This window comes from Isoptericola sp. NPDC056578 (assembly GCF_042793275.1).
Lineage (GTDB): Bacteria > Actinomycetota > Actinomycetes > Actinomycetales > Cellulomonadaceae > Isoptericola.
On sequence record NZ_JBHTVC010000001.1, the window covers coordinates 1 to 57,671 of the forward strand.

The window sequence follows — 57,671 nt, forward strand, 5'->3', positions numbered from 1 at the left end:
GCCGCACCTGCGGCCGGGCCCGTCGTTCGTCTCGTCGTCGCCCCGGACGTCAGCCGTAGGTGTCGCGGGGGCCGGGGCCGCGTACCGACCGCCGTCCACGGCGGAATCCCGGCCCGGCAGGCCCGAGCACGGTGACCTGCTCGACCACGCCCTCGCCGACCTCTTCCTCGAGCCGGCGGAGCAGCGTCGGCACCAGCAGTCGCACCTGTGTGGCCCAGGCGGTCGAGTCGGCGCGCACGACGAGCACCTTCTGCTCGAAGGTCTCCGGCTGGCAGTGGTCGGCGACCTGGGCGCCCACCACCTCCCGCCAGCGCCCGATCACGCCGCCCACGGAGACGTCCGCCGTCCACCCCTTGTCACGCATGAGTCGCCCCAGCACCTCCGACAGGAGCTGGGGATCGCGGGCGCCCGGCCCCTGCCCGGACAGGCGCGGCTCCGCGAGGGGGGAGCGTCGCGCCGGCGAGCCCGGCCGGAGTCCCTTGGCCCGCGCCGCCGCCTTCGCGCGGTTGAGGGCCTCCCGCGCGACCGCCGAAGGCGGCGTCAGCTCGGTGCGGTCCTTGACCGGTCGCGGGTCCTCGCCGGACGACGTGCCGCCCGCGTCGTCGCCGTCGTCGGGGAGGTCGCCCACGACGCTCTCGCCGTCGTCACTCCGCACGACGCACCTGGCCGGGCGTGACCTCGAACCGCGCACCGAGCAGTCCCGGCGGGACGTCGTCGGGCACTGCGGCGGTCACGAGCACCTGACGTGCCGGCGCGACGAGCTCCGCCAGCCGTTCCCGACGTCGCACGTCCAGCTCGGCGAAGACATCGTCCAGGATCAGCACGGGATCCGCGTCCGTGTCGAGGTCGGGGTCCCAGAACGCGGCGTCCGGCACGTGCTCCGGCTCGTCGCCGCCGCCGAGCAGCCGGTACGACGCGATCCGTAGCGCCAGCGCGAACGACCACGACTCCCCGTGGCTCGCGTACCCCTTGGCCGGCAGCCCGCCGAGGGTGAGGACCAGGTCGTCGCGGTGCGGCCCGACGAGGCTGACGCCGCGCTCCAGCTCCTGGCTCCGCGCCTCCGCCATCGCCTCGAGGATCGCCTTCTCCAGGTCCTCCGCGGCGCGAGTCGTCCCGTCCGCCGTCCCCGAGACGCTGGAGCGGTACGCGAGCTCGGCATCCCCGTCGGCGTCGCTGACCTGCGCGTACGCGGCCGCGACGTGCGGCCGCAGAGCCTCCACCAGCGCCAGCCTCATGGCGAGGATCTGCCCGCCGAGCTGCGCGGCCCGTGCGTCCCAGACCTCGAGCGTGCTCGTGTCCACAGGTCCGGCACCAGACCGGCGTGCACCGCGCAGCGACTTCAGCAGCGCGGACCGCTGGCGCACCACGCGCTCGTAGTCGCCCAGCAGGCCCGCCGCCCGGGGGAGGAGCTGCACCACCAGCTGGTCGAGGAACCGGCGCCGACCGTCGGGGTCGCCCTTGACGAGCGCCAGGTCCTCCGGTGCGAAGAGCACCGTGCGCAGGATGCCGAGCACATCGCGGGCCCGGCCGAGCTGGCCGCGGTTCACGCGCGCGCGGTTCGCCTTGCCCGCGGTGATCTCCAGCTCGACGGTCGATGCCCGATCCCCGCGCACGATCCGGGTCCGGACCACGGCCCGCTCCGCGCCGGCCCGGATGAGGGGGGTGTCGTTCGCGACCCGGTGGCTACCGAGTGTCGCGACATAGCCGATCGCCTCGACGAGGTTGGTCTTGCCCTGGCCGTTGCGCCCGACGAACGCATTGGGGCCGGGTTCGAGCTCGACGTCCGCTGCGGCGTACGAGCGGAAGTCGAGGAGGGAGAGGTGGGAGACGTACATCTAACCTGCTCGGCGGCCTGGCACCGCCGGCCTCACTGCGCGGGCTTGACCGCGTGCCCACCGAACTGCTGGCGCAGCGCGGCCACGGCCTTCATCGCCGGGGACTCGTCTTGCCGAGACGTGAAGCGGGCGAACAGCGCCGCGGAGATCACGGGAAGGGGCACGGCATTGTCGATGGCCTCGTCGACGGTCCAGCGGCCCTCGCCCGAGTCGTCGACCCAGTCGTCGATCGCTGCCAGCGCCGGGTCCTCCTCGAGCGCCTTGACCATGAGGTCGAGCAGCCACGACCGCACGACCGTGCCGCGCATCCACGCCTTCATCGTGCCGTGCACGTCCGTGACGATGTCCTTGGCCGCGAGGAGCTCGTAGCCCTCGGCGTAGCTCTGCATGAGGCCGTACTCGATGCCGTTGTGCACCATCTTCGCGAAGTGCCCCGCGCCCACCTCACCAGCGTGCACGAAGCCCTCCTCGCGCGGCCCCTCGGGGCGCAGCGCGTCGAAGACCGGCATGAGTGCCTCGACGTGCGCGCGGTCTCCGCCGCACATCAGGCCGTACCCGTTCTCCAGGCCCCACACGCCGCCGGAGACGCCGACGTCGACGTACCCGATGCCGCGCTCCGCCAGCTCCGCCGCGCGGGCCTGGTCCTCCGGGTAGTGCGAGTTGCCACCCTCGACGACGACGTCGCCCTCGCCCAGCAGCGTGCCGAGCTCCTGCACGACGCCGCGCGTCGGGTCGCCGGCCGGCACCATCACCCACACGACGCGACGGTCCGCGGGCAGGGCGGCCACGAGGTCCGCGAGCGACGCGACGTCGGACACCTCGGGCCGCGGGTCGTACCCGGTGACCTCGATGCCGCCGCGGCGCAGCCGCTCGCGCATGTTGTTGCCCATCTTGCCCAGACCGACGAGTCCGATGTGGCTGACCATGGGTACCTCCGGGGACGGTGCGGGGCGAACGGGCAGGACGGCGCTCAGCCGGCGAAGCGGATCGGCACGAGCAGGTAGCGGTAGTCCGACGAGTCCTCGCCGTCGAGCGACTCCTGGCCGGTGAACTCCACCGGCTTGTTCGGGTGCGTGAACGAGAGCCGGACGAAGTCGGTGCCGAGCGCGCCCAGACCGTCCAGCAGGAACTGCGGGTTGAACGCGACCTGGATGTCCTCGCCGACCAGCACCGCCTCGAGCGCCTCGGACGCCTGCGCGTCGTCGCCCTGACCGGCGTCGAGCACGACCTGACCGTCCGTGAACGACAGCCGGATCGGCGTGTTGCGCTCCGCGACCAGGGACACGCGCTTGGCGGCCTCGATCAGCGGCGCCGTGGCGACGACGGCATGGATCGGCGTCGCGTCCGGGAACAGCCGCCGCACGGGCGGGTAGTCGCCGTCGACGAGCTGCGACGTCGTGTGGCGGCCACCCGCCTCGAACCCGATGAGGTCGACGCCCTGTCCGGTGGACAGGCCGACGTTCACGAGGCCCCCGCCCCCGCCGAGCGACTTCGCGACGTCGGTCAGGGTGCGTGCGCGCACGAGCGCGACGGCCGAGTAGCCAGGCGTGGCAGGCGTCCAGGTGAGCTCGCGCAGGGCGAGCCGGTACCGGTCGGTGGCGATGAGGGTGATGCGTTCGCCCTCGATCTCCATGCGCACGCCGGTGAGCAGGGGGAGCGTGTCGTCGCGGCTCGCGGCCACGCTGACCTGCGCGACGGCGTGCGTGAGCGCGTCGCCGGTCACGGTGCCGCTGAGCTCGGGCATCTGCGGCAGCGCCGGGTAGTCCTCCACCGGCATCGTCAGCAGCGTGAAGCGCGAGGCACCGCACGTCAGGACGACCTTGGTGCCCTCGAGCGTGACGTCCACGGGCTTGTTGGGCAGAGCGCGGGAGATCTCGGCCAGCAGCCGGCCGGAGACGAGCACCGTGCCGGGCTCGGAGACCTCTGCCGGGATCTCCGCCCGCGCCGACACCTCGTAGTCGAAGCTGGACAGCCAGATGGTGCCGGCCGTGTCGACCTCGATGCGGACGCCCGCGAGCACCGGTGCCGGCGGGCGCGTGGGGAGCGTGCGCGCCGTCCAGGTCACGGCCTCGGCCAGGACGTCACGCTCAACCCGGAACTTCATCCCACTCCTCGCGTTGTCGACCCTTGTCGATCGAAGCGGACGTGCGGGCGTGGGGTCGGTGGCCCAGGACCGGCCCGGACCGTCGACGTGACCCGACCTGCCTCGTCGTCCGAGCCAAACCCTACGCGAGACAGGGGCTCTTCGGCACGTGATCCTCAGGCCGAGGCGGGCCTCGCCCTGGATCGACGAGCCGGCCTGATGAAGGTGTGTGGAATTTCTTCTTGATCAATCGTTCGTCATCGTCATCGGGGTTGTGGAATCTGGGGATGACCGTTGTTTGCGCAGGTCAGCGCACTGGTCGGGGTGTGGAGGCCGTGGGGGCGCAGCTGTGGACAACACCTTGGGCCTGTGGGCGACGGAATCTGTACCCACAGCCGTCCACCGATCGGGGCGTCGTCGTCCACGGATCCGAGGCTGTCGTCCACACACATCCACAAGTTTGTCCACAGGTGTGAATCTCTCTGCGGCGTGCGCGCCGGTCGTTGTCCACGATTTTGCTCCACAGGCCTGGGGACAGATGGCGCGCAACGGGCTGTTTCCGGGCATTCCCCTGTGGGTGGGCATGTGGAGAGACGCCGACGGGCCCGGATCCACAGCCCTGTGGAGAGCGTGGTCGGGCCCGTGAGGCGTCCGTCGAGCGGCGAGACGTCAGCCGCGGTGCTGCTGCTTGATGCGGCTCGTGAGCTCGGTCACCTGGTTGTAGGTGGAGCGGCGCTCGGCCATCTGGCCCGCGATCTTCTTGTTCGCATGCATCACGGTGGTGTGGTCGCGGCCGCCGAACTGCTGGCCGATCTTGGGCAACGACAGGTCCGTGAGCTCGCGGCACAGGTACATGGCGATCTGTCGGGCCGTGACGAGCACGCGCGAGCGGGAAGAGCCGCACAGGTCGTCGATCGTGAGGCCGAAGTACGCGGCCGTCTGCGCGATCACCATCGACGGGGTGATCTCCTGCGTGTCGTCGTCGGTGATGAGGTCCTTGAGGACGATCTCCGCGAGGGCGAGGTCGACGGCCTGCCGGTTGAGGTTCGCGAAGGCTGTGACGCGGATGAGCGCGCCCTCGAGCTCGCGGATGTTCGTCGAGATGCGCGAGCCGATGTAGCTCAGCACCTCGGCGGGGACGTCGAGCCGCTCGCTCGCGGCCTTCTTGCGCAGGATGGCGATGCGGGTCTCGAGGTCCGGCGGCTGCACGTCCGTGATGAGGCCCCACTCGAAGCGCGACCGCAGCCGGTCCTCGAAGCCGTTCAGCTGCTTGGGCGGGACGTCGGAGGTGATCACCACCTGCTTGTCCGCGTTGTGGAGCGCGTTGAACGTGTGGAAGAACTCCTCCATCGTCTGTTCCTTGCCCTCGAGGAACTGGATGTCGTCGATGAGGAGGACGTCGACGTCGCGGTAGCGGCGCTGGAAGGCCCCTGCGCGCCCCTCGCCGATGCTGTTGATGAAGTCGTTCGTGAACTCCTCGGAGTTCACGTAGCGCACGCGCACATGGGGATAGAGGTTGTGGGCGTAGTGGCCGATGGCATGGAGCAGGTGCGTCTTGCCGAGCCCGGAGTCCCCGTAGATGAACAGCGGGTTGTAGGCCTTGGCGGGCGCCTCGGCCACCGCGACGGCGGCAGCGTGGGCGAACCGGTTGGACGAACCGATGACGAAGGTCTCGAAGATGTACTTCGGGTTGAGCCGCGTCGGCTCGGCCGACTGCTTGGGACTCGGCGGCAGCGGAGGCGCCTCCGGCTCGTCGGGGACACCCGGCTCCGGGGGAGCGGTGTAGTCCTGCGACGGCCCTGTGAGGGTGTCGCTGCTCAGCTCGGGATCCACCGTGATGCCGAAGCGGATGTCGCGTCCGAGCGTGGAGGCCATCGCCGAGACGAGCTGGTCGCGAACGCTGGTCTCGAGGTAGGCGCGGGTCTGCTCGTGCGGCACCGCGATGAACACGGTGTCCTCCAGGATCGCCATCGGCTTCGCGAGCTTGATGAACGCGAGCTGCCGGGCGGTCATGTCCGGCCGTGCCTCGAGGGTGGCGAGCGTGTGTGCCCAGACGTCGGTGATGTTCTCGTCCGGCTGGGCCACGGGCGTCGTCCTTCGGGTCGTTCGGGATGGTCAGCGAGGTCGCGAGTCTGCCACGCCAGATCTCCGTCCACAGTGTTGTCCACATGCTGTGGAACCTGTGGACAAGGCTGTGGACGATGAACGTACCGGGCGGCCGGCGCGACGTCGCGCCGAGGTGCGTGAGGTCCTCCACATCGTAGCCACCGGCCGGTGTGGGTCGCCCCTGGGCGGGTTTGACCTGAGGGGTCTCCTCGGCGTAACGTCAGACAGCCGTTCCAGGTCCTTTCGCGCGCCCTTATCCGGGCTGCCGGTCCTCGGGTCGGCCCGGTCGGTGCTTCCACGTCTCGTACGCGAGGCCTGACCTGCGACAAGACCTGCATCGTCGAGGAAATGACGGTGTGCCTCCCCGACGTTTCTTGGAGTACCTCGTGAGCAAGCGGACCTTCCAGCCGAACAACCGCCGTCGTGCCAAGACCCACGGCTTCCGGCTGCGCATGCGCACCCGTGCCGGCCGCGCCATCCTGGCGAACCGTCGGCGCAAGGGTCGCGCCGAGCTCTCTGCCTGACGGATGCTGCCCGCGGCGCACCGACTGCGCCGTTCCGTCGACTTCGAACGGACGGTGCGCCGCGGCACGCGTGCAGGTCGATCGACCGTGGTGGTGCATCTCCTTGTCGACCCCGACGCCGGCCCTGAGGCCGGCGTCGGTGCTGTCGCGGGCCATGCACCGTCACAGGTCGGTCTTGTCGTATCCAAGGCCGTGGGGAACGCCGTGCACCGCAACCAGGTGAAACGCCGTCTGCGGCACATCGCGGCGGCGCACCTCCCCGCGCTCCCCGCCGGAGCCCGGCTGGTGGTTCGCGCACTGCCGGCCTCGAGCGGCGCCACGTACGCCGAGCTGGACAGCGACCTCACGAGCAGCCTCGACCGCGCCGTCGCGCGCGCACGGAGGACGACGTGACCGCCTCGACGCTCGACCGCGGGCGGAACGTGCTGCGGAACCTCCCGGCCACCGTCCTCATCGGCGTCCTGCGCGTCTACCAGTCGGTGATCTCCCCGCTGACTGGGCCCACCTGCAAGTACTACCCGTCGTGCTCCCAGTACGCGATCATCGCGATCCGTACGCACGGCACGCTACGGGGAACCGGCCTCGCTCTGTGGCGGATCCTGCGGTGCAACCCGTGGAGCCTCGGCGGAGTCGACGACGTCCCACCGGCTCGTTCCCACCACGTCGATGTCGACGCGGCGGGTCACGAGCACCGCGGCGCAGCACACCACTGACCCTCCCGGACCGCGCCGCCGGGGACGCAGACTTTCCGACAGAGGAGACAATTCGGGATGTTCGACACCATCCTCTACCCCATCGAGTGGGTCGTGGCCTGGATCATGTACGGGGCTCATGCCCTGTTCACGACCCTCGGGATGCAGGACGGCCCTGGCTGGGCGTGGGTGTTCTCGATCGTCGCTCTGACGGTCGTCATCCGTATCGCGCTGATCCCCCTCTTCTTCAAGCAGATCAAGGCCTCGCGCGGGATGCAGATGATGCAGCCCGAGCTGCAGGCGGTGCAGAAGAAGTACAAGGGCAAGACGGATCCCGCGTCCCGTGAGGCCATGGGCCGCGAGACCATGGAGCTCTACCGCAAGCACGGCACCAACCCCATGGCGTCGTGCCTGCCGATCCTCCTGCAGTCCCCGATCTTCTTCGCGCTGTTCCGGGTGCTCAACAACCTGCAGGGCATCGCGGAGGGCACGCACAAGGCGATCGGCCCGATCGACCAGCGCATCGCCGGCGACATCGAGTCGTCGAGCCTCTTCGGGGCCCAGCTCTCCGACGTCTTCCGCACCACCGACTCGATGACGTCGCGCGTGGTCGTCATCTGCCTCATCGTCCTGATGAGCGCCACGATGTTCTTCACCCAGCGTCAGCTCACGATGAAGAACATGCCCAAGGCCGCCCTCGAGGGGCCGATGGCGAGCACGCAGAAGATGATGCTCTACATCCTCCCGGTGATCTTCCTGATCTCGGGCATCAACTTCCCCGTCGGTGTGCTGATCTACTGGGTCATCTCGAACCTCTGGTCGATGGGCCAGCAGTTCTACACGATCAAGAAGATGCCGGCTCCCGGCTCGGAGGCGGAGCGTCTCCTCAAGGAGAAGCAGGCGCGGAAGGCCGCGGCCAAGGGGGCCATCGAGGCGACTCCGGAGCCCGAGCCCGAGAAGCCCCGTGGGCAGCGCGAGCAGCCCAAGCGCAAGAACCGCCAGAAGCGCCGTTGAGCAGCGAGAGGAATCGAACACCGATGACGACGGACACGCCGGTGGAGCAGGGTCCCGACCGTACGAAGCGCCTCGAAGAGGAAGGCGAGATCGCGGCGGACTACCTTGAGGAACTCCTCGACATCGCCGACCTCGACGGGGACATCGACCTCGACATCCAGCACGACCGGGCCGCGGTCGAGATCGTGGCTGACGAGGACGAGGACCTGTCGGCTCTCGTCGGGCGTGACGGCGAGGTGCTCGAGGCGCTGCAGGAGCTCACCCGGCTCGCCGTGCAGGCGCGTACGGGGGAGCGGAGCCGGTTGATGCTCGACATCGCCGGGTTCCGCTCGGCGCGTCGGCAGGAGCTGACCGTCCTGGCCGAGGACGCGATCCGCCAGGTGCGCGAGTCTGGTCGTGAGGTCGAGCTCGACCCGCTCAACGCCTTCGAGCGCAAGGTCGTGCACGACGTCGTCGCGGCGGCGGGCCTGGTCAGTGATTCGCGAGGCGTGGAGCCGTCACGGTACGTGGTGGTCCAGCCGGCCTCGGAGCAGGACGCCGCGCCGGAGTCCTGAAAGACGTTTCGAGAGCCCGTTGTTTCACGTGAAACGACGGGCTCTCGGCATGTGGTGGCAGTGCAAGGGAGAGATCGTGAGCGACGAGACACAGGCCCCGACGGGCGACGATGACGCCGAGCTCGGTTGGAGCGACGCTGTGCGCGCGTACTTCGGGGACCGGTACGAGCTGGTGGCGCAGTACGCCGCGAGCCTGAGGGACGAGGGCGAGCTGCGCGGCCTGATCGGTCCACGAGAGGTCGCACGGCTGTGGGAGCGGCACATTCTGAACTCGGCTGCCGTTACTCCCTACCTCGGCGACACGCGTTCGGTGGCGGACATCGGTTCGGGCGCGGGTCTGCCGGGGATCGTGCTGGCGATCCAACGCCCGGACGTCGAGGTTCATCTCATCGAGCCGATGGAGCGTCGGACGGCGTGGTTGCAGGAGTGCGTCGAGAGCCTGGGCCTGGAGAACGTGCAGGTGAAGCGGGGTCGCGCGGAGGAGTACCACGGCGCCTTCGAGGTGGACGTCGTGACATCGCGCGCGGTGGCGGCTCTGAGCAAGCTCGCGCGGATGAGCCTTCCGCTCGTTCGGAAGGGCGGTGCGATGGTCGTGCTGAAGGGCCGCAACGTCGAGCGAGAGATCGAGCCGGCGCGCAAGGTGCTGCGGTCCTTCAAGACTGCTGAACCGGAGATCCTCGAGGGCCGCACGGTCGACAACGTCGAACCCACGACGATCCTCCGCGTGCGGCGCTCCTGACTGTCGTTGGTCCTCGGCCCGTGGACGTTCTGCCTGTCCACGGGCCGGAGTTTTGACCCGTCCGGACGTCGGTGAGGCCGTAGAGTGAGCGCGGAGCACCGGGCCGTGGCGTCGTACGTGCCGCGACTCGGGTGCAAGTCCCTGTGACGAACCGGAGGAGTGGCACGTGAGCACGAGTACGGAGCACGTCGACGACGTCCCGCAGAACGATGGGACCGCGACGGCTGATCCGCACGTTTCACGTGAAACCGCGCCCGCCCTGTCGTGGGCCCAGGGAGGACTTCCTCCTGTGATCGACGGTCATAGGGCGGCGCTCGTCGCCTCGGTTCCTGAGGCCGACGAGTCCACCCCCCTCGCAGCGCAGCTCGCCATCGACGCGCGGCGCCGGATTGAGCTGCAGGGTCGGCAGTTCCCCCGCCCCGCTCGTACCCGGATCATCACGGTGGCGAACCAGAAGGGTGGCGTCGGCAAGACCACGACGACGGTGAACATTGCCGCCGGCCTGGCCCAGTCGGGACTGAAGGTGCTGGTGATCGACAACGACCCGCAGGGGAACGCCTCCACGGCGCTCGGGCTGGAGCATCGTGCCGGGACGCCGTCGATCTACGAGGTACTCGTCGAGGATGAGCCACTCGCCAACACGGTCCAGGAGTGCCCGTCGGTTCCCGGTCTCTATGGGGTGCCGGCAACCATCGATCTCTCCGGGGCCGAGATCGAGCTCGTCTCTCTCGTTTCACGTGAAACACGTCTGCGGCGGGCGCTCGACGCGTACCTGTCCGAGCGGGAGGAGCGAGGCGAGGAGCAGATCGACTACGTGCTGGTGGACTGCCCCCCGAGCCTCGGCCTGCTCACGGTGAACGCGTTCGTCGTGGGGCGCGAAGTGCTAATCCCGATCCAGTGTGAGTACTACGCGCTCGAAGGGCTCAGCCAGCTCCTCAAGACGATCGAACTGATCAAGGCGCACCTGAACCCCGAGCTTCGTGTCTCGACGATCCTCCTCACGATGTATGACGGCCGGACGAACCTGGCACAACAGGTCGCGGCGGAGGTGCGCGAGCACTTCCCCGACCAGACGCTCAGAACGACCGTCCCGCGCTCGGTCCGCATCTCTGAGGCCCCGAGCCACGCGCAGACGGTCATGACCTACGATCCGGGCTCGACGGGATCCTTGGCCTACCTCGAGGCCGCCCGAGAGCTCGCCGAGCGCGCGCCGCAGCGCTCTGACCTGCGATGAAGCCGGGGTCTGCCGCGAACCCGTCGCTGGCGCGTGCGATGGTGAACGTGCTCGATGTCGCGGCCCGTGGTGGGGCTGGCGAAGGTTCCTCGTCGGTGCGGAGACGGGGCGGAAACTTCAGGACGAACAGGGGAGCGGGGAGCCGGATGGTTCAGGAGGCTGGAGCATGAGTCAGAAGAAGCGTGGCCTGGGGCGCGGGCTCGGCGCGCTGATCCCGTCCGGGCCCGAGGGCGACCGTCCCGTCGACGTCTTCTTCCCTGCGGGCGAGGGTCGCGACTCGACGGAGAGCGGCAGCACGGTCTCCACGGTCGGCGCGGACCGTCCTGCTGGCGAGAATGGCGAGGACGCAGGCCGTACTTCGCGGCGCTCCGCCTCGTGGGACTCCGCGATCGCGGGCGGTCGGCTGAGCATCCGAACGGGTGGCGAACCGCAGGCGAAGGGGCCCGGCGCCGGAGGTTCGGGCGCCCCTACCTCGGTTCTGACCGACGAGCCGGTCGCCCCGACGGGTGAAGGTGGGTCGGGCGCCGATCGTGTGGCGGAGGAGTCGCTGGGCGCTGACGGTCTGTCGCTGGGGCTGATCACGAGCATCGAGTTCCCGGACGTGGACGAGACACCTGACTCGTCGTCGGACCACGGGCCCTTGGATGGGGCGGGGAGTGCTCCGGAACAGCCTGCGACGGAGGACGCGTCAGGCGCGGACGATGAGCTCGCTGCCCCCGTTTCACGTGAAACGGAACTCAAGCCGGTTCCGGGGGCCCGGTTTGCAGAGATCTCCGTCGAGTCGATCCGTCCCAACACCTGGCAGCCGCGAACCGTCTTCGACGACGGCGACCTCGACGAACTGGTGGCTTCGATCTCGGAGATCGGTGTTCTTCAGCCGATCGTGGTGCGTCCTGACGCCTCCGACCCGGACCAGTACGAGCTCATCATGGGTGAGCGACGGTGGCGTGCGAGCCAGGCTGCAGGCCTCGACACGATCCCGGCGATCGTGCGTGAGACCGATGACAGTGACATGTTGCGGGACGCGCTCCTGGAGAACCTCCACCGCGCGGCGCTGAATCCACTGGAGGAGGCAGCCGCCTACCGCCAGTTGCTGGACGACTTCGGTTGCACCCACGAGGAGCTGGCGACGCGGATCGCGAGGTCTCGTCCGCAGATCTCGAACACTCTTCGTCTCCTGAAGCTGCCGCCCCTGGTCCAGCGCCGGGTCGCCGCGGGGGTTCTCTCGGCAGGTCATGCGCGCGCCCTTCTCTCGCTCAGCGATGGGGCAGAGATCGAGCGGCTCGCTCAGCGCATCGTCTCCGAGGGGCTCTCTGTGCGAGCCACGGAGGAGATCGTCACGCTCCTGACCAGCGGTAACACCGATGTGCCGGGCCGACGTGCACCGCGCGCGGGTCAGCGCAGCGAGGCGATGGACGAGCTCGCGACGCGACTGGCGGATCGGTTCGAGACCCGCGTCAAGGTGAGCATCGGGAAGACGAAGGGCCGCCTGACCGTGGAGTTCGCCTCGGTCGAGGATCTGAACAGGATCCTGGGAGTGATGGCGCCCGAGGACCCGGGCCTCCTGCGGTCGGGACCCGCCTGACAGTCGGCAGCAGCGGACGGGCATCGCTCCTCAGAAGGAGCGATGCCCGTTCTGCGTCGCGGAGAACGAGGGTCCGCGAACTCGTCGTCCACGGCCCAAGGGGGTAGGGGCCGAAAACCGGGGAGGCGCGCCCCGCGCGTGCGGAGCGTGTTCCTCGTTCGCGGTGATGGTGCGAGCGGGCCACGCCGTCATGTTTCACGTGAAACGCGGGCCAGGCAGAACCCACCGGCGGCCGTACGGTGTCGTGGCGGGGGAGGTGATCGTGGCGGCGCGTGTCCGGTGCTGGCCGGATCAGACGGTCCAGGTCGTGCCCCAGCATCCACGATGACCTGGGCGGAGTAAGCGCTGACGTCCGACGGTGTAGCGACGACGGTGCGCACCGTTCTCTGAAGCGAGCGGAGTCGATCGACGCGCGGTGGCGCGCGTCGATGCCAGGGGGTTCGGGGAGCTGACCTGCGTCGACATCCCGCACGCGGAGCGGGGTTCCGGTCTCGTTCCGGTAGGCACGCGTCCGCAGCGCAGCGATCTCCCGATTCCAAGGCTCGTGAGTGCGACCCAGGTGGCCGGAAGGGCTCCGGCGCTCCGGCGTACCAAGGGTCGGCATCGCATCGGAGTCCGAAGAGCGCCGCACGACCTGGCCGAACGCGCGCAGTCCCGGAACAGGCTCTCGAGGCGGAGCGGTCCATGGATCCATGGGTCCGTGGGGGAGTGCACGGGTGTCGGCCAGGCCGCTTCCTCGTGAGTGGCGGGACGAGGTTGGGCACACCCGGATGCCTTGGCGAGTGCGGAGGGGGCGGCGACCGCCCTGACTGGGCCCGCACGGCCTGGCGGCAATCGCAGACTGCGCTGGCCGTTCCACGTGAAACATCAACCGGCACCAGCACCGGTTGGCCGTGGGGCCGATGAGGGAACGCGCCGGGCCTTCCACTCAGATGCGTCCTCGATGTTTCACGTGAACCCCAGCCGTGGAGTCGTGCGGGTGGCATGAGGACGCGTACTGGCTCCTCCCTGGTGCGCTGCAGCAACCAGAGCCGGCAGGTGGGCGGGCGGCTCCAGTGCGCGAGTCAGGGACGCCGGACCGTGGGGTCGGGACCGCGGGCATGCCATCCATGCCTGCTGTTCATCGACAGGTGACCCACGAAGAGGGGGGCCATGTGTCTGCGAGCTCGATCAATCTCCGGCGCCGGGCGCAAGCAGACGTCGGATCGGCGCAGGTCACGGGCCTGGCCGCTGCACCGAGTCGGTACGCCGTGCGGCCGCTGCCGACCCTGGTGGGGGCGAACCCGGACGTCCGCACCGGCACGGAGGTCGGCTCGGAGCATCGGCGACGTCATCCGATCGGGAGGTCAGAGGCGAGTCGCGGGATCTCTGACTCCCCGGATCATGACGCCGAGACGGCGACGACGATCCGACAGCTTGGGTCGACCTGAAAGAGGAACAGAAGAGATGTGCGGGTGCGGAGGGGCCGGGCCCACCGGATCCGATCATCCGTGCGGGTCGGACCGTGGAGACGATGGCGGCGGGCGGCGTCGCAGCGGACGGGACAAGGCGTCGTCGTGATGAAGCCGCGGGACCTCGTGGCGGGCACGACCCGTGCAACGTCAGGTCCGCTCGTGCACAGACTGCCCGGGCGACTTCGGCGCTCACGACTCTGGTGCGACCGGCGACGGTCTACCGACTCGTCCAGGCCTCGGGGAGCATCATCGCTATCCCGTCATACAGCCGGATTCCGGGCAGACGCGTCGAACCGGCGCCGCCGTGATGGCCGAGGGTCGGCGGCCGGCGGACCAGTCGGCTCAGGGCACGGGCTGGAGACACCGGCATGGTCCGCCCGTGTGGGCGGACGAGCGCTTGGGGAAGCGGGAGGTCGCGTTCGCGGGCAGAGCTGGCAAGGACTCGGCACCGACCACCGTCTGTCGCGGTGCCGCGCGGGTCGACGACGGCGCCCGCGACGAGGAGTGGCCGATGGGTGCCGGTGGCCTGCTGACAGGATTGCGGTGGTCGGGGCCGGCGCGACCCCAGACGGGAGCCGTCAGCTCCGGGGTGGCCGAGCCGTCAGGGACGGCGGGCCGAGCGGCGGCGTTCGTGCCCGGCCGCCCGAGCACATCCAGCCGGGCATGTCGAAGGCCGCCCCTGTTTCACGTGAAACACGGGCGGCCTTCGTTGAGGTGATCAGGCGCTCGGCGCGAGGACCGCCTCGATCTCCTCCTGCAGAGCGCGCTTCGGGCGAGCACCGATCACGGACTTCACGAGCTCGCCGCCAGAGTAGACGTTGAGCGTCGGGATCGACGTGATGCCGTAGGCCATCGTGGTGGCCTGGTTGGCGTCGGTGTCCAGCTTCACGATCTTGATCTTGCCCTCGTACTCGTCCGAGAGCTCCTCGAGGATCGGGGCCACCATGCGGCACGGGCCGCACCAGGTCGCCCAGAAGTCGACGAGGACGGGGACGTCGGACTCGAGTACCTCGGCCTTGAACGTGTCGTCGGTGACGGCGACTGTAGCCATGGTTCGCTCCTTCGGGATCGGTGGGGAAAGGGGGTCAGCCGGCGACGGAGTCGAGCGCGGCGGGGAGACCGTCGGGGTTGGGCACGGCAGGGGTGCCGGCGAGGGACTGCTCGCCCTCGGCGTCGGCCACCTCGGTGAGGTAGGCCTGCGCGTCGAGCGCGGCGGCGCAACCCGAGCCGGCCGCGGTGATCGCCTGGCGGTAGGTGTGGTCCACGGCGTCGCCGCAGGCGAAGACGCCCGGCAGGTTGGTCCGCGTGGAGCGGCCCTCGACGAGGATGTAGCCCTCGTCGTCGAGGTCGATCTGGCCCTTGACCAGGTCGGTGCGGGGGTCGTGACCGATCGCGACGAACAGGCCTGTGGTGTCGAGCTGGCGCTCCTCGCCCGTGACGGTGTCACGCAGCGTGAGACCGGCGACCTTGTCCTCGCCGGAGATGCCGGCGACCTCGCTGTTCCAGGCGAACTCGATCTTCGGGTCGGCCTGGGCGCGGTCGGCCATGATCTTCGAGGCGCGGAGCGAGTCGCGACGGTGCACGATCGTCACCTTCGAGGCGAAGCGCGTGAGGAAGGTCGCCTCCTCCATCGCGGAGTCTCCGCCGCCGACGACGGCGATGTGCTGGTCGCGGAAGAAGAACCCGTCGCAGGTGGCGCACCACGAGACGCCGCGGCCGGAGAGCTGCTTCTCCTCGGGCAGGCCGAGCTCGCGGTACGCGGAGCCCGTCGCGAGGATGACGGCGCGCGCCTTGAACGTCTCGCCACCGCCGGTGACGACCGTCTTCACGTCGCCGGTGAGCTCCACCTGCTCGGCGTCGTCCCACAGCACGCGGGCACCGAACTTCTCGGCCTGCTCGCGCATGGCCTCCATGAGGTCCGGCCCCTGGATGCCGGCGGGGAAGCCGGGGAAGTTCTCCACCTCGGTGGTGTTCATGAGCGCACCACCGGCGGTGACGGACCCCGCGATGACGACGGGTGCCAGACCAGCCCGCGCGGCGTACACGGCCGCCGTGTAGCCGGCCGGGCCCGAGCCCACGATGACGATGTCGTGCACGGTGGCCTCACCGGTGGTGTTGGTCGGCTGATCGGTCACGTTCTCTCCTGCTCGTCTGGTGGTCTTTCGCGTCCTGAGGCGCCATCGCCCTCAACACCCCGACGGGGTGTGGTGTTCCCGGGCGACAGGCGTCGCCCGGGAACGGTCACGAGAGGACGATCTCGTTGAGCTCCAGGTAGTTCTTGCCGTTCGTGCTCGGCAGCTCCGTGATCCAGATGACGAAGGAGTCCGCCACGGTCTCTTCCTTGAGGTCGAGCTTCGTCTCGGAGCTGAACGAGCCCTCGGCGAGCACCGGGCCGTCGGTCGGCTTGTCCCGCGACGTGGCGCGGATCTCGACGCGCCCACCCTCGGAGTTGGTGTTCAGGGTGATGGAGGTGACCGGTGCGGCATCCTCGAGCTCGACGACGTAGCCGAGGCCGGAGCGCAGGCCGGCGAAGTCCGGGGTGTTGAAGTACATCGTGTACCAGAAGGTGGACGGGTCGCCGTCGTACGCGAGGTCCACGGCCTCGGGGTGCTGGCCGTCACCCTCGGGGTCGAGCTGGTCGCCGGACTGGATGACGGGGCGGACCTCCGGCGTCTCCGACGCCTCGCTGGACTCTTCGTCCGTGGGCTCCTCGGCCGCTGCGCCGCCACCCGCGTCGTCGGTCGCGACCGGCGACTCCGCCGCCGGCGGAGAGGACGGGGACGACATGACCTTCGAGACGGCCCACAGAGCGCCCGCGAGCACGAGCACGACGACGAGGCCGAGCACGATCGGCGTCGGGTTCACACCACGGCGCTTGGGAGCCGGCGACGACGCGAAGCCGCCGGTATCGGTGCGGGGCTCACCGCCACCGGGCGGCGGAGGGACGGGGGCGTGCGCGGTCTGCTGCTGGACCGGGGCACCCTGTGCCGTGGGGTACGCCTGGTTGCCGTAGGCCGCCGCGGGCGCGGCGCCGTACGCCGCCACGGGCTGCTGCGCCGGCGCGGGCTGCTGCGGGACGGGGGCCATCGCGGCCGTCGCCTGCACGGGCGGGACGGGAGCCTGAGCCGCGGTAGGCGCCGCGACCGGCGGGATCGCCTGCGTGGACTGCGCCGGCACGGCCGCAGCGGCAGCCGCGCCCGCGGCACCACCGACGGCAGCGGAGCGGGCGATGCGGCCGCTGGCCGGCCGGCGGACGGGCGGGGCCGGCGGGGGCGTGCCCGGCAGGGCGGCGCCCGTCCCGACCGCGCCCATGACGGAGGACCGCACCGGCGGCTCGGTCGACGGCTGCACGAACTGCGGGAGCGCCGCGACGACGGACACCTCGCCCCAGGGTGCCAGCGCGGCGACGACGTCGCCGGGCGTGGTGAGGGCGTCGGGGGAGTCGGAACCGAAGGTGCGGCGCACCAGGGAGTCGAGCTCGGGGTCGACGTGCGGCACCAGCGTCGACACCGGGACCACGCCGTGCTCGTCGCGCTGCGCGGGCAGCGGGCGCACGGCGTCGGGAGCGATCCACGGCTCGTCGAGCGAGTCGCCCGGCCACCGGGCCGTGAGCGCGTAGTAGGCGAGGGCGACGAGGTCGCGTGCGTCCGCGGCCGCCGCGCCGGCGCCCGTGATGTGATCCCGACCGCCGTCGACGCCGGCGAGCGCGGCGTCGATGCCGAGCCCGGTGACGACGACGCGGTGGCCGTCCACCCGCACGGCCTCGGGCCGCAGCGCCAGGTGGTGCACGCCGCGCTGCCCGGCGGCCTCGAGCGCCGCGGCGGCCTCGCCGACGACGGCACGAGCCTGCTGGGCGTCGACCAGGCCCCCGGAGACGACCTCCGTGAGCGACGAGCCCCGATAGGGCTCGGAGATGATGTAGCTGCGCTGGCCTGCGCCGAGGTCGGTGCTGCCGACGTCGAGCACGCGGGAGAGCCGCGGGTCGGCGACGAGCGCGGCCCGGCGCGCGGCGTCGAGCGCCGCCGACGCGTACGGGCCGTCGACGAAGGTCACCCGGACGGGACGGTCCAGGATCTGGTCGTGCGCTTCCCACGCCTCGGCTGCTGCGAGGTCGGTGGCAGCGAGCTGTACGAGCCGATAGCGATCGACCATGACGGTCCCGGGATGGGCGGTGCTCACCTGTGCTCCTCGGTGGGGGTGCGGGGGGAGAGGGTCCTCCGGTCCATCGGACCATGGTACGGGCGGCCCGGTGGCCGCGAGGTCGCGCCCTGCGGGCGTGCCCGCAGGGCCCTCACGGAACCCGCGCGAGCCGGGCACGCGACCGTCGTCATCGCTTGAGCCGCCGGAGGACGGGGGCCAGCGCGTCATCGAGCTCGCGCACGTGGAGGACCTTGAGCGCGAGCACGTAGCCGACCACCATCACGATCCCGGCGACGGCCGTGACCAGCACGGAGTGGCCCCACGAGCTGACGTCGTAGCCGTCGAGGAGGCGGACGGTCAGCCAGCCCAGGAGGGCGGCGATCAGTGCGCCGACCAGCGCGCGGACGTAGAGCTGCAGGACCCGCCGGCCGTCCATGCCCTGCAGCTTGCGGCGCATGCCGCGCACGCGCAGCAGCAGCGAGATCCATGTGGACAGGGCATACGCGCCACCGGCGGCGACGGCCCACCACTGGGGCGGCAGCAGGCGGGTCGCGCCCCACAGGACGACGACCATCGAGACCGTCGCGATGACCTGGATGCCGAAGATCGAGCGACCGTCCTCGAAGGCGAAGTACATGCGGCGGACCAGCACCGTCGCGCCGAGGGCGATGATGCCGATCGACATCGCCTGGATGATCGGCGCGACGGCGGCGATGCCGTCCGGTCCGAGCGACGGCAGCAGCGCGCCGGTCAGCGGGACCGCCAGGACGACGAGGACCGCGGTCGAGAAGACCGAGAAGACACCCGCGGAACGCATGCCCAGGGACATGTCCCGCCGTACGCCCGGGATGTCCCCGGCCTGCACGGCGGCCGTCATGCGCGGGAAGAGCACCGTGACGATCGAGACGACCACGAGCGAGTGGGGAAGCAGGTAGATCGTCATCGCGTTCGTGTACGCGGCGTTCCCGGCAAAGGCCTCGTCGAGCGACGTCCCGGCGCGGCCGGCAGCACCGAGCACGTTCGTGAGGAAGAGGACGCCGACCTGCTCGAGCGCGACGGCCCCGATGGTCCAGCCGACCACCGACCCCGCGGCGCGCAGGCCGATCCCGCGCAGCCCGAGCCGGAACCGCCACCGGAATCCGGAACGGCGCAGGGCGACCACGAGCACCAGGGCCTGGGCCGCGATGCCGAGCGTCGCCGTGCCGGCGAGCACCGCCGTCTGGGCCGACGACCACTGGGACAGGTCGGAGATGCCGCGGTCCGGCGCCGAACCCCACACCAGGAGGAACGCGCCGAACCCGAGCAGGGAGACGACGTTGTTCGCCACGGGCGCGACGCCGTAGGCGCCGAACTTGCCCTGCGCGTTGAGCACCTGGCCCAGCAGCATGTAGAGGCCGTAGAAGAAGACCTGGGGGATGCACCAGTACGCGAAGACCACGGCGAGGTGGCGCTCGTCGGTGGTCCAGGCGCCGCTGAGGGTGGACAGCCAGACGATCAGCGGGGCCGCGACGACGAGCACCGCCGTGAGCAGGAGCAGGCCGAGCCCCGAGATGCTGAGCAGCTTGTCGAGCCGCTCGCGGGCGTTGTGCGCGTTCATCGCCCGCAGGATCTGGGGGATGAGCACGGCCTGGAGCACGCCCGCCGAGATGAGCGCGAACAGCATGTTGGGCAGCTTGTTCGCGATGTCGAACGCATCCGCCACCGTGCCGACGGCGCCCACGCAGGCCACCAGGAGCATCGCGCGGATCAGCCCGGAGGCGCGGGACGCGACGGTACCCAGCGTCATCACGACGGAGCCGCGGCCGAGGCTGGTGCGTCGCACGGCGCCGGCGTCGTCGCTGCCGTTGTCGTCGCCACCGTCGTCGTCCTGACCGGCGTTGCCGGCGGCGGGGTCGCCGACCGGGTGCCAGCTCGCGCCCGCGGCGCCGGTCGGCGACCCGGGGTCGGTGGCGTCGCCCTCGCCGGGCAGGTCGGGCCGGCTGTCGTCGGGGAAGGCGGACGTCGAAGTCATGAGGGGTCGGTCTCCGTGGCCTGGGCGGGCGGCGTGCGGGCGGCGGGGATCCCGCCGCCGCCCGGGTCGTTCGGGTCGTCGTCGTGCGGGTCGCGTGGCGGACTGTCGTCGGGTGCGGCGGCGTCGGGCCCCTGGGGGTCGGCGGCGGCGTCCGCGACGCCCTCGTCCGTGGTCCGGGCCGAGGACCGCCCCCGACGCACCGTACGCCAGATGCCCCCGATGAAGAGGAGAGCGACCAGGGCGGCGACGACGGCGGTGCCCGCGGTCTCCCACCCCGCGCGGACGCGGAGCGAGAAGCTCGTGGGCCCGGCGACGACCGTGCCGCTCGGCGCGAGCACCTCGACCTGCAGGTTGACGTCGCCGGAGCCGATGGCACGCACGGGGACGTGCACGTTGGACGACGTGCCGGCGGGGACGACGACCGTCGGGCGGGACTCGACGACCAGCCGGGACGCGTCGGGCCGCAGCACCACCGTGACGGTGGCGTCCACGGGCAGCTCGTTCGAGACGGTCACGGGCAGCTTGCCGGTGTCGCTGACGAGCGTCACGTTGGACCGGTCGGCGACGCTGATGCCCTGCTGGAGGGCGTCGGACTGCTCCACGGCGAGGTCGACGGCGCGCTCACGGGCGTCGCGCTCCGTGCGTGCGGCGACGGCGAGCGGGGCGACGAGCGCCTGGTCGGCGTCGCCGCTCAGCTCGACGGGGTCGCTGGCCACGGTCGAGAACGCGGCGAGGTCGCGGTGGGAGTCGAGGAGCCGGCGGACGGAGGAGGGCGCCAGCTCACCCTTCGACCGACCGGCCCGCTCGCCCCGTGCGGGCTCGTCGCGCGGCACGCGGGAGGCGGGGGCGGCGACGGTCTCGGACAGCGGCACGACGTCGGCCCACGACGCGTCGTGGAGGGCGCCGAGCACCGTGCCCACCAGGGCGGGGTCGGGGGACCAGTCCCGCGGCAGGGCGGCGAGCAGGTGCAGGTCCTGCTGCCCGGAGTCCTGCTGCTGGAGCGCGACGAGCGCGGCGTCGGCCAGCACGCGGGTGGACGCCTCCGCGGCGGACGGGGCGTCGTCGCCGTCGGTGAGGGAGGCGAACGCGGACGACAGCCCGTCGTCGGCGACCAGCGCGGGCACCTTGCCCGACGACGTGTCCACGGCGGTGCGTGCGGAGGCGGCGGCTCCGTCGGCGGGGGCGAGGCCGTCGGCCACCACCACCTGGTCGACGGGCGCGTCGCGGCCGGCGGCGAGGGTGGCGGCGTCGGGCCGGCCCTCCGGCCAGGCGACGGTGAGGTCCCAGCCCTCCGGCCGCTGCCAGGCCGCCCCGAGCGCGGCCTCCCCGCCGGTCGCGGCCGCGACGTCCGCCCGGGTCGGGTCGGCGTGCGCGACCGCCGCGAGGTCGGGGTCGTAGCCGGGCAGCACGGCGACGTCGCTGGGTTCACCGGTCGCCGCGGTGCTCCGGGTGCCGATGGTGCTCGTCAGGCTCGCCGAGGTGTCGGCGTCGTCGGCGGTGACAGGGGCTCCGGTGAGCCGCGTGGCCCACGCCTGGGAGTCCCCGTCGCCGGAGGCGGCGGCCGCGGCGACGAGGGCCGGGTCGACCGCGAGCGACATCCCGGGTGACGTGCCGCTGACGGCCGCGGCGTCGAGCAGCCGGGCCAGCCGTCCGCCGGTCGCGGTGGCGGTGCCGAGCTCCAGGTCGTAGCCGTCCGGGTCGAGCGGGTCGACGGCGGGGCCCGTGACGGGCGCGGCGACGCTCACCGAGACAGGGTCGGGCGCGTCGCCCTCCGGCGCGAACAGCAGGAAGGTGTGGACGACGTCGAGCGTGGACCCGCCGCGGGTCAGCGCGACGGACATCTCCCGGGGCCCCCACGGGTTCTCCGCGCTGAGGCCGAGGGAGTCGACGTCGAGCTCCATCGCCACCTGCGCGGTGTCCCCGGGTGCGAGGCGTTCGACGGTCTCGTCGACCTGGGGAGGTCCTGCGGTGCTGGTGCCGTCGTCCTGCGCCCAGGCCGACAGGCTCTCGCGCGAGGTGAGGGGCCGCCACGAGACGCCGAGGTCGAGCCCGGCGCCGTCGAGCACCACGTCGGTGCCGTTGGTGACCTGGAGGGTGAGCGTCACGGTGGAGCCGGGCGAGGCGAGCGTGGGCGCGGAGCCCACGAGCTCGACCGTCGCCTTCCCGTCGCGGGCGGCGGGCAGGAGGGACGGCGAGGTGAGGGCCGACGCCGACGTGCCGGGGAGCGCGACCAGCGCACCCGTCAGGAGCAGCCCGGCGAGCACGGCCAGCGCGGGCAGGAAGGGCGCGCGGTGGAGGCGGGCCGGGCGGGCGGGCGGGCGTGCGGGTGCGGCGCCGGCACCCGAGGGTCGGGAGGTGGTCACGCGGCGGGCCTCACTCGACGGCGCCTCACTCGACAGCCCCGAGGCCGGGGTGCCCGAGCACCTCGGGCGTGCGGCGCAGCACCTGCTGCGCGACGACGGCGAGCCGCTGCTCGTTGGGATAGGAGAGCCGCTCCGTCAGCTGCTCGACCGGTACCCAGAGAGCGTCCTCCGCCTCGCCGTCGGGATCGCCCTCCGCCGTGATGATGCCGCCCTCCGCGCGCAGGAGGAAGTGGTGCACCACCTTGTGGACGCGGTGGTCCTCGCCGCTGAACCAGTAGTCGATGACGCCCAGGCGGGTACGGATCGTGCCGAGGATGCCCGTCTCCTCGTGGATCTCGCGGACGGCCGCCTGCTCCGGCGTCTCCTCGCCCTCGAGGTGCCCCTTGGGCAGGCACCACTCGAGGCGCCCGCCGCGGTTGCGCCGCACGATGACGGCGGCCTCGGGACCGCCGGCGGCGACCTGGACGACGAGCCCTCCCGCCGACGTCTCCTCGTGGACCGGCAGGTGCGTCGTCGTGCCCGACGGGGCGACGCCCACGACGGCCGGTGTCGCGGTGCCGCGCGGGCCGGAGAGTCGCGCGGGGTCGACCTTGAGCGGGTGTCCTCCCGGTGGCACGGGGACCGGCGCGGCCGGGCGCCGGCGCCGCGGGCCGGGAACCGGGGCCGGGGATGACATGCGCCCCACCCTACCGAGTGGAGACGCCCCGCCGGCCCAGTCTCCGGGGCGCCGACGCCCGGGATCTGGGAGGATGGGACGCCGTGTCGACCCCTGAACCCCCGGCCCCCGCCGCGCTGCTGCGCCGCGCCCTCGCCGTGCTGACCGAGATGGCCCCCGCGGCGGTCGAGCTGGGCGAGGTGTTCCGCGCCGCCGGGCACGGGCTCGCGCTGGTCGGCGGGCCCGTCCGCGACGCCTTCCTCGGCCGCGCGAGCAACGACCTGGACTTCGCGACCTCCGCGTCGCCCGACGAGACGCAGGCCCTGCTGGCCCGCTGGGGCGACGCCCACTGGGACATCGGCAAGGAGTTCGGCACGATCGGGGCGCGGCGGTTCGCGCGCACCGGGGGAGGGTCGGGATCCGGGTCCGCGTCGGGCGACGTCGTCGTCGAGGTCACGACCTACCGCAGCGACGAGTACGACCCCGCCTCCCGCAAGCCGGTGGTGGCGTTCGGGGACACGCTCGACGGCGACCTGTCGCGGCGCGACTTCACGGTGAACGCGATGGCGGTGCGGCTGCCGGAGCTCACGTTCGTCGACCCGTTCGACGGGCTGTCCGACCTGGCGATCGGCGTGCTGCGCACCCCGATCGCGCCGGAGCGGTCGTTCGACGACGACCCGCTGCGCATGATGCGCGCGGCGCGGTTCGCCGGCCAGCTCGGGTTCGAGGTCGAGCCCGCGACCCGCCAGGCGATCGTCGACATGGCGGGCCGGATCGACATCGTCTCGGCGGAGCGTGTGCAGGCCGAGATCTCCAAGCTGCTCCTGAGCGACCGCCCCCGCGCCGGCCTCGAGGTGCTGGTCGACACGGGGCTGGCCGACCACGTGCTGCCCGAGCTGCCCGCGCTGCGCCTGGAGATCGACGAGCACCACCGCCACAAGGACGTCTACCAGCACTCGCTCACCGTGCTGGAGCAGGCGATCGCCCAGGAGACCGGCCCGGACGGCCCGGTCCCCGCGCCCGACCTCGTGCTGCGCCTCGCCTCCCTGCTGCACGACGTCGGCAAGCCGGCCACGCGCCGCTTCGAGCCCGGCGGCGGCGTGAGCTTCCACCACCACGAGGTGGTCGGCGCGAAGCTGGTGGCCAAGCGGCTGCGCGCGCTCAAGTACGAGAAGCAGGTGGTCAAGGACGTGGCGCGGCTCGTCGAGCTGCACCTCCGCTTCCACGGCTACGGCGACGGGCAGTGGACGGACTCCGCGGTGCGCCGGTACGTCACCGACGCGGGCCCGTTGCTGGAGCGCCTGCACCGGCTGACCCGCGCCGACTCCACCACGAGGAACAAGCGCAAGGCGCAGCGTCTCGCCGACTCGTACTCCGACCTCGAGCAACGCATCGCGGTCCTGCGCGAGCAGGAGGAGATCGACGCGATCCGCCCGGACCTGGACGGATCGCAGATCATGGCGGTCCTCGGCGTCGCGCCCGGGCCCGTCGTCGGGCAGGCGTACAAGCACCTGCTCGCCCTGCGGATGGAGCACGGGCCGCTCGGCGCGGAGCGCGCGGAGCAGGAGCTGCGCACCTGGTGGGCGGGCCGCGAGGCCTGACCGACCCCTCCCTCACGGGCCCGCGACGGGTCTATCCTCACGCTTGCGCGCGGGCCCGACGACGAGCCCCCGGAGCGCGACGAGCGGAGGCTGGGCATGAGCGGGACCGGGACGACGTCGGGTGGTGCGTCCGGCGGGGCCGTCGGCGCCCCGATCGGCGCAGGGGGCGGAGCGGGCGGCGACGCCGCCGACCGGCGCGCGCGCCTCGTGGTGTCGGCGTTCTACCTGGTGCAGGGCATGTGCTTCGCCGGCCTGCTGGCCCAGGTGCCGACGCTGCAGCACGACCTCGGCATCTCGGACGGCACGCTGACGCTGATCCTGCTGCTGGTCCCGGTCGTGGCCGGCGTCGGCAGCGTGCTCGCCGGCGCGCTGGCCCCGCGGGTGGGCAGCGCCCGGCTGCTGCACGTGTGCGGGCCGCTGGTGGCGCTCGCCGTCCTGGGCGCGGGCCTGGCGCCGACCGTCACGGTCCTCTACCCGGTGGTCGCGGCGGTGGGTCTCCTGCTCGGCCTGGTCGACGCGAGCATGAACATGCAGGGCGTGGAGGTCGAGCAGCGGTACGGCCGCAGCCTGCTCAACTCGTTCCACGGCGCGTGGAGCGTGGGCGGCATCCTCGGGTCCCTGGCGGCCGTGCTGGCGCACTCGCTGGGCTGGTCGCTCGCCGCCGGGCTCGGGCTCGTCGCCGCGGTCGGCGTGGCCGTCGACCTCGTCGCGACGGCGGCGTCCGGTGGCGGCGCACCCCGGCCGGCCGAGCGGCAGGCGGTGCCGGGACTGGTGCTGCCGGAGCAGCCCGCCGCCGTCGCCCCGCGGCAGGACGCCGGCGCGTCGCGCGCCGCCCGCCCGCCGTGGGGGCCGCTGGTCCTGGTCGGCCTCGCGGTGACGATCGTGTACGTCGCCGACTCGGCGACGTCGAACTGGTCCACCAAGTACATCCAGGACGCGCTGGGAGCGGCGGCGAACGTCGCGCCGCTGGGCCTCGCCGCGTACCTGGGCTGCCAGCTCCTGGGGCGGCTCGCGGCGGACCGGCAGGTCAACCGGTTCGGGCCGGTGGTGCCGGTGGCCGTCGGCGGGGTCGTCGGGGCGGCGGGGCTCGCCGCCGTGACGCTGGCACCGGGGCCGTGGGTCGCCGTCGTCGGCTTCGGGCTGACCGGGCTCGGCCTGAGCGTCGTGGTGCCGCTGTCGTTCTCCGTGGCGGGGCGCCTCGACCCCGACGGGACGGGGATCGCCGTCGCGCGCGTGAACCTCTTCAACTACGTGGGGTTCGTCGTGGGCGCGGGGCTGATCGGAGGTGTGGCCGAGCTGCTGAGCATGCGGCTCGCGTTCGCCGTCCCCGCGCTGCTGGCGCTCGGCGTGATCGCGCTGGCGCCCGCGTTCAAGGTCGCGGCGCGCGACGACGTCGCCTCCCCGGCCGCGGCGCCCTGACGACGGGCGTGGGGACGACGACGGGCGGCCACCGTCGTGCGACGGTGACCGCCCGCGGCGGCGCTCCCGGCCCGTGACGGGGCCGACCGGTCAGTGCGCCGCCGGCGCACCCTCGCCCTCGGGCGAGGCGGGCACGCGGCGCAGCAGGAGCGACAGCCCCACCGCGACGAGCATGATCGCCGCGCCCCAGACGAACGCGTCGCCGACGCCCTCGGCGAGCGCGACCTGCGCCGTCGCGCCGTCCTCCATGAGGGCGACCGACCGCGTGGTCATGACCGCGACGAACATCGCGGTGCCGGCGGCCCCGGCGAGCTGCTGGACCGTGCCGATGGCGGCCGACCCGTGCGAGTACAGGGGCGGGGTGAGCGACGACAGCGCCGAGGTGAACAGCGGCGTGAACATGAACGCCAGGCCGAGGCTGAGCGTCACGTGCAGCGCCAGGATGTACCAGGGCGACGAGTCCGCGTGCACCTGCGTGAACAGGGCGAGCGCGATGGTCACGACGACCAGGCCGGGCGTGACCAGCGGGCGCGGGCCCACCCGGTCGTACAGGCGGCCGACCGTCGGTCCGAGCAGACCCATGAGCAGGCCGCCGGGGAGCACGACGAGGCCGGTGGCCAGCGGCTCGAGCCCCATCGCGTCCTGCAGGAACAGCGGCAGCAGGATGAGCGAGCCGAACATGGCGAGCATGCCGACCGCCATGATGGCGAGGCCGACCGAGAACCCGCGGAACCGGAACACGCTCAGGTCGAGCAGCGCGCGGTCGTCTCGGGCCAGGAGGAGCTGGCGCCACACGAACGCACCCAGCACCAGCAGCCCGACGACGATCGGGATCCAGGGCGCGAGGGGCGGGGCGTGCCGCGCGGCCTCGCCGATGCTGGACAGGCCGTACACGAGGCCGCCGAACGCGACCGCGGCGAGGAACAGCGACAGCGGGTCGAGGCGCGAGTGTGTACGGTCGGCCACGTCCCGGACGTACAGGAAGCCCATGACCAGGGCGAGCACGGCGATCGGGAGCACGATGCCGAAGACCCAGCGCCAGCTCAGCGCGTCGAGGATGATGCCCGAGATGGCCGGGCCGAGCGCCGGGGCGGCCGCCATGACGATGGAGATGTTGCCCATCACCTTGCCGCGGATCGCCGGGGGCACGACCGTCATGATCGTGGTCATGAGCAGCGGCATCATGATCGCGGTGCCCGACGCCTGCACGATGCGACCGCCCAGCAGCCAGCCGAAGCCGGGGGAGAGCGCCGCGAGGAGCGTGCCCGCGCTGAACAGCGACATCGCGAGGAGGTAGGCGCCGCGCGTGCCGAGGCGCTGCAGCAGGAACCCGGTCGCCGGGATGATCACCGACATCGTGAGCATGAACGCGGTGGTGAGCCACTGTCCGGTGCTCGCGGTGATGCCCAGGTCGGTCATGAGCGGGGCGAGGGCCACGCTCATCGTCGTCTCGTTGAGGATGACGACGAACGCGGAGCCCAGGAGCAGCGCGATGACGGTGAACTGCTGGCGCGTGAGGCGCTGGGGCACCGCCTCGTCGATGACGATGCCGCGCGACGGCGCGGTCGTGTCGGTGGCGCCGGGAGCGGTGGCGGGAGTCGTCAGGGTGGCCTCCGGGGTCTGCGCGTCGGGTGTGACGGTGGGGTCGGTCTGTCGGGGGGCTGGCACGCTGTGCTCCGCTCGCGTCGTGCCGGGGAACCCGGCGGAGGGCAGGTGAGAGCCGACGCCGGTGGGCGCGGCACGTCGTCGTGGTCGGTCGTGGTCCCGGGGGACGGTCACCCTCGGAGCGGTCGCCGGACGGGCGAGACCGTACTGTGTACGACCACGAACCATCCTGCGATATTCCCGCTTCCCGTGACGACCTGATTTCCGGTCGGAACTCGTCGGTCGCTCAGGGCGAGGTCTGGGTGGCCGACGTGCGGGCGGGCGTCAGGCGCGCGCGGCGGCGTCCTCGGCGCCCCCGGCCCGGCGGACGCGGGGCGGCACCGGTGCCGGGGTGCGGGCGCCGCGCGTCGCCATGAGCAGCGCGGCGAGGACGTACGCGACGGCGAGGCCGACGAAGACGCCGCGGGACCAGCCGGTGTCCGGCAGGGTGAAGGCGGCGAGGGCGGCGGCGCCGACGAACGCGGCGTTGTAGAGCACGTCGTAGAAGGCGAAGGCGCGGCCGCGGAACTCGTCCTCGGCGTCGCGCTGGACGATCGTGTCGACGGCGATCTTGGTGCCCTGCGCCGCGAGGCCGAGCAGCGCGGCGCCGGTGTACACGACCGCGCGCTCCGGCGTCGTGACGAGGAGCAGCTGGCTGGCGGCCGCGAGCAGCAGCATGACGGCGATCCAGCCCTGCGGTCCGGTGCGGCGCGAGAGCGTGGGCGTCAGCACCATCGCGACGGCGCCGCCCACGCCCGTGAGGCCGATGACGACGGCGAAGGTCGCCATCCCGGCGCTCTGGCTGCCGGGGTCCAGCAGGTTGCGCGAGATGAGGATCGACGCGATGAACACGACGCCGTAGAGGAAGCGGTGCACGGCCATGGCGAGCAGCGCCTGGCCGGGGGTGCGGCGCGCGACGAGGTAGCGGGCGCCGTCGGCGAGCCCACGGGCGACCTTGGCGATCTCGCCCCGCAGGTCGGCCTCCGCCGGCCGCTCGGGGCCGAGCTGGGTGCGCCGCAGGCGGGTGGCGAGCAGGGATGCGACGCCGAAGACGAGCGCCGCGCACACGAGGGCGGACGAGTCCTTGACCCGGCCGGGCTCGAACGCCAGGCCGAGGACGAAGCCGATGCCGCCGCCGACGAACGCCGCGCCCGCGCCGAGCGTGGGGGACAGCGAGTTGGCGGTGAGCAGCAGCGGGCCGTCGACGACGCGCGGCAGGCCCGCGGACAGCCCGGCGAGGAGGAAGCGGTTGACCGACAGGGCGGCCAGGCCGATCGCGTAGATGGCCCAGCCGACGCCGCCGGCCAGCATGACGCCCGCCATCGCGAGCGTGAGGACCACGCGCACCGCGTTGCCCCACACCAGCACCTGGCGGCGCTGCCACCGGTCGAGCAGCACGCCCGCGAAGGGGCCGACGATCGTGAACGGCGCGAGCATGACGGCGAACGCGCCGGCGATGGCCGCCGCCGTGCCCTGCGACTCGGGGGAGAAGAACAGCAGGGACGCCAGGCCCACCTGGAACATGCCGTCGCCGGCCTGCGAGACCAGCCGGACGGTGAAGAGCTTGCGGAAGCCCTCCAGCCGCAGCAGCGCGCGCAGCTCGTGCCAGGTCTCGCTCATCGCTCCCACGCCCACAGCCTAGGCGTTCGCCGTACCGCGCCTCCCGGGGGCGGTCCCCCCGATGGCCCGCGCGGCCGGCTCGTGAGTTCTGCAACCGGGCGACGGAAAGCTTTCGCCGTGACACCTCTTGTCGAGGCCTACTTACAAAGGTACCTTTCATAACTCCACGACGATGTGCTCCAGGTCACGTCGCGTCCGGACAGGAGGGCGTATGCCTCGCACGACCCCCACCCTCAGCCGTCGGGAGGTGCTCCGCGCGGGTGGCCTCGGCGCCGCCACGCTGGCGCTCGGCATCAGCGCACCGGAGGCGGCCGGGGCGGCGTCGCCGTCGGACGGCTCGTTCGGTCTGGGGGTCGCGAGCGGCTCGCCGCGCCCGGACTCGATGGTGCTGTGGACGCGCCTCACCCGCGACCCGCTGGCCCCCGACGGGCACGCAGGCATGCCGCTGCGGAGCTACGGCGTGCACTGGGAGGTCGCGACCGACCCGGACCTCGAGCACGTCGTGCGGCGCGGGCACGCGCTCGCGCAGCCGGAGCTGGCGCACTCGGTGCACCCCAAGGTCACCGGCCTGCGACCGGGGACCGAGTACTTCTACCGGTTCCGCTCGGGCACCACCGCGAGCACCGTGGGGCGCTTCCGCACGCTGCCGGCCGCTTCCGCCGTCCCGGACACGTTCACGGTGGGCGTCGTCTCGTGCCAGGCCTGGTACCACGGCCACTTCACGGCGCACCGGCACCTCGCGGCAGAGCCCGGGCTCGACCTGGTGGTCTTTGGGGGCGACTACGTCTACGAGTACGGGATCACGGCGGCGAACCTGTGGCGTCAGGGGGTGTCGGTCGCGCCGGAGCACGCCGCCGAGGTGCAGACCCTGGAGCAGTACCGGCTGCGGTACGCCCTCACCAAGAGCGACCCGCACCTCCAGGCGCTGCACGCGCGCGTCCCGGCCGTGGCGATCTGGGACGACCACGAGGTGCAGAACAACTACGTGGGCGGTCGCTCCGCCTACGGCCTGCCCGACGAGATCTTCGCGCACCGCGTGGCCGTGGCCTACCGGGCGTTCTACGAGCACCTGCCGGTGGACCTCGAGGCGCTGCCCGACGGCCCCGGCTCGGACATCACCACGGGCTTCGACGTGGGCCGCCTGGCGAGGTTCTCCCTGCTGGACACCCGGCAGCACCGCGACCCCGTCCCGGAGACCGCCGAGGAGCAGGCCGACCCCGCGCGCACCATGCTCGGCCGTGCGCAGGAACGATGGGTGGAGGAGCGCCTGGTCGACAGCCCGGCGGTCTGGAACGTCGTGGCGAGCGGCGTGGTGCTCATGCCGGTCACGGAGGACCGGACGGACCAGTGGGACGGCTACCCCGCGGCGCGGAAGCGGCTGCTCGACGCGATGGCCCGCAGCAGCGGCGTCGTCGTCCTCTCGGGGGACATCCACCACGCGGTCGCCGGCGAGCTGCGCGCGGACGTCGGCGACCCCGGGGCGGGGAACCTGGGCGTGGAGCTGGTCTGCACGTCCGTGGCCTCGGACGGCGACGGCGCTCCGACGGACGACTACGCCCCGGACTGGCTCCAGCACGACTACGTGCGGCTCTACGACGGCCGGCGCGGCTACCTGACGGTCACCCTGACCCCGCAGGCGATGACGTCGACCTTCGTCTGCGTGCCGTGGGTGGAGGCCGACGACACCGCCCCGCGCGAGGTCCTCGCCCGTTTCGTCACCCCCGCGGGCACGTCCCGCCTCGTCGAGGCCTGAAGGAGGCATCGTGCCCGTCCCGTCGTCCCAGCGGCCCAGGCAGGTCACCGGCCTGCGCGCCGAGCCCGCGATCGCCCGCACCGAGCTGAGCTGGCGCTCGCTCGGCTTCGAGCCGCTCATCGACCACTACCGGGTGCACGCGGTCCGGGGAGCCCGCGGCCACTTCGAGCCGGACGGGGCCAACCTCGTCGGCAAGACGGTGTACCCGCAGCTCACGCACCACGTCGACCCCCGCGGCGAGACCTGGACCTACCGCGTCGTCGCGGTGTCCGACGCCGGGCGGACCGCGCGCGCGAGCGACGTGCTCGTGGCCAGCTCGGTGGCGTCCGTCGTGGGGACCGGCCTGCCGGTCGCGACGATCGGCGACTTCGACGCCCGGACGCTGGAGCACCGCTTCGCGCCGTCGGGGTACGCGCAGATCCCGGCGGCCTACCCGGACGCCGTGATCGAGCTCGAGCAGGGCGTCGACGCCCCTGCGGACGCCTGGCCCTACCTGCTGCCGGGACCCGGCGACGCCTGGGCGGGCCGCAAGGCGTACACCGCGCGCTGGCGCCTCCCGCTGCCCGCCGCTCCCGCGGCCGACCACGACCTCGCGCTCTGGCTCGTCGACACGACCCGCCTGGGCGGCACGCTCCGGGTGGCCGTCAACGGCGCCGCGCTGGCCGACGTCGCCCTACCCCCGGGCGGGACGCGCGGCTCGCGCGAGGGGGACGCCACCGTGCCGGGAACGGCGCTGGTCCGCTCGTACCACGAGCTCCCGGTGCCCGCCGGGCTGCTGCGCGAGGGCGCGAACACGATCGAGCTCGTCCTCGCCGAGGGTGGCTGGGTGGCGTGGGACGCCCTCGGCCTGTTCGCCCGGCGATGACGGCTCGAGGAACACGGGGAGAGGGACGAGGAGACATGGTCCGCAGCGGTGGTGACCGGCACGTCACGGACGTGCGCCGACGCAACACGCTCAGCTGCATCGAGGTGCTGCGGGGCAGCCAGGCGACGACGCTGACCGCGCTCGCGAAGGACACCGGCCTGTCGCGACCCACCGTCGAGTCGATCGTCGCCGAGCTCGTCGAGCGCGGCCTGGCCCGCGAGGTGTCCGGGGTGGAGGAGGGCGCGGTGGGGCGGCCCGCACGCCGGTACGCCTTCGCGGCCGACGCGCGGTACGTGGTCGGCCTCGACCTGGGCGTGCACTCCGTGACCGGGATGCTGGCCGACCTGGCGGGCCAGGTCCGCGCCGTCGTGCGGCGCACCGTGGACGGCCCGGTCGACGGCGTGGAGCGGCTCGAGACGGCCCGCGCCGTGCAGCGCGAGCTCCTGGACGTGGTCGGGGCGCCGCGGTCGCGCGTCGCCGCCGTGGCGGCGGCGGTGCCCGGCATCGTGGACGGCGAGCGGGTCCGCCTCTCGCTGCCGATCCCCGACTGGACCGGCGTCAATCTCGCGGCCCGGCTCAAGACGGGCGGCGAGCACCCGGTGATCGTCGAGAACGACATCAACATGGCCGCCCTGGCCGAGCACGCGCTGGGGGCGGCCCGGCTCGCCGACGACGTCGTCCTGGTGCAGCTGGGCTACCGCGTGGGCGCCGCCCTCGTGCTCGGGGGCCAGGTCTACCGCGGGAACCGGTTCGCCGCGGGCGAGGTCGGGGACTTCGAGTGGATGGGCTGGGACGGCTGGCTCGAGGGCAGCCTGCTCCGGGAGATCGAGGAGGCGGGCGGCGCCGAGCAGGTCGCCCAGCGCGCCCAGGAGGGCGACGGCGCGGCGCTCGGCCTGCTCCAGCAGTACGCGCGCCGGGTCGCCCCCGGCGTCGCGACGCTCGCGATGGTCGCCGACCCGGAGTGCGTGGTGCTCGGCGGCGGTCTGTCCCGCGCGGGCGAGCTGCTCCGGGTGCCGCTGCAGGAGGAGGTCGACCGGCTCGTGCGGCCGCGCGCCGCGGCGTCGCTGGTGACGTCGGCGTTCGCGTCGGACGGCGCCGCCCTCGGCGCGCTCGTGCGGGCCCTGGAGGTCGGCTCCCGCGACGTCTTCGGCAGCAGCGACGTCGCGGCCCCGCCGCTGAGCGCGGCGGACCCGGCGGCGTCGCTCGCCGAGGCGCTCGCCGCCGCCACGCCGTCCTCGGCGACGGGCGCCGTGGGGAAGGACACGGACGACACGGACGACACGGACGACACGGAGGACCCGGGGGAGCCGCGGGCGGCGGAGGTCCGCGAGCCGCTGCGGGTCGCGGTGGTCGGGGTCGGCGCGCGCGCCGGGCTGGCACGGTGGGTGGGCCGCACGGGCGTCCCGGCCCGCGTCGTCGAGGCGGTCGACGTCGACCCCGGGGGCCGCGCCCGCGCGCACGAGCTGTTCGGCCCCGGCACGGCGTTCGCGGCCGACCACCGCGGGCTGGTCGCCCGGGCGGGCGCGGCGGACGGCGTCGACGCGGCCTTCGTCTGCACCCCCGACGACACGCACGCCGACATCGCCGAGGACCTGCTGCGGGCGGGCGTCGCCGTCTACCTCGAGAAGCCGCTGGCCACGACCACCCAGGACTGCGACCGGGTGCTCGCCGCGGCGGCAGAGACCGGCACGAAGCTCTACGTGGGCCACAACATGCGGCACATGGCGGTCGTGCGGACGATGCGGGACGTCGTCGCCCGCGGCGAGATCGGGGACGTGCAGGCCGTGTGGTGCCGGCACTTCGTCGGCAACGGCGGCGACTACTACTTCAAGGACTGGCACGCCGACCGGGCGCGCAGCACGGGGCTCCTGCTGCAGAAGGCCGTGCACGACATCGACGTCATCCACTGGCTGGCCGGCTCCACGACGCGGGACGTCGTCGGGATGGGCGACCTGCAGGTCTACGGGCGCGTGACGGATCGCGCGGACCGCACCGGGCAGCTCATGACCGACTGGTTCTCCTACGACAACTGGCCGCCGCTCGAGCAGACGGGCCTGCACCCGACGATCGACGTCGAGGACACGTCGATGATGCTCATGCGGCTCGACAACGGTGTGCTCGCGAGCTACGAGCAGTGCCACTTCACGCCCGACTACTGGCGCAACTACACGGTGATCGGCACCCGCGGCCGCCTCGAGAACGTCGGGGACGGCGACGGCGCCTCGGTCCGGGTGTGGAACCGCCGCACGTCGTGGTCCGAGCACGGCGACGTCGAGTACCCGGTGGACGCGGCAGGCCCGGGCCACCAGGACGCCGACCGGCTCACCGTGGACGAGTTCCTGCGGCACGTGGCCGAGGGAGCCCCGATCACCACCTCACCGGTGATGGCCCGCGACGCGGTCGCGACCGGCATCGCCGCCACCGTCTCGCTGCGCGCAGGGTCCGCGCCGCAGCGTGTCCGACCCGTGGCCCCCGAGGTCGCGGCCTACTTCGACGACGACGTCGACCCCGCGGCACCGACGCCGCGGACCTGAGAGACCCATCAACCCGAGGAGCACCCCGATGAAGCATCTCCTGCGCAGCGCGTCCCTCGCGGGCGTCGCGGCCGTGGCACTGACGCTCTCCGCGTGCGGGGGCGGCGGTGACGCCGCCGAGGACAGCGCCGAGGTCGCGCCGACCGACGCCCAGGCCGAGATCACGTACGCGATCTGGGACGAGAACCAGAAGCCCGCGATCGACCAGAACATCAAGGACTTCAACGAGACGTACCCGAACATCAAGGTCACCGTGGACCTGACCCCGTTCCAGCAGTACTTCACCAAGCTGCAGACGCAGGGGGAGTCGCGGACGCTGCCCGACGTGTTCTGGATGAACGGCCCGAACGTCCAGCTCTATGCCGCGAACGACCTGCTCCAGCCGGTCACGGGCCTCGTGGACGCCGGCGAGATCGACCCGTCGAAGTACCCCGACGCCCTCAACCAGCTCTACTCGTTCGAGGACACGCAGTACGGCGTCCCCAAGGACTTCGACACCGTCGCCCTCTGGTACAACAAGGCGCTCTTCGAGAAGGCCGGCGTCGACCTCCCCACCGACGACTGGACGTGGGACGAGTTCCAGGACGCGGCCGGCAAGATCTCCGACGAGCTCTCCGACCAGGGCGTCTACGGGGTGGTCTCCGAGATCAACGGCATCGGACAGAGCAGCTACTACAACACGATCCTGCAGGCCGGCGGAGAGATCATCTCGGACGACGGCACGACGTCCGGGTACGACAGCCCCGAGGCCGCCGAGGGGCTCCAGCTGTGGGCCGACCTCATCGCCGACGGGGCCGCGCCGACCCTCCAGCAGATGTCCGACACCAAGCCGAACGTGTGGTTCGGCTCGGGCAAGGCGGCGATGTTCTGGTCCGGCAACTGGTCGGTCGCGGAGATGAAGGACTCGCCGAACAAGGACGACTTCGGCATCGTCCGGCTCCCCGCCGGACCCGAGCGGCGCGCTACCGTCATCCACGGCGTCGGGAACGTCGTCGCCGCGGACAGCGAGAACAAGGCGGCCGCCAACGCCTTCCTGGCCTACCTCGGCTCCGAGGAGGCGCAGCGCACGCAGGCGGAGATGGGCGTGGCGAACCCGGCCTACTCCGGGACGCAGCAGGCGTTCGTCGACTCGGTCCCGAGCTTCGGCATCGACGTCTTCATCGACTCGGCCGAGGACATGGCCTTCCCGTACCCGATCTCGCAGAACACGGCGGCGTGGAACACGCTCGAGACCGAGCTGCTGCCGCAGGCCCTCTCCGGGGAGCGCCCCGTCGAGGAGGTCGCCCAGGAGCTGGCCGACGCCATGAACGAGGAGCTCGCGAAGGAATGACCTCCGTCGACCGATCCCCCCGGGCGGGCGTCGTCGCGCCCGCCCGGGGCTCCGCCCCGCGCACCGTGGCCGGGGGCACCGCGCCCCGGGGGCCCCGGCACGGGTACGACGGCTGGTGGCCCGTCCTCTTCGTGCTGCCCACGATGTTCGGCGTCGTCCTGTTCTACCTGTGGCCGATCGTCCAGACGGGCTACTTCAGCCTCACCGAGTGGGGCGCCTTCGGCGGCCAGACGTGGGTGGGCCTCGAGAACTACCAGCGGCTCGCCCGCGACCCCGACCTGGGGACCGCCGTCGTCAACACGCTGGTCTACACGGCGATCGTGCTGCTCGGCATCCCGATCGCGATGTTCGTCGCGAGCCTGCTGCACCGGCCCGGGATGCGGTTCACGGCGTTCTACCGGGTGCTGTACTTCATGCCCTACGTCGCGATGCCGACGGCCGTGGCGATGGTGTGGCGCCTGATCTTCAACGGCGACTTCGGGATCCTCAACCAGGCGCTCGCCGTGGTCGGCATCGACGGCCCGTCGTGGACCTCGACGCCGGGCTTCGCGCTCGTCGCGGTGTCCGTCGTCGGCCTGTGGACGTCGCTCGGCTTCGCGATCATCATCCTGTCCGCCGGGCTGCGGACCATCCCCCCGGAGCTCTACGAGGCGGCGTCGCTCGACGGCGCGTCGGCCTGGCGGCAGTTCCGCTCCGTCACCGTCCCGCTGCTGACCCCCAGCGTCTTCTTCGTCACCGTCATCACGGTCATCAACGGCTTCCAGCTGTTCGACCTGCTGTACGCCCTCATGGGCCAGGCCAACCCGGCGATGCAGCAGACGCAGTCCCTCGTCTACCTCTTCTACAACGAGGCCTTCCTGCGCAACGACAAGGGCTTCGCCGCCGCCATCGCGATGGTGATCCTGCTGATCGTCGGCGCCGTCACGCTGCTCCAGTTCCGCATGCAGAGGAGGTGGGTCACCTATGCCTGACGCGACCCTCACGACGACCGCTCCCGCGCTCGCCGGGCGACCGCCGGCGCCCCGCCGCCGCACGTCGCGCCACGGGTCCAACGCCTGGGCGCACGTGGTGCTCGCCGTCGGCGGCGTGGTGATGGTGTTCCCGTTCGTGTGGCAGCTGCTCACGTCGCTGTCCACGAACGCCCAGGTGATGAGCGTGCCCCCGGTGTTCTGGCCGGGGGAGCTGCAGTGGGGCAACTACGCCGAGGTGTTCTCCAAGCTCCCGTTCCTCCAGGAGTTCTGGGTCTCGGTCTCGATCACCGTGGCGCGCACGGCGGGCCAGCTCGTGCTGTGCTCGATGGCCGGCTACGCGTTCGCGCGCATGCGGTTCCCGCTGCGGGGCGTGCTGCTCGCGCTGGTGCTGTCCATCCTCATGGTGCCGTCGCAGGTGTACCTCATCCCGCAGTACCAGATCATCAACGGGCTCGGCTGGCTGAACACCGTGGCCGGCATCGCCGCCCCGGGCATCTTCAGCGCGTTCGGCACCTTCCTCATGATGCAGTTCTTCAGGGGCGTGCCCGACTCGCTCGAGGAGGCCGCGCGGCTCGACGGCGCCAACCCGTTCCAGGTCTTCTGGCGGGTCATGCTGCCGCTCGCCGGTCCCAGCCTCGGCGCCCTGACGATCATCACCGTCCTGTGGTCCTGGAACGACCTCCTGTGGCCGCTCGTCGTCTCGACCCGCGCCGAGAGCATGCCGCTCGCGGCCGGCATCGCGACGTTCGCGGGGCGCACCACCACCGACTACACGGTGATGATGGCGGCCAGCGCGCTCGCCATGGCGCCCATCCTCCTGCTCTTCGTCGTCATGCAGCGCCGTGTGATCGACGGTCTCGCCCATTCCGGACTCAAGTAGGGAGCACGATGACTGCTGCAGAGCCTTCCCCCGCCCTCACGGTCGGCCTCGTCGGCGCGGGCGGCATCGCCCGGGCCCACGCGCCGGCGTGGCGCGCGCTCGGCGCGGACCTCGTCGTCCACTCGACGGACGGCGCCGCCGAGCTCGCGGCCGCGCACGGCGGACGGGTCGTCGCCGGGCTCGACGAGCTGCTCGACGTCGCGGACGTCGTCGACGTCGTGACCCCGACGCCCACCCACCTCGAGGTGGCGACGGCCGCCCTCGCGGCCGGCCGCCACGTCCTGTGCGAGAAGCCGCTGGGCCGCACGTCGCGCGACGCCGTCGCGATGCTCGAGGCGGCCCGCGCCGCGGACCGGCAGCTCTACCCGGGGCACGTCGTGCGGTTCTTCCCGGAGTACGCCCTGATGCGCCGGGCCGTGCGGTCCGGGGAGATCGGGGCGCCGGCCGTCCTGCGGTTCGCGCGCGGCGGGATGTTCCCCGCCTGGTCCCCGTGGTTCGCGGACGACGCCCAGTCGGGCGGCGTGGTGCTGGACCTCATGATCCACGACCTCGACCTCGCCCGGTGGGTCGCCGGCGAGGTCACGAGCGTGCACGCCACCCGACGGTCCCTCGAGGAGGGCGGGGCCCCGCACACGCTCGCGCACGCCGTGCTCACCCACGCCGGCGGCGCGATCAGTCACGTGCGAGGGCTGTGGGGGGCGCCGCACACCACCTTCCGGACGTCGTTCCACGTCGCCGGGGCCGCCGGGACGCTGCGGTTCGACTCGGCCGAGGCCGCGGGGGTGCGGTCGGACCTCCCGCCGGTCCCGGCCGGCGGACAGGACAGGCCGGCCCCCGCCGCCGGCGAGAGCCCGTACCTCACGGAGATCCGGGAGGTCGCCCGGGCGTTCGCGGCGTCCCCGACGTCGTTGGCGCCCGACGACCCGCACCACCCGCGGGTGAGCGCCGTCGACGGCGTGATCGCCGTCGAGATCGCCGAGGCCGCGCTCGCCTCCATCGCGTCCGGGGAGCCCGTCGCCCTGGACACGGCCGCCCGGGCCCGCGCCCTGGCCGACCTCGAGACCACCGGGAGCCGAGCATGACGCCCACCCCGGCCCCGCTGCGGGTCGCGATCCTGTCGTTCGCGCACGTGCACGCCGCGTCGTACGTCGCGCTGCTGCGTGGCCGGCCCGACGTCGAGCTCCTCACCGCCGACCCTGACGCCGCCACGGCCCCCGCCGGCGAGCTGCGCGGGGCCGCGTTCGCCGCGGAGCACGGCGCCGCCTACGTGGACACCTATGCGGAGGCGCTCGCCTGGCGGCCCGACGCCGTCATCGTGTGCAGCGAGAACTCCCGGCACCGGGACGTCGTGCTCGCCGCCGCGGCGGCCGGCGCGCACGTGCTGTGCGAGAAGCCGCTCGCGACCCGGGTCGAGGACGCGGAGGAGATGGTGGCGGCGTGCGCCGCCGCCGGGGTGCGCCTCATGACGGCCTACCCCGTGCGGTTCAGCCCCGAGTTCGGCACGCTGCGCGGACTGGTGGCGTCGGGCGCGCTCGGCACGGTGCTCGGCGGGACGGGGACGAACAACGGCAAGGTGCCCGCGGGCCGTGCCTGGTTCACCGACCCCGAGCTGGCGGGGGGCGGGGCGCTCGCGGACCACGTGGTCCACCTGGCCGACCTGCTCGACGCGCTGCTCGGGGAGGAGCCGGTCGCGGTGCGCGCCGTGAGCAACCGGGTCCTGCACGGGGACGACCCGCAGGTGCGCGCCGAGACCGGCGCGCTGGTGAGCCTCACCTACGCGGGCGGCGCGGAGATCGTCGTCGACTGCTCGTGGTCCGTGCCCGACGGCGCACCCACGTGGGGCGGCCTCACGCTTCAGGTGGTCGGCACCGGCGGCACGGTCGAGATCGACCCGTTCGCGGCGCACGTCGGCGGGCTCGTGGCGCAGGGGACGCGGCAGGCGTGGCTCGGGTTCGGCGAGAACCTGGACGCGCTGATGCTCGAGCACTTCCTGGGGTGCGTCCGTACGGGGGAGACGCCGGGACCGGACGGGCAGGTCGGGCTGCGCACGCTGCGCGTCGTCGCCGCGGCGCAGCGTTCGGCCGCCGAGGGCGGTGCGGTGGTGCGGCCGGGGGCATGACGCGACGAGGCCGGGGCACGTCCGTGCCCCGGCCTTCGTCCTCACGCGGTGGTCGTCAGCGCTCGACCTCGCCGCGGATGAACGCCTCGAGCTGGGCGCGGCCCGCGGTGTCCTCCATCTGCACGGGCGGGGACTTCATGAAGTACGTCGACGCCGAGAGGATCGGGCCGCCGATGCCGCGGTCGAGCGCGATCTTGGCGGCGCGCACCGCGTCGATGATGATGCCGGCCGAGTTGGGGGAGTCCCACACCTCGAGCTTGTACTCCAGGTTCAGGGGCACCTCGCCGAACGCGCGGCCCTCGAGGCGCACGTACGCCCACTTGCGGTCGTCGAGCCAGGCGACGTAGTCCGACGGGCCGATGTGGACGTTGCGGTCCTCCTTCTTGCCGCCGAGCGGGCCCTCGAGGTTCGAGGTCACCGCCTGCGTCTTGGAGACCTTCTTCGACTCGAGGCGGTCGCGCTGCAGCATGTTCTTGAAGTCCATGTTGCCGCCGACGTTGAGCTGGTACGTGCGGTCGAGCACGACGCCGCGGTCCTCGAACAGCTTGGCGAGCACGCGGTGCGTGATCGTGGCGCCGACCTGCGACTTGATGTCGTCGCCGACGATCGGCACGCCGGCGTCCTCGAACTTCTTCGCCCACTCGGGGTCGGACGCGATGAAGACGGGCAGCGCGTTGACGAAGGCGACCTTCGCGTCGATCGCGGCCTGCGCGTAGAACTTGTCCGCCGCCTCGGAGCCGACGGGCAGGTAGGAGACGAGGACGTCGACCTTCGCGTCCTTCAGCGCCTGCACGACGTCGACCGGCTCGGCGTCCGACTCGTCGATCGTGGCGGAGTAGTAGTCGCCGAGGCCGTCGAGGGTGTGGCCGCGCTGGACGGTGACGCCGGTGGGCGGCACGTCGGCGAACTTGATCGTGTTGTTCTCGGACGCGTGGATCGCCTCGGCGAGGTCGAAGCCGACCTTCTTCGCGTCGACGTCGAACGCCGCGACGAACTCCAGGTCACTCACGTGGTAGTCGCCGAGCTGCACGTGCATGAGGCCGGGGACGGTGTCGGTCGGGGCGGCGTCGCGGTAGTAGTGCACGCCCTGGATCAGGGACGATGCACAGTTTCCGACACCGACGATGGCAACGCGGACGGAGGTCATCCTCGCTCCTTGTTTCTCTGGGCCGGGGCGTCCTGCACCCCGGCGCTGTGGTCGCGGGCGCGGCCGAGAGCACGGTCGCGTTCCGTGGTGATGAGTCCGTCGAGCCAACGCACCTCGCGCTCGACCTGTTCGAGCCCGTGGCGCTGCAGCTCGAGGGTGTACTCGTCGAGCCGCTCGCGGGTGCGTGCGGCAGACTCTCGGACCGCCTCCAGCCGCTCGGTGAGCCGGGTGCGCCGGCCCTCGAGGATACGGATGCGGGTCTCGGCGTCCGTCTGCGCGAAGAACGCGAAGCGGACGTCGAAGTTCTCGTCCTCCCAGGCGGCCGGGCCGGACGACGCGAGGACGGTCTGGAGGTGCTCCTTCCCGTCCGCCGTCAGCCGGTACACGATCCGCCCGCGCCGGCCCGACAGCGGCGCCTTGCCCGAGGGCTTGGCGCCGGCCTGGCGGGTGCCCGACGCCCGACCCGCGGGGGCCGGGGCCTCGCGCTCCGTGGTCTCGATGAGGCCGCGGGCGACGAGGGACTTGAGGGCCGGGTAGAGGGTGCCGTAGGAGAACGCGCGGAACGAGCCGAGCAGCAGGTTGAGCCGCTTGCGCAGCTCGTACCCGTGCAGCGGGGCGGAGTTGAGCAGGCCGAGGATGGCCGTCTCGAGCACCACAGACCTGCTGCGCACGAGGGTTCCCCTTCCCGTCCTGTCCCGATGTCGCTGCCGACCCGTCGTCACGACGTATCGAGTCGATACATCGCGAGAATAGGACTCGCCGACATGGTCGTGCAACGGGAAGCACCCGCCACGGGCGTCCGGGCAGTTGTGAAGGTTCCGCGGAGCGCAGGCCAGAGGGCTGCGGACGCCTGGGGTCGAACCGTCGCCCTGGGCGCCCGAGGCTCCCGTCGGCCCTACCGCATCGCCTAGTGTTCCCTGTGGTCCGCAGGCCGGCGCACTGTACGAGCACGACGCCGGTCCCGCACGACGAAAGGCTTGACGTGGCGAGGAGACGTCGCTTCTGGAACTACCCGCGCCCGCGCAAGGGCCCGGTGCAGCGCTGGCTGCCGTCCTGGCGCATCGTCGTCGGCACCCTGCTCACCGGGACGGCGCTGGGCGCCGGTCTGTTCGTGGCCGCGTGGAGCACGACGACGATCCCCAAGAACCTCGACGAGGTGAACAACCAGGCCACGACCGTCTACTGGTCGAGCGGCAAGCCGATCGGCCAGTTCGCCGAGCAGAAGCGGGAGCTCGTCAAGCTCGACGACCTGCCGGCGTACGTCGGGAACGCGGTCGTCGCGTCCGAGGACGACACGTTCTGGACCAACAACGGCATCGACGTCAAGGGCATCGCGCGCGCGGCGTACAACAACGTCACGGGCGGTGGCCGGCAGGGCGCGTCCACGCTGACGCAGCAGTACGTCGAGCGGTACTACCTCAACACCGAGGACTCGTACGCGGGCAAGGCCCGCGAGGCGATCATCGCGCTCAAGGTGGCGCAGAGCCAGCCCAAGCAGCAGGTGCTCGAGAGCTACCTCAACACCATCTACTGGGGCCGGAACACCTACGGCATCCAGGCCGCGTCGCAGGAGTTCTTCGGCAAGGACGCCAAGGACCTCACGCCGTCCGAGGCCGCGATGCTGTCGGGGATCATCCCGTCGCCCAACAACTGGGACCCGTCGGTCAACCCGGAGCGGGCCCAGGAGCGCTGGGAGCGCAGCATCAACCGGATGTACCAGCAGGGGTACATCACCAAGGACGAGCGGGCGAAGGCGGAGTTCCCGAAGTTCAAGAAGAAGAAGGAAGCCACCAACACCTGGGGCGGCCAGAAGGGCTACCTCATGGCCCAGGTGCGCAAGGAGCTCGTCAGGTCGGACAGCAACCCTGACGGCCCGCTCGAGTCCGAGCAGGAGCTGGAGACGCGCGGCCTCAAGATCACCACGACGATCGACCAGAAGCTGCAGAAGGCGGCCGTCGAGGTCGAGAAGACGCTGCACGAGGACGGCCAGTACGGCAAGGCGAACAAGAACGTGCGCATGTCGCTGGTGTCGATGGACCCGAAGACCGGCGCGGTGAAGGCGCTCTACGGCGGGCCCGACTACGTGAAGCAGTCGCTCAACACCGCCACGCAGGACGTCGTCCAGGCCGGCTCGACGTTCAAGCCGTTCACCCTCATGGCGGGGCTCGAGAACGACGTCACGCTCGAGGACCGGTTCGACGGTCAGTCGGGGAAGGTCTTCCCCGCGGCGAACAACGGCGAGGACTGGACGGTCCCCAACTTCGGTGGCGCCAACTACGGCGGCAGCATCGACCTCACCACGGCGACCGCGCACTCGGTCAACACCGCGTACGTGCAGCTCAACGACGAGATCGGGCCGGAGAAGACGCGTGAGGTGGCCGAGCGCGCAGGGATCCGCAAGGACGAGAACTACCCGCTGACGGCGGGGCTGTCGAACGTGCTCGGCGTCGACTCCGTGCGACCGATCGACCTCGCGCGGGCCTACTCGACCATCGCGTCGGGCGGCTACCGCACGACGCCGCACATCGTGTCGAAGGTCGAGACGCTCGACGGCACGGTGCTCTACGAGGCCCCGCAGGAGCAGGAGAAGGAGTTCGACGCGGACGTCACCACGGCGGCCACCTACGCGATGACGAAGGTCGTCGAGGACCCGACCGGCTCCGGCCGGGTCGCGCAGGAGCTGGGCCGCCCCGTGGCGGGCAAGACCGGTACCTCGAACGACAACAAGTCGGCGTGGTTCGCGGGCTTCGTGCCGCAGCTCACGACCGTCGTCGGCCTGCGCCAGTACAAGACGCTCGACCTCGAGGCGGGCAAGATCGCCGGGCAGGACGACATCGACGGCTTCGGCGAGTGGCCGGAGATCACCGGCGGTACCTGGCCGGTGCGCGCGTGGACCGACTTCATGCAGGTCGCGACCGAGGGCATGGACGAGGAGAGCTTCCCCGAGTACGTGCCGGCGCAGCCGACCTTCTCGCCCTCGCCCACCCCGTCCGAGACGGAGGAGGAGACGGTCACCGTGCCGGACGTCACCGGCTGGGACATCGCGAAGGCCACCAGGGAGCTGGAGAAGCTGCAGCTCGTGGTGAGCACGAGGGCGCAGAACGGCGACGAGCGCAAGGGCACGGTGCTGCAGGTGTCCGGAGCGGGCCAGGAGGTACCCGTGGGCACGACCGTCACCCTCGTGGTCTCCACCGGCCAGCCGGACAAGCCCGAGCAGGTCGTGGTGCCGAACGTCGTCGGGCAGCCGCGGACCACGGCCGAGCAGATGATCTACGGCGACGCCCTCCAGCCGGCGGTGCGGGAGGAGTTCAGCGACCAGCCGGTCGGCATCGTGATCGACACCGACCCCGGCCAGGGCAGCAGCGTCGATCAGGGCTCGACCGTGACGCTGATCGTCTCGAAGGGTCCGGAGCCGGGCAACGGCGACAACGGGAACGGCAACGGCAACGGGAACGGCAACTCACCGTCGCCCGACCCGGAGGAGAGCGAGAGTCCGGGCGTCGACTGGCCGCTGGACGGCGCCGAGGAATGACGATTTCCGGGACACCCGCCCCGGCGGGTATCCTGGTCGACTGGCTGTGCCCACCACCCCGGACCGTTCCGGGATGGCGCGCGGCCGACGCACGCAAGAACCCTCCTGTCACGGAACGACCGTGACCGCTGAGACCAGAGGAGGTGGGTTGAACACATGCGTCAGTACGAGCTGATGGTGATCCTGGACCCGGAGGTCGAGGAGCGCACGGTGGCCCCGTCGCTGGACAAGTACCTGTCGGTCATCTCGACCGAGGGTGGTTCCGTCGACAAGGTCGACATCTGGGGCCGTCGCCGCATGGCGTACGAGATCTCCAAGCGTTCCGAGGGCATCTACGCCGTCGTCGACTTCACCTCGACGCCGGCCACCGCGAAGGAGCTGGACCGCCAGCTCGGCCTGAACGAGGCCGTGCTGCGGACCAAGATCCTGCGCACCGACGCCCGCTGAGACCTGAACCGAAACTCTGCCCCCGTCGCGGGCGGCGTCCCGGCCCAGCCTGTGGACGTCGACATCGTGGATGTCACAGCCCCGTGATGGGATCCCCTCACGACTCTCGGACGAACGAAGGAGCATGGCATGGCTGGTGAGACCGTCATCACGGTCGTCGGAAACCTGGTCGCGGACCCGGAGCTGCGCTTCACCCCGTCAGGGGCTGCCGTCGCCAACTTCCGCATCGCGTCCACGCCGCGCACGTTCGACCGCCAGACCAACGAGTGGAAGGACGGCGAAGCGCTGTTCCTGTCCTGCTCGGTCTGGCGCGAGGCCGCGGAGAACGTCGCCGAGTCGCTGACGAAGGGCATGCGCGTCGTCGTGCAGGGCCGTCTGACTCAGCGCTCGTACGAGACCCGCGAGGGGGAGAAGCGCACCGTCATGGAGCTGCAGGTCGACGAGGTCGGCCCGTCGCTGAGGTACGCCTCGGCGAAGGTCACCCGCGCCCAGCGTTCCGGTGGCGGTGGCGGCTTCGGCGGCGGCGGCGGCAACCAGGGGGGCGGCTACGGCGGCCCCCAGGGTGGCGGCCAGCCCGGCGGAGGCTTCGGTTCTTCCGGCGGCGGTCAGAGCAACGACCCGTGGGCCACGGCCGGTCCCGCCTCCTCCGGTGGCGGGTTCTCGGACGAGCCCCCGTTCTGATCGGCGCCAGTCCCCAGATCACCCGTCCTCCGACGCCGGCCCCGGCCGGCGCCTCGTGAGGACAGCACCTGTGAAGGAGCAACACCATGGCGAAGCCTGTGGTGCGCAAGCCCAAGAAGAAGGCCAACCCGCTCAAGACGGCCAAGATCGAGTCCGTCGACTACAAGGACACCGCGCTGCTGCGCAAGTTCATCTCCGACCGCGGCAAGATCCGCGCGCGTCGCGTGACCGGCGTCTCCGTCCAGGAGCAGCGCCAGATCGCCCGTGCGGTGAAGAACGCCCGTGAGATGGCGCTGCTGCCGTACTCGTCCTCGGCCCGCTGACCGGAAGGATCACTGAATCATGTCGAAGCTGATCCTGACCCACGAGGTCACCGGTCTCGGTGAGCCTGGCGACGTCGTCGAGGTGAAGGACGGGTACGCCCGGAACTTCCTCATCCCGCGTCGTCTGGCCACCCCCTGGACCAAGGGCGCCGAGTCCCAGGTCTCCGCGATCCGCAAGGCCCGCAAGGCCCGCGAGATCGCCACGCTGGACGAGGCCAAGGCGGTGGCCGACTCGCTCGCCGCCAAGACGGTCGTCGTCACGGCGCACGCCGGTGAGTCCGGCCGCCTGTTCGGTGCCGTCACCACCGGTGACATCGCCGACGCGGTCGTGGCCGCCGAGGGCCCGCAGGTCGACAAGCGCAAGATCGAGATCGGCCAGCCGATCAAGACGACCGGTGAGTACACCGTGTCGGTGCGCCTGCACCCCGAGGTCTCCGCGAAGATCGCCGTCAAGGTCGTCGCCGGCTGAACGCCTGACGCCTGACGCACGAAGGTCCCGGCCCCCGCGAGGGGACCGGGACCTTCGTCGTTCCTCCTGTCAGGCGATCAGGGCAGCGGCTTCAGGGCGACGTCGTAGACCGTGGTCTGCCCAGCCACGATCGGGGCGGTGCGGACGGCCGGGACGAACCCGTTCGCCGCGACGACGAGCTGGAGCGGCCCGTTGGCCTTGGGCATCCAGTACCCGTAGGTGCCGTCGGCCCCCGTGACGAGGGTCTTGTCGTACGCCTTCCCGTCGAGGTGCACGACGGCGCCGTCGAGCGGGCCGCCGCCGCCGGTCACCGTGCCGGTGACCTTGCCCCAGCCGGTCGGCGCCTTCACCGTCATCAGCGCCGCGACGGTGGGCGCCTCGTACGGGGTGTTCCCGGCCGCCGTGATCGTGGCCGAGTACGCCCCGGGCTGCTCGACCGCGGCGGTGAGGGTCACCGCGGCCTGCACGGACGCCCCCGGTGCGAGGGTGAGCTCGGGCGGCTGGACGTCCAGCCACTCGAGGCCGCCCCCGCCTCCCGACGTCTCGCCCGACACGTTCATGACGATGTGCATGCCGGGGTAGCCGATGTCGGCGGTGTCGGTCGGCTCCGGGATGGAGCAGGACTCCGACCGCAGGTACGACGGCGCCGTCTGGCCGGCGTCGTTGGACCCGATGAAGAACCAGCCGCCGGCCGGGACGTCGATCTCGACGACCAGCGTGCCGTCCTTCGGCACCTCGCCCTCGACCGGCACCGAGACGACCGTGCCGCCGGCGCTGGTGCCGGCCGTCGCCTCGGCGCTGCCGATCTTCGTCATGTTGGCGTAGGTCAGCGCCCCGTCCAGCGTGTACAGGTTCACGGTCAGCGGCTGCGCGACCCGGGCGGCCTCGACGGCGAACGACACGCTCTTCACGTCGAACGAGCCGTCGATGCCGAAGTCGCTCAGCGTGAACGTGCGCAGGTAGCCGTTGTCCTGGGTGGTCACCTGGTTGGTGCACGCCACCGAGTTGTTGGCCACGACGTCCTGCGACGCCGAGTGGGTCAGGGTCGTCTCGTCGAGGGGGACGGCCGACAGGTCGGGGGAGACGGTGCCCGCCTTCGCCCCGGACGTCGCCAGGCCGCCCTTCTTCCCTTCGGACGTGCCCAGCCCGGACCCGGCCGGTGTCGTCGACCTCGGCACGGTGGCGTCACCGGCGACGTGGCTGATCACCGCGCCGTCGTCGCCCTTCGCACCGAGCAGCTCGAAGCCGCCCTGGCCGGCGCCGAGGGAGACGTCCACCGGCTCCGTGCCGGTGTTCGTCACGCGGAACGCGCGGCTCGCGGTGGCGCCCATCCCGATCGAGGCGGAGACGCTCTCCTTGTTGACCTCGAGCCGGCCGGCGCCGAGCGCGACGTTCCGCGTCACGACCTGGCCGTCCTCCGTGAGGGTCGCGTTGCGGGTCGCGCCCGCGTACGCGTCCTTCGCGTAGGTGATGCCGTACCGCTCCAGCGGGAGCCGGGCCGCGTAGGCGCCGTCGGCGCCGGTGGTCACGACCGTCTCGTCGCCGTCGTCCTTCGACGTGATCGTGACGGTGGCGCCCTCGAGCGGCTCGTTCGTGTTCCCGTCGGTCACCGTGCCGGCCACGGAGCCCATGCCCGCGACGTCGTACGTGACGGACAGGCCGTCGGCGACGACCGGCGCGTTGTACGAGAACTGCGAGGCGACCGCGCCCGCCGCGTCCTCGATGCCGATCGTGGCGGAGTCGCCGCGCGCCGTGGTGGTGTCGGTGACGGAGCCGTAGCCGAGGGTGACCCGGCCGTCGGCGAGGAGGGTGGCGGAGAAGTTGACCCGGTCGGTCTCGGGCCGGTACTTGCGCACGTTGCGCCACTCGACGACGAACGCGTCGACGCCGTCCACCGTCGTCGTGGCGGTGTGGACGGACGACTCCGCATCGACGTTGAGGTCGTCCCAGAAGGGGTAGACCGCGGCGTTGGGCGCGGCCGCGCTCGGGAGCGCGCCGTTCGTCAGGCTCGTCGACGAGGTGAGGAAGTTCAGGAACCCGTTGGTCGACACGTACGCGGTGTCGTACGTCTCGCCGTAGAACGGGAAGACGAACGGCAGGTCGACGGAAGCCGCCTTGTCGTCTCCGGTGAGCGCCAGCAGCGTGTCGCCCGTCGCGACCCCGGCGGTGCCGGTGGAGCAGTAGTACCCGTAGGAGTCGACCAGCCGCTTGAGAGTGGCGTCGACGGACTCGTCGCCGTCCACCACGACCTCCGTGCTGAACGGCGCCGCGCACGTGCCCGCCGAGACGCCCAGGGTGTAGGTGCCGTCCGGCACGCCCGAGATGGCGTACGTGCCGTCGGCTCCGGTCGTGACCGGGTCCAGGGGGCCGGAGAGGGTGACGACGGCGCCCGGGGTGGGCGACCCGTCCTTCTCGGTGACCGTGCCGGAGACGGTGCGGGTGGGTGCCCGCTCCAGCGTGATCGGCAGGGTGACGGTCTCGTCCACGGCGACGGCGACGTCGGCCGGCGCCGAGGCGAGGAACCCGAAGGCCCGCGCGCTCACGGCGTAGTCGCCCACGGCCAGCTCGGCGGTGAACGCGCCGTCGTCGCCGGTCGCGACGGTACGGTCGCGGTCCCCGTCGAACGTCACCTCGGCGCCCGCGACGGGGGCGCCGTCGGCGGCGGTCACGGTGCCGGTGACGAGGCCGGTGTCGCCCACGGGCGCGGCGTCGAGCAGGGCCGTGACGTCGAGCTTGCCCTCGCCCCACACGTTGTTGTCCGCGGCGGTGCCGCCGCACGTCGTGTCGTCGACGTCGACCGCGGCGCCGTCGAGCAGGGCCTGCGTCTCCTCGATCTGGCCGACGAGGCTCGGCGCCGCGCTCCACAGCAGCGCGACCGCGCCCGCGAGGTGCGGGGCCGCCATCGACGTGCCGTTGTAGGAGGCGTAGCCGTCGCCCGGCACGGACGAGCGCACGTTGACGCCGGGGGCCGAGATGTTCGGCTTGGTCCCGCCGTTCTCCCCGGTGCCGCGCGACGAGAACGCCGCGATGGCGCCCGACGAGTCGAACGCGCCGACGGAGTACGTGGCCTCGTTGGCGCCCGGCGACGACGTGGACCGGCATCCCGGACCCTCGTTGCCCGCCGACCAGGTGCCGAAGATGCCGGCGGCCTCCCACGCGGCGATCTCCTCGGCCATGAAGTCGTCGATGGCGCCCGACGCGTCCAGGCCCCAGGAGTTGTTCACGACCTGGGGACGCTTGCTCGGGTCGGGGTCGCTGCCGTCCACCTTGGTGGGCGCGAGCACCCACTGCCCGGACTCGAGCAGGTCCGCGTCGGAGCAGGTGGAGCAGCCGTTGGCCGCGATCCAGTCCGCGCCGGGCGCGACGCCGATCTGGTTGCCGGCGCCGTCGTCGCCCACCATGGTGCCCATCGTGTGGCTGCCGTGGCCGTCGGTGTCGCAGGGGGAGCCACCGGCGCAGGCGTTCGACGAGTCGAACCAGTTGTAGTCGTTCACGATGCTGCCGTCGGCCTGCAGGCCGCGGTAGTGCGGTGCGAGCGCGGGGTGGTCGCCCTGCACGCCCGAGTCGATGTTGGCCACGGTGACGCCCTCGCCCGTGTACCCGAGGGCCCACGCGTCGTCGGCGTTGATGGCCTGCAGCCCCCACTCGACGGCCTGCGTGCCGCGGACGGGGGACTTGGTGCGCTCGACCGGCTCGACCAGGTCGAACTTCTGCGGCGCGGAGATCGCCTCGACCTCGGGGGACGCCGCGAGCGAGGTCGCGAGGGCGGCGTCGCCGTCGCGGACCAGGATGCGGTTGGAGATCCAGAAGGACTCGTGGTCGACGCCGGCGGCGTCGAGCTCCTTCACGAGGTCGGCCTGCGCGTCGCCCGCGACGGCGGTCAGGGTGTCGTAGACGTACTTCCCGCGGTCGTCCCAGTCGGCGATGTCCTTCGCCGCGCGCAGGTCGGCCGTGTCGGCGAGCTCGAGCCAGAAGTCGGCGGGGCCGGCGGCGAGGTCCTTCTCGACGGCGGTCCCGATCTTGTCCGCGGGGTCGGGGACGTCGACGGACGGGGCGAGCGGCGGGTCGTCGTCGGCGGCGAACGCCGGCGCGACCCCGACCGCGGACGTGGCGAGGAGGGCGACGGCCGCGCTCGTCGCGACCCACCCCCTCCTGCGGCCGGTCGACGTCCCCGTCGACTTGGTTCGCATCGATCTCGTGCGGATCGGTGAGTGCACGCTTCCTCCAGGTGAGGGAGCCCCCGGGTGCGGGGGCGTCGTGACGGGCGCCCGGTCGGGGCCCGCCCCCCAGCCCATCCGGCGATCCTCCGGCGGACAAGGACGGCCGGCGGCCAGTTTCCGGTCAACCCGGGGGCAGGTCCGGGTCGGTTCCGGGCGCCGTCGGCGGGCGGTTCGGTCTGAACTCTGATGGGCACCTGGGTAAACGATGTCCGCGACCCTGCCAGGAGCGCGCGTCGGACGGAGGACGGCAGATGCCCCCCAAGAACGTGGTCGAGCCGGTCGGCGGTTACGTGCTCTGCATCGGGCTGCCGCTGCAACGGGTGGGCGAGGTCGCCCGCCTGCTCCGCGGACGGGCGGCGGTGATCGCCACGGCGGACACCGACGGCGCGCGGACGCTCCTCGGCCAGCCCCCGCCCGCGGTGCTGCCCGACGACGAGGCCCCGCACACGCTCGAGGTGCACGCGCGCGCCCCCGCCGCGCCGTCGGGCGAGATCCCGGTCGTCGCCGTCGCGGCGGCCGACGTCCGGGCGCGGCGGATCGTGCTCGGCGCGCTCGAGGTCGACCTCGCGGCCCGGGAGGTCACCGCGCGGGGCGTGCCGGTGCACCTGTCGATCCGGGAGTTCGACCTGCTGGTCGCGCTCGCGTCCGCGCCGGACCGCGTGTGGTCGTTCGCCGAGCTGACCAGCACCGTCTGGCGCACCGGCTACCTGGGTGACCCGGACCCGGTGGTCTCCGCCGTGAAGCGGCTGCGCAAGCGGCTGCGCGTGCTGCCGGAGCTCCGGGTGTCGTCGGTGCGCGGCATCGGCTACCGGCTCGTGGTGCCCTCGTGACGGCGCCGCGCCGCCGATGTCACACCGCGTTCACCGGACGGGCCGTCGGCGTCACGCGCCCGTGACCATCCAGCGGTCGCCGCGGGCGCGCAGGCCGGTCGTGAGGGCGCGGGCGAGCATGAACACGCCCGCGAACGCGCCCCACAGCCACGCCAGCCCGATCGCGCCGTCGGGCGCCCAGGCGCGGACCGCGAGGGCGAAGGGCACGTAGACGACGAGGGTCAGCATCCCCGCCCACGCGAGGAAGCGGCCGTCCCCGGCGCCGATGAGGACGCCGTCGAGCACGAAGACCCAGCCCGCCATCGGCATGAGCACGCCGGTGACGACCAGGCCCGCGGTGATCGCGACGCGCACGTCGTGGTCGGACGTGAACAGCGGAGCGATCCACCACCCGGAGACGGCGAACACGACGCCGATGGCGACGCCGGCGCCGACGCCCCACTGGAGCGAGCGGCGCAGCACGGCGCGCACCCGCCCGACGTCGCCCGCCCCGAGGCCGTGGCCCACCAGCGCCTGCCCGGCGATGGCGAGCGCGTCGAGGGCGAACGCCGCGAGCCCCCACAGGCTGTTGACGACCTGGTAGCCGGCCAGCGCCGTCGCGCCCAGGCTGGTCGCGACCGCGACGGTGAGCAGGATGGCGAGTCGCAGGGACGCCGTCCGGACGAACAGCGGCGCGCCGGCCCGGGCGTTGGCCCAGATGCCCGCGTGGTGCGGCCGCAGCGAGGCGTGGTGGCGGCGGGCGCCGCGCACCACGACGACCGTGAGGACCGCCCCCATGCCGAGCTGGGTGGCGGCGGTGCCGATGGCCGAGCCCGCGATCCCCAGCCCAGCGCCGTACACCAGGACGACGGACAGGATGGCGTTCACGACGGCGCCCGTCGACGCCACCCACAGGGGGGTGCGCGTGTCCTGCAGGCCGCGCAGCACGCCCGTGGAGGCCAGGACCACGAGCATCCCCGGCAGGCCGAGCAGCGACCAGCGCAGGTAGGTGGCCGCGTAGCCCGCGATGTCCGCGCCGGCGCCCATCGCCCCGACCGCCCAGTGCGCCCCGACGGCGAGCACCGCGGCCAGCACGACGCCCAGCCCGAGGGCGAGCCACATGCCGTCGATGCCGGACTGGAGGGCGTCGCGGGTGCGGCCCGCGCCGACCAGGCGGGCGACGGCGGCCGTGGTGGCGTAGGCGAGGAACACGCACAGCCCGACCAGCGTGACGAGCAGCGTGGACGCGACGGACAGGCCGGCGAGCTGCGCGGTGCCGAGGTGCCCGACGACGGCGCTGTCGACGAGCACGAACAGCGGCTCGGCGACGAGGGCGCCCAGCGCGGGCAGCGCGAGGGCGAGGATGTCGCGGTCGATGCGGCGGCGGTCGCCCCTGTGGACAACCTTGTGGGCGGACGCGGCGGCCGGGTGACCCTCCGGCGGCGTCGGTGAAGGAGGGGTGGCGCCGGGGTGTCCGCCGTCTGGATCCGGGGTGCGGTGCACCTCACCCAACTTTTTTCTCCTCCACAGCCTGAGCGTAATGTCGTCGCAGGTCAGGAGCCTGCGAAAAGTTGTACACAGCCGATATCCCCAGTTGTGCACATGCCTGTCCACCGCCCGTGCACAGCCTGAGGCGCATATCCACAGGCTCGTCCACACCTGAGTCCACACCGTCGATTGCGCACGGTCGCGGGCGCGCCTAGCGTCGTCCGCGGTGTCAGAGGGCCACGGTAGAACGTGGACCTGACAGCGGGAGTCGATGTCCGGTGACGGACCGGACGCCGGCGACGGCGGGGGAGCGGGGTGAGCATGTCGATCGAGGAGCTCGAGGCGGGATATCAGGGGGCGCCCGGCGCCACCTTCGACCGCACACCTCCTCAGGACGTCGCCGCCGAGATGAGCGTGCTGGGCGGCATGCTGCTCTCCAAGGACGCCATCGCCGACGTCGTCGAGCAGATCCGCGGCAACGACTTCTACCGCCCCGCGCACGAGGCGGTCTACGACGCCATCATCGACCTGTACGGCCGCGGCGAGCCCGCCGACGCCATCACGGTCGTCGCCGAGCTCACCAAGCGTGGCGAGCTCGCCCGCGTGGGCGGCGCCCCGTACATCCACGACCTCATGGCCGGCGTCCCCACCGCCGCCAACGCCGGCTACTACGCGCGCATCGTGCAGGAGCGCGCCGTGCTGCGCCGCCTCGTCGAGGCCGGCACCAAGATCGTGCAGCTCGGCTACGCCACCGACGGCGGCGACGTCGAGGGCATCGTCAACACCGCGCAGGCCGAGATCTACGCCGTCACCGAGCGCAAGACCTCCGAGGACTACCTGCCGCTCGCCGAGATCATCGGCGGCACCATGGACGAGATCGAGGCCGCCGGGAACCGCGGCGAGGGCATGGTCGGCGTCCCCACCGGCTTCGCCGACCTCGACCGGCTGACCAACGGCCTGCACCCCGGGCAGATGATCGTCATCGCCGCCCGGCCGGCCATGGGCAAGGCCCTGGCGCTCGACACCCCGCTGCCCACGCCGCACGGCTGGACGACCATGGGCGACGTTGCCGTGGGCGACGAGCTCATCGCGGCGGACGGGACGCCCACGCGCGTCGTCCGAGCGACCGAGGTCATGACCGACCGACCCTGCTACGAGGTCGTCTTCGACGACGGCACCACCATCGTCGCCGACGCCCAGCACGAGTGGTCGACGAGCTTGTCCGGGAGCCCCGCCGACGCCACGATCCGGACCACGGAGAGCATCGTGACCTCGATGCGTTCCGGGGCTGCGCACACCGTCTCCCGACCCGGCGCCGCGTGGAAGATCGTCGATGTCGTCGCCGTCCGGTCGGTGCCCGTGCGGTGCGTCGAGATCGAGCACCCGTCGCACCTGTACCTCGCGAGCCGGGCGATGATCCCGACGCACAACTCGACCCTGGCCATCGACATCGCGCGGGCGGCGTCGATCAAGCACGGGCAGTCGTCCGTCGTCTTCTCGCTGGAGATGAGCCGCAACGAGATCACGATGCGTCTGCTGTCCGCGGAGGCGCGGGTCCACCTGCAGAAGCTGCGCAACGGCTCCATGGGCGAGGACGACTGGCAGAAGGTCGCCAAGGTGATGGGCCGGGTCTCCGAGGCGCCGATGTTCATCGACGACTCGCCGAACATGTCGCTCACCGAGATCCGCGCCAAGTGCCGGCGGCTCAAGCAGAAGCACGACCTGAAGCTCGTCGTGATCGACTACCTGCAGCTCATGACCTCCGGCAAGAAGGTCGAGTCCCGACAGCAGGAGGTCTCCGAGTTCTCCCGTGCGCTCAAGCTCCTGGCGAAGGAGATCGGCGTCCCGGTCATCGCGCTGTCGCAGCTGAACCGTGGTCCCGAGCAGCGGCAGGACAAGAAGCCTGCTATGTCTGACTTGCGTGAGTCAGGCTCGATCGAGCAGGACGCCGACATGGTGATCCTGCTGCACCGCGAGGACGCCTACGAGAAGGAGTCGCCGCGTGCCGGCGAGGCGGACCTGATCGTCGCCAAGCACCGTAACGGCCCGACGGACACCATCACCGTGGCGTTCCAGGGCCACTACTCGCGGTTCGTCGACATGCAGTCCTGACCGTATCCGCCGCCGTCATGTCGTGCCGCGTGGCCTTTCACCACAGGTCGCGCGCAGGGGGGTGAGAGGCCGTCCTCCGCGACCATGGGCTCCGGGCCGTCCCGTGGTCGGAGTGTCGGGAGGAAGCCCAGGATCCGGTCTGAGGATAGGCCCGGAACAGCCCCGCCACCCGCCTCGCATCGCTCCAGAGGGCGTGACCTGGCCGGGTGGACGTGGCAGAACGGCAGGCTAATCCGATTCGCCGGGGATCGAGCCCGGGGGCGGGCCGGGGCTCTTCGGCTCGTCGAGGGCGTCGGTCGAGGAGTCCGGCGTCCCTCGACGAGCCGGCGGGCCGGGGCTCTTGGGCTCGTCGAGGGGCTCGTCCGAGCGACGTGTGACTGGGTCGGTGGGATTGCCGGGACTCGTCGGTGCGGCGGGTTCGGAGTCCTCTGAGCTGCTCACGATGTCTCCTTCGGTGGTGGAGTGCGAGCGACGCACTGACGTCGATCTTCGCGCGGGGGCGCCGTGGTCGCACGAGGTGGTGAAGTCGCGATCGACGTGGCCACCGTGCCTGCTGGTCGGGCGTCTCCCGGGGCATGATGCCCCCGTGGACTTCTCGCAGCCGCCGGTGGTGCGGGTCGCGCCGGACCCCGAGCACCCGCTTCCCGCGGGCGCCTGGCCGCGCACCGTCCCCGCCGTCGAGCAGGTGCTGCGCGACGGGCTGGAGCTCGCGCCGGGCGTGACGTTCCTGGTGGGGGAGAACGGCAGCGGCAAGTCGACGCTCGTCGAGGCGGTGGCGGTCGCCTACGGACTGTCTCCGGAGGGCGGCACGGCGTACGGCCGGCACTCGACCCGTGAGTCCGAGTCGCCGCTGCACCGGGCCGTCCGGCTGCAGCGCGGCGTCGGGTCGGGGCGGTGGGGCTTCTTCCTGCGCGCGGAGACGATGCACGGCTGGTACACGTTCCTCGAGGAGCACCCGGGGCCGAGGGACCCGGTGTTCCACGAGATGAGCCACGGCGAGTCCTTCCTCGCGGTCCTCCAGTCGCGGTTCGACGGGCCGGGCCTGTACTGCCTCGACGAGCCGGAGGCGGCGCTGAGCTTCTCCTCCACGCTGAGCCTCATGAGCGTGCTCGAGGACCTGGCCGGGCGCGGTGGCCAGATCCTCTGCGCCACGCACTCGCCCGTGCTGGCGGCGCTGCCCGGCGCGACGATCCTGGAGGTCGGGCCGTGGGGCCTGCGCCCGACGACGTGGGACGATCTCGAGCTGGTCCAGCACTGGCGCGCGTTCCTCGACGCGCCGGGCCGGTACCTCCGCCACCTGCTCGGCTGAGCGTCGCCGGCGCACCGGGCCGGAGCAAGGGCGCGTCAGCGCGGCTGCCAGCCGCCGTCCTCCCGGACGGCGCGTCCGATCCGCCTGCTGATCTCCCGCAGCTGCCGGGTCTGCGGCGTCGTCAGTCGGTCCAGCACGAGCTGGTGGACGAGGCGCACGTGGCCGGGGGTCGCGTCCCGGACCTTCGCCCGTCCGGGCTCGGTGAGGACGGCCAGGGTGTAACGCCCGTCCGAGGGGTCGGGCGTGCGCCGCATCCATCCCTGCGTCTCCAGCCGCGAGGCTGCCCGCGAGAGCCGCGAGAGCGTGCTGTTCGCGTAGCCCGCCAGGACGCTCATCCGGAGGGTGTCGTCGGGTGCCTGGGCCAGGGCATACAGCACGCCGTACTCGAAGTGGGACAGCTGTGCGTCGCGCTGGAGCTGGGCGTCCAGCGCGGGGGGCAGCCACTCCAGCACGGTCGCCAGGGCGGCCCAGGTCTCCAGCTCCTCGCCCGTGAGCTCCTCGGGGGCGGCGGCGCGCGTCTCAGGGTCCTGCATGACCGCCAGCGTACGGGTATCGGCCCGGCCAGCAGTAACTTGCTCAGGAAAGTCATCCCTGCCTAGTCTGCACTTGCCTGGGCAAGTGAACCAGGCGGACGACGACGGGAGGGCAGCAGGTGGACCTGGGGCTGGCAGGCAAGAGGGCGTTCGTGAGCGGGTCGACGCAGGGCATCGGCTTCGCCGTGGCCGAGGCGCTGCTCACCGAACGGGCATCGGTGGTCGTCAACGGGCGGACCGAGGACGGCGTCGCGGCGGCGGTGCGAAGGCTGGAGGAGACGGTGCCCGGCGCGGCGGTCTCCGGGATCGCGGCAGACTTCGCGGAGCCCGACCAGGTCCTGCGGCTGAGCGAGACGCTGGGCGAGGTGGACGTCCTGGTGAACAACGTGGGCGTCTTCGACGTCCAGGCGTTCCAGGAGGTCCCCGACGACGCGTGGCAGCGGTACTTCGACATCAACGTCATGAGCGGCGTCCGCCTGTCCCGGCACGTGCTGCCCGGCATGCTGAGCCGTGGCTGGGGCCGCGTCGTCTTCGTGAGCAGCGAGTCCGGCGTGGACGTCCCCGCCGACATGACCCACTACGGGACGACGAAGGCCGGGGCGCTGGCCCTGGCCAACGGCCTGGCCAAGCTCACCCGAGGGACGGGCGTCACGGTCAACTCGGTCCTCGGCGGTCCGACGTACTCCGACGGCGTCGCCCGGGCCGTCGAGGACCTCGCTCGGGCCCAGGGCGTCCCCGCGGACCAGGTGCGGAGCGCGATCGAGGCGGCGAACCGGACGTCGCTCCTGCAGCGGTTCATCGAGCCGGCCGAGATCGCGAACCTCGTCGCCTACCTGGCGGGCACGGTCTCCTCGGCCACCAACGGCGCCGCGCTGC

Annotated in this window: 45 protein-coding genes (1 of these 45 running past the window's edge); 27 read left to right on the top strand and 18 right to left on the bottom strand. The window is 72.2% G+C overall.

The window, feature by feature from the left end; translation table 11 throughout:
- Positions 1 to 49: 49 nt before the first annotated feature.
- The 5 genes from ACFQ80_RS00005 to dnaA form a co-directional block, all read right to left on the bottom strand.
- The gene (locus tag ACFQ80_RS00005) at positions 50 to 544 is read right to left on the bottom strand and encodes a DUF721 domain-containing protein (protein ID WP_430549500.1); all 495 of its coding nucleotides are present in this window, start codon (positions 542 to 544) and stop codon (positions 50 to 52) included.
- Between the two features lie 100 nt (positions 545 to 644).
- Entirely contained in the window at positions 645 to 1,835 is a 1,191-nt protein-coding gene (gene recF / locus ACFQ80_RS00010; RefSeq protein ID WP_430562084.1) for a DNA replication/repair protein RecF, read from the bottom strand.
- A 32-nt stretch (positions 1,836 to 1,867) separates the two neighbouring features.
- Positions 1,868 to 2,761, bottom strand: a complete 894-nt coding sequence (gene gnd, locus ACFQ80_RS00015) for a phosphogluconate dehydrogenase (NAD(+)-dependent, decarboxylating) (protein WP_430562085.1) — start codon at positions 2,759 to 2,761, stop codon at positions 1,868 to 1,870.
- Positions 2,762 to 2,805: 44 nt separating this feature from the next.
- Positions 2,806 to 3,939 (bottom strand): DNA polymerase III subunit beta, encoded by a 1,134-nt coding sequence (gene dnaN / locus ACFQ80_RS00020; protein WP_430549419.1) that lies wholly within the window; start codon positions 3,937 to 3,939, stop codon positions 2,806 to 2,808.
- A 648-nt stretch (positions 3,940 to 4,587) separates the two neighbouring features.
- Positions 4,588 to 6,003 carry a chromosomal replication initiator protein DnaA gene (gene dnaA / locus ACFQ80_RS00025; RefSeq protein ID WP_430549418.1) on the bottom strand — a complete coding sequence of 472 codons (1,416 nt, stop codon included), beginning with the start codon at positions 6,001 to 6,003 and terminating at the stop codon, positions 4,588 to 4,590.
- 407 nt (positions 6,004 to 6,410) lie between these two features.
- Between dnaA and rpmH the strand changes: the two genes are divergently transcribed.
- From rpmH to ACFQ80_RS00065, 8 genes are all read left to right on the top strand, one after another.
- Positions 6,411 to 6,548: a 50S ribosomal protein L34 gene (gene rpmH, locus ACFQ80_RS00030; RefSeq protein WP_013840089.1), complete on the top strand. Its 138-nt coding sequence runs from the start codon at positions 6,411 to 6,413 to the stop codon at positions 6,546 to 6,548.
- Between the two features lie 3 nt (positions 6,549 to 6,551).
- Positions 6,552 to 6,941 (top strand): ribonuclease P protein component, encoded by a 390-nt coding sequence (gene rnpA / locus ACFQ80_RS00035; RefSeq protein ID WP_430549417.1) that lies wholly within the window; start codon positions 6,552 to 6,554, stop codon positions 6,939 to 6,941.
- A complete protein-coding gene (gene yidD / locus ACFQ80_RS00040; RefSeq protein ID WP_430549416.1) occupies positions 6,938 to 7,261 on the top strand; it encodes a membrane protein insertion efficiency factor YidD in 324 nt (107 codons plus the stop codon). Before rnpA ends, yidD begins: the two co-directional genes overlap by 4 nt.
- Before the next feature lie 57 nt (positions 7,262 to 7,318).
- Complete coding sequence (yidC, locus tag ACFQ80_RS00045; RefSeq protein WP_430544843.1) at positions 7,319 to 8,254, top strand: membrane protein insertase YidC; 936 nt, start codon at positions 7,319 to 7,321, stop codon at positions 8,252 to 8,254.
- Between the two features lie 23 nt (positions 8,255 to 8,277).
- Positions 8,278 to 8,808: a protein jag gene (locus tag ACFQ80_RS00050; protein WP_430562086.1), complete on the top strand. Its 531-nt coding sequence runs from the start codon at positions 8,278 to 8,280 to the stop codon at positions 8,806 to 8,808.
- A gap of 76 nt (positions 8,809 to 8,884) precedes the next feature.
- Positions 8,885 to 9,547, top strand: coding sequence for a 16S rRNA (guanine(527)-N(7))-methyltransferase RsmG (gene rsmG, locus ACFQ80_RS00055; RefSeq protein WP_430562087.1), 663 nt, complete (start codon positions 8,885 to 8,887; stop codon positions 9,545 to 9,547).
- Positions 9,548 to 9,713: 166 nt separating this feature from the next.
- Positions 9,714 to 10,781, top strand: coding sequence for a ParA family protein (locus tag ACFQ80_RS00060; protein WP_430562088.1), 1,068 nt, complete (start codon positions 9,714 to 9,716; stop codon positions 10,779 to 10,781).
- Between the two features lie 166 nt (positions 10,782 to 10,947).
- Positions 10,948 to 12,366 carry a ParB/RepB/Spo0J family partition protein gene (locus ACFQ80_RS00065; protein ID WP_430562089.1) on the top strand — a complete coding sequence of 473 codons (1,419 nt, stop codon included), beginning with the start codon at positions 10,948 to 10,950 and terminating at the stop codon, positions 12,364 to 12,366.
- A gap of 2,172 nt (positions 12,367 to 14,538) precedes the next feature.
- Here ACFQ80_RS00065 and trxA read toward each other — a convergent pair.
- The 6 genes from trxA to ACFQ80_RS00095 form a co-directional block, all read right to left on the bottom strand.
- Positions 14,539 to 14,871 (bottom strand): thioredoxin, encoded by a 333-nt coding sequence (trxA, locus tag ACFQ80_RS00070; protein WP_429762817.1) that lies wholly within the window; start codon positions 14,869 to 14,871, stop codon positions 14,539 to 14,541.
- A 34-nt stretch (positions 14,872 to 14,905) separates the two neighbouring features.
- Entirely contained in the window at positions 14,906 to 15,955 is a 1,050-nt protein-coding gene (gene trxB, locus ACFQ80_RS00075; protein ID WP_430549411.1) for a thioredoxin-disulfide reductase, read from the bottom strand.
- A 106-nt stretch (positions 15,956 to 16,061) separates the two neighbouring features.
- A complete protein-coding gene (locus tag ACFQ80_RS00080) occupies positions 16,062 to 17,999 on the bottom strand; it encodes a hypothetical protein (protein ID WP_430562090.1) in 1,938 nt (645 codons plus the stop codon).
- Between the two features lie 148 nt (positions 18,000 to 18,147).
- Entirely contained in the window at positions 18,148 to 19,971 is a 1,824-nt protein-coding gene (gene murJ / locus ACFQ80_RS00085; RefSeq protein ID WP_430562091.1) for a murein biosynthesis integral membrane protein MurJ, read from the bottom strand.
- Positions 19,968 to 22,334 carry a DUF6049 family protein gene (locus ACFQ80_RS00090; RefSeq protein WP_430562092.1) on the bottom strand — a complete coding sequence of 789 codons (2,367 nt, stop codon included), beginning with the start codon at positions 22,332 to 22,334 and terminating at the stop codon, positions 19,968 to 19,970. The genes murJ and ACFQ80_RS00090 overlap by 4 nt, the downstream gene beginning before the upstream one ends.
- 25 nt (positions 22,335 to 22,359) lie before the next feature.
- Positions 22,360 to 23,010, bottom strand: a complete 651-nt coding sequence (locus ACFQ80_RS00095; RefSeq protein ID WP_430549407.1) for an NUDIX hydrolase — start codon at positions 23,008 to 23,010, stop codon at positions 22,360 to 22,362.
- Between the two features lie 83 nt (positions 23,011 to 23,093).
- On the opposite strand from ACFQ80_RS00095, the gene ACFQ80_RS00100 reads away from it, so the two are divergent.
- Positions 23,094 to 24,590, top strand: a complete 1,497-nt coding sequence (locus ACFQ80_RS00100) for a CCA tRNA nucleotidyltransferase (protein ID WP_430562093.1) — start codon at positions 23,094 to 23,096, stop codon at positions 24,588 to 24,590.
- Between the two features lie 96 nt (positions 24,591 to 24,686).
- Complete coding sequence (locus ACFQ80_RS00105) at positions 24,687 to 26,009, top strand: MFS transporter (RefSeq protein WP_430562094.1); 1,323 nt, start codon at positions 24,687 to 24,689, stop codon at positions 26,007 to 26,009.
- Between the two features lie 90 nt (positions 26,010 to 26,099).
- Here ACFQ80_RS00105 and ACFQ80_RS00110 read toward each other — a convergent pair whose 3' ends face one another.
- Both ACFQ80_RS00110 and ACFQ80_RS00115 read right to left on the bottom strand, forming a co-directional pair.
- A complete protein-coding gene (locus tag ACFQ80_RS00110) occupies positions 26,100 to 27,677 on the bottom strand; it encodes an MDR family MFS transporter (protein ID WP_430562095.1) in 1,578 nt (525 codons plus the stop codon).
- A gap of 261 nt (positions 27,678 to 27,938) precedes the next feature.
- Complete coding sequence (locus ACFQ80_RS00115) at positions 27,939 to 29,273, bottom strand: MFS transporter (RefSeq protein WP_430562212.1); 1,335 nt, start codon at positions 29,271 to 29,273, stop codon at positions 27,939 to 27,941.
- Between the two features lie 211 nt (positions 29,274 to 29,484).
- Between ACFQ80_RS00115 and ACFQ80_RS00120 the strand changes: the two genes are divergently transcribed.
- The 8 genes from ACFQ80_RS00120 to ACFQ80_RS00155 are packed head-to-tail and all read left to right on the top strand — an operon-like array spanning position 29,485 to position 39,725.
- Positions 29,485 to 31,026, top strand: coding sequence for an alkaline phosphatase D family protein (locus ACFQ80_RS00120; RefSeq protein WP_430562096.1), 1,542 nt, complete (start codon positions 29,485 to 29,487; stop codon positions 31,024 to 31,026).
- A gap of 10 nt (positions 31,027 to 31,036) precedes the next feature.
- Entirely contained in the window at positions 31,037 to 31,891 is an 855-nt protein-coding gene (locus ACFQ80_RS00125) for a hypothetical protein (RefSeq protein ID WP_430562097.1), read from the top strand.
- 35 nt (positions 31,892 to 31,926) lie between these two features.
- The gene (locus ACFQ80_RS00130) at positions 31,927 to 34,425 is read left to right on the top strand and encodes an ROK family protein (protein WP_430562098.1); all 2,499 of its coding nucleotides are present in this window, start codon (positions 31,927 to 31,929) and stop codon (positions 34,423 to 34,425) included.
- Between the two features lie 28 nt (positions 34,426 to 34,453).
- Positions 34,454 to 35,755: an ABC transporter substrate-binding protein gene (locus tag ACFQ80_RS00135; RefSeq protein ID WP_430562099.1), complete on the top strand. Its 1,302-nt coding sequence runs from the start codon at positions 34,454 to 34,456 to the stop codon at positions 35,753 to 35,755.
- Positions 35,752 to 36,726: a carbohydrate ABC transporter permease gene (locus ACFQ80_RS00140; protein ID WP_430562100.1), complete on the top strand. Its 975-nt coding sequence runs from the start codon at positions 35,752 to 35,754 to the stop codon at positions 36,724 to 36,726. Before ACFQ80_RS00135 ends, ACFQ80_RS00140 begins: the two co-directional genes overlap by 4 nt.
- On the top strand, positions 36,719 to 37,606 hold the full coding sequence (locus tag ACFQ80_RS00145; RefSeq protein WP_430562101.1) for a carbohydrate ABC transporter permease: 888 nt from the start codon (positions 36,719 to 36,721) through the stop codon (positions 37,604 to 37,606). Before ACFQ80_RS00140 ends, ACFQ80_RS00145 begins: the two co-directional genes overlap by 8 nt.
- Before the next feature lie 8 nt (positions 37,607 to 37,614).
- Positions 37,615 to 38,688: a Gfo/Idh/MocA family protein gene (locus ACFQ80_RS00150; protein ID WP_430562102.1), complete on the top strand. Its 1,074-nt coding sequence runs from the start codon at positions 37,615 to 37,617 to the stop codon at positions 38,686 to 38,688.
- Positions 38,685 to 39,725 carry a Gfo/Idh/MocA family protein gene (locus ACFQ80_RS00155; RefSeq protein ID WP_430562103.1) on the top strand — a complete coding sequence of 347 codons (1,041 nt, stop codon included), beginning with the start codon at positions 38,685 to 38,687 and terminating at the stop codon, positions 39,723 to 39,725. Before ACFQ80_RS00150 ends, ACFQ80_RS00155 begins: the two co-directional genes overlap by 4 nt.
- 55 nt (positions 39,726 to 39,780) lie before the next feature.
- Here ACFQ80_RS00155 and ACFQ80_RS00160 read toward each other — a convergent pair whose 3' ends face one another.
- Positions 39,781 to 40,872 (bottom strand): inositol-3-phosphate synthase, encoded by a 1,092-nt coding sequence (locus ACFQ80_RS00160; RefSeq protein WP_430549395.1) that lies wholly within the window; start codon positions 40,870 to 40,872, stop codon positions 39,781 to 39,783.
- On the bottom strand, positions 40,869 to 41,543 hold the full coding sequence (locus ACFQ80_RS00165) for a helix-turn-helix transcriptional regulator (RefSeq protein ID WP_430549394.1): 675 nt from the start codon (positions 41,541 to 41,543) through the stop codon (positions 40,869 to 40,871). The genes ACFQ80_RS00160 and ACFQ80_RS00165 overlap by 4 nt, the downstream gene beginning before the upstream one ends.
- Before the next feature lie 311 nt (positions 41,544 to 41,854).
- Here ACFQ80_RS00165 and ACFQ80_RS00170 point away from each other — a divergent pair, with 311 nt between their 5' ends.
- From ACFQ80_RS00170 to rplI, 5 genes are all read left to right on the top strand, one after another.
- Complete coding sequence (locus tag ACFQ80_RS00170; RefSeq protein ID WP_430562104.1) at positions 41,855 to 44,404, top strand: transglycosylase domain-containing protein; 2,550 nt, start codon at positions 41,855 to 41,857, stop codon at positions 44,402 to 44,404.
- 156 nt (positions 44,405 to 44,560) lie between these two features.
- On the top strand, positions 44,561 to 44,851 hold the full coding sequence (gene rpsF / locus ACFQ80_RS00175; protein WP_430549392.1) for a 30S ribosomal protein S6: 291 nt from the start codon (positions 44,561 to 44,563) through the stop codon (positions 44,849 to 44,851).
- 129 nt (positions 44,852 to 44,980) lie between these two features.
- Positions 44,981 to 45,532 carry a single-stranded DNA-binding protein gene (locus ACFQ80_RS00180; protein ID WP_430549391.1) on the top strand — a complete coding sequence of 184 codons (552 nt, stop codon included), beginning with the start codon at positions 44,981 to 44,983 and terminating at the stop codon, positions 45,530 to 45,532.
- Between the two features lie 86 nt (positions 45,533 to 45,618).
- Entirely contained in the window at positions 45,619 to 45,855 is a 237-nt protein-coding gene (gene rpsR, locus ACFQ80_RS00185) for a 30S ribosomal protein S18 (protein ID WP_100422261.1), read from the top strand.
- Positions 45,856 to 45,874: 19 nt separating this feature from the next.
- Positions 45,875 to 46,324, top strand: a complete 450-nt coding sequence (gene rplI / locus ACFQ80_RS00190; RefSeq protein WP_429731013.1) for a 50S ribosomal protein L9 — start codon at positions 45,875 to 45,877, stop codon at positions 46,322 to 46,324.
- 77 nt (positions 46,325 to 46,401) lie between these two features.
- On the opposite strand, the gene ACFQ80_RS00195 is transcribed toward rplI, so the two are convergent.
- The gene (locus tag ACFQ80_RS00195; protein WP_430562105.1) at positions 46,402 to 50,514 is read right to left on the bottom strand and encodes a carboxypeptidase regulatory-like domain-containing protein; all 4,113 of its coding nucleotides are present in this window, start codon (positions 50,512 to 50,514) and stop codon (positions 46,402 to 46,404) included.
- A 281-nt stretch (positions 50,515 to 50,795) separates the two neighbouring features.
- On the opposite strand from ACFQ80_RS00195, the gene ACFQ80_RS00200 reads away from it, so the two are divergent.
- Positions 50,796 to 51,374, top strand: coding sequence for a winged helix-turn-helix domain-containing protein (locus tag ACFQ80_RS00200; RefSeq protein WP_430562106.1), 579 nt, complete (start codon positions 50,796 to 50,798; stop codon positions 51,372 to 51,374).
- A gap of 51 nt (positions 51,375 to 51,425) precedes the next feature.
- Here the strand turns inward: ACFQ80_RS00200 and ACFQ80_RS00205 are convergent, their stop codons facing one another.
- Entirely contained in the window at positions 51,426 to 52,730 is a 1,305-nt protein-coding gene (locus ACFQ80_RS00205; RefSeq protein WP_430562213.1) for an MATE family efflux transporter, read from the bottom strand.
- A gap of 432 nt (positions 52,731 to 53,162) precedes the next feature.
- Between ACFQ80_RS00205 and dnaB the strand changes: the two genes are divergently transcribed.
- Both dnaB and ACFQ80_RS00215 read left to right on the top strand, forming a co-directional pair.
- Positions 53,163 to 54,953 carry a replicative DNA helicase gene (gene dnaB, locus ACFQ80_RS00210; protein WP_430549388.1) on the top strand — a complete coding sequence of 597 codons (1,791 nt, stop codon included), beginning with the start codon at positions 53,163 to 53,165 and terminating at the stop codon, positions 54,951 to 54,953.
- A 586-nt stretch (positions 54,954 to 55,539) separates the two neighbouring features.
- Positions 55,540 to 56,262, top strand: coding sequence for an AAA family ATPase (locus ACFQ80_RS00215; protein ID WP_430562107.1), 723 nt, complete (start codon positions 55,540 to 55,542; stop codon positions 56,260 to 56,262).
- Positions 56,263 to 56,297: 35 nt separating this feature from the next.
- Here ACFQ80_RS00215 and ACFQ80_RS00220 read toward each other — a convergent pair whose 3' ends face one another.
- Complete coding sequence (locus ACFQ80_RS00220; RefSeq protein ID WP_430562108.1) at positions 56,298 to 56,795, bottom strand: MarR family winged helix-turn-helix transcriptional regulator; 498 nt, start codon at positions 56,793 to 56,795, stop codon at positions 56,298 to 56,300.
- Between the two features lie 152 nt (positions 56,796 to 56,947).
- Here ACFQ80_RS00220 and ACFQ80_RS00225 point away from each other — a divergent pair, with 152 nt between their 5' ends.
- Positions 56,948 to 57,671, top strand: the 5' portion of a protein-coding gene (locus ACFQ80_RS00225; RefSeq protein ID WP_430562109.1) for an SDR family NAD(P)-dependent oxidoreductase. Its footprint extends 35 nt past the window's final position; 724 of the gene's 759 nt are visible here — the first part of the coding sequence; the start codon lies at positions 56,948 to 56,950; the stop codon falls past the right edge of the window.

Excerpts from the sequence above, each read along its gene's own strand:
- recF (WP_430562084.1), bottom strand. The coding sequence starts at position 1,835 with ATGTACGTCTCCCACCTCTCCCTCCTCGACTTCCGCTCGTACGCCGCA.
- gnd (WP_430562085.1), bottom strand. The coding sequence starts at position 2,761 with ATGGTCAGCCACATCGGACTCGTCGGTCTGGGCAAGATGGGCAACAAC.
- dnaN (WP_430549419.1), bottom strand. The coding sequence starts at position 3,939 with ATGAAGTTCCGGGTTGAGCGTGACGTCCTGGCCGAGGCCGTGACCTGG.
- rnpA (WP_430549417.1), top strand. The coding sequence starts at position 6,552 with ATGCTGCCCGCGGCGCACCGACTGCGCCGTTCCGTCGACTTCGAACGG.
- yidC (WP_430544843.1), top strand. The coding sequence starts at position 7,319 with ATGTTCGACACCATCCTCTACCCCATCGAGTGGGTCGTGGCCTGGATC.
- ACFQ80_RS00050 (WP_430562086.1), top strand. The coding sequence starts at position 8,278 with ATGACGACGGACACGCCGGTGGAGCAGGGTCCCGACCGTACGAAGCGC.
- ACFQ80_RS00065 (WP_430562089.1), top strand. The coding sequence starts at position 10,948 with ATGAGTCAGAAGAAGCGTGGCCTGGGGCGCGGGCTCGGCGCGCTGATC.
- trxA (WP_429762817.1), bottom strand. The coding sequence starts at position 14,871 with ATGGCTACAGTCGCCGTCACCGACGACACGTTCAAGGCCGAGGTACTC.
- murJ (WP_430562091.1), bottom strand. The coding sequence starts at position 19,971 with ATGACTTCGACGTCCGCCTTCCCCGACGACAGCCGGCCCGACCTGCCC.
- ACFQ80_RS00095 (WP_430549407.1), bottom strand. The coding sequence starts at position 23,010 with ATGTCATCCCCGGCCCCGGTTCCCGGCCCGCGGCGCCGGCGCCCGGCC.
- ACFQ80_RS00105 (WP_430562094.1), top strand. The coding sequence starts at position 24,687 with ATGAGCGGGACCGGGACGACGTCGGGTGGTGCGTCCGGCGGGGCCGTC.
- ACFQ80_RS00115 (WP_430562212.1), bottom strand. The coding sequence starts at position 29,273 with ATGAGCGAGACCTGGCACGAGCTGCGCGCGCTGCTGCGGCTGGAGGGC.
- ACFQ80_RS00120 (WP_430562096.1), top strand. The coding sequence starts at position 29,485 with ATGCCTCGCACGACCCCCACCCTCAGCCGTCGGGAGGTGCTCCGCGCG.
- ACFQ80_RS00130 (WP_430562098.1), top strand. The coding sequence starts at position 31,927 with ATGGTCCGCAGCGGTGGTGACCGGCACGTCACGGACGTGCGCCGACGC.
- ACFQ80_RS00135 (WP_430562099.1), top strand. The coding sequence starts at position 34,454 with ATGAAGCATCTCCTGCGCAGCGCGTCCCTCGCGGGCGTCGCGGCCGTG.
- ACFQ80_RS00140 (WP_430562100.1), top strand. The coding sequence starts at position 35,752 with ATGACCTCCGTCGACCGATCCCCCCGGGCGGGCGTCGTCGCGCCCGCC.
- ACFQ80_RS00145 (WP_430562101.1), top strand. The coding sequence starts at position 36,719 with ATGCCTGACGCGACCCTCACGACGACCGCTCCCGCGCTCGCCGGGCGA.
- ACFQ80_RS00150 (WP_430562102.1), top strand. The coding sequence starts at position 37,615 with ATGACTGCTGCAGAGCCTTCCCCCGCCCTCACGGTCGGCCTCGTCGGC.
- ACFQ80_RS00155 (WP_430562103.1), top strand. The coding sequence starts at position 38,685 with ATGACGCCCACCCCGGCCCCGCTGCGGGTCGCGATCCTGTCGTTCGCG.
- ACFQ80_RS00160 (WP_430549395.1), bottom strand. The coding sequence starts at position 40,872 with ATGACCTCCGTCCGCGTTGCCATCGTCGGTGTCGGAAACTGTGCATCG.
- rpsF (WP_430549392.1), top strand. The coding sequence starts at position 44,561 with ATGCGTCAGTACGAGCTGATGGTGATCCTGGACCCGGAGGTCGAGGAG.
- ACFQ80_RS00180 (WP_430549391.1), top strand. The coding sequence starts at position 44,981 with ATGGCTGGTGAGACCGTCATCACGGTCGTCGGAAACCTGGTCGCGGAC.
- rpsR (WP_100422261.1), top strand. The coding sequence starts at position 45,619 with ATGGCGAAGCCTGTGGTGCGCAAGCCCAAGAAGAAGGCCAACCCGCTC.
- rplI (WP_429731013.1), top strand. The coding sequence starts at position 45,875 with ATGTCGAAGCTGATCCTGACCCACGAGGTCACCGGTCTCGGTGAGCCT.
- ACFQ80_RS00195 (WP_430562105.1), bottom strand. The coding sequence starts at position 50,514 with ATGCGAACCAAGTCGACGGGGACGTCGACCGGCCGCAGGAGGGGGTGG.
- ACFQ80_RS00200 (WP_430562106.1), top strand. The coding sequence starts at position 50,796 with ATGCCCCCCAAGAACGTGGTCGAGCCGGTCGGCGGTTACGTGCTCTGC.
- dnaB (WP_430549388.1), top strand. The coding sequence starts at position 53,163 with ATGTCGATCGAGGAGCTCGAGGCGGGATATCAGGGGGCGCCCGGCGCC.
- ACFQ80_RS00220 (WP_430562108.1), bottom strand. The coding sequence starts at position 56,795 with ATGCAGGACCCTGAGACGCGCGCCGCCGCCCCCGAGGAGCTCACGGGC.